Source organism: Methylotuvimicrobium sp. KM2 (genome assembly GCF_038051925.1).
Lineage (GTDB): Bacteria > Pseudomonadota > Gammaproteobacteria > Methylococcales > Methylomonadaceae > Methylotuvimicrobium.
In genome coordinates, this window is record NZ_CP150634.1 from 3,517,299 (window position 1) to 3,574,969 (window position 57,671).

Annotated in this window: 46 protein-coding genes (2 of these 46 cut by a window edge); 10 read left to right on the forward strand and 36 right to left on the reverse strand. The window is 46.0% G+C overall.

Features of this window, described 5'->3' with window-relative positions; genetic code table 11:
* The 13 genes from WJM45_RS14750 to WJM45_RS14810 form a co-directional block, all read right to left on the reverse strand.
* A protein-coding gene (locus WJM45_RS14750) for a DUF2156 domain-containing protein (protein ID WP_341325840.1) crosses the window boundary here: on the reverse strand, positions 1-620 show its 5' portion. The gene continues 364 nt to the left of window position 1, outside the view; 620 of the gene's 984 nt are visible here — the first part of the coding sequence; its start codon is at positions 618-620; its stop codon lies off the left edge, out of view.
* A gap of 271 nt (positions 621-891) precedes the next feature.
* Positions 892-1,350, reverse strand: a complete 459-nt coding sequence (locus WJM45_RS14755; protein ID WP_341325841.1) for a hypothetical protein — start codon at positions 1,348-1,350, stop codon at positions 892-894.
* A gap of 1,060 nt (positions 1,351-2,410) precedes the next feature.
* The gene (locus WJM45_RS14760; RefSeq protein ID WP_341325842.1) at positions 2,411-3,262 is read right to left on the reverse strand and encodes a GNAT family N-acetyltransferase; all 852 of its coding nucleotides are present in this window, start codon (positions 3,260-3,262) and stop codon (positions 2,411-2,413) included.
* Positions 3,263-3,612: 350 nt separating this feature from the next.
* On the reverse strand, positions 3,613-6,006 hold the full coding sequence (locus WJM45_RS14765; protein ID WP_341325843.1) for a DEAD/DEAH box helicase family protein: 2,394 nt from the start codon (positions 6,004-6,006) through the stop codon (positions 3,613-3,615).
* 591 nt (positions 6,007-6,597) lie between these two features.
* Entirely contained in the window at positions 6,598-6,798 is a 201-nt protein-coding gene (locus WJM45_RS14770) for an addiction module protein (protein WP_125218743.1), read from the reverse strand.
* A gap of 119 nt (positions 6,799-6,917) precedes the next feature.
* Positions 6,918-7,040: a hypothetical protein gene (locus WJM45_RS14775; RefSeq protein WP_341325844.1), complete on the reverse strand. Its 123-nt coding sequence runs from the start codon at positions 7,038-7,040 to the stop codon at positions 6,918-6,920.
* Positions 7,041-7,112: 72 nt separating this feature from the next.
* Complete coding sequence (locus tag WJM45_RS14780; RefSeq protein WP_341325845.1) at positions 7,113-7,334, reverse strand: type II toxin-antitoxin system HicB family antitoxin; 222 nt, start codon at positions 7,332-7,334, stop codon at positions 7,113-7,115.
* Positions 7,331-7,585 (reverse strand): type II toxin-antitoxin system HicA family toxin, encoded by a 255-nt coding sequence (locus WJM45_RS14785; protein ID WP_341325846.1) that lies wholly within the window; start codon positions 7,583-7,585, stop codon positions 7,331-7,333. The genes WJM45_RS14780 and WJM45_RS14785 overlap by 4 nt, the downstream gene beginning before the upstream one ends.
* A 234-nt stretch (positions 7,586-7,819) precedes the next feature.
* Complete coding sequence (locus WJM45_RS14790) at positions 7,820-9,100, reverse strand: restriction endonuclease subunit S (protein WP_341325847.1); 1,281 nt, start codon at positions 9,098-9,100, stop codon at positions 7,820-7,822.
* The gene (locus WJM45_RS14795) at positions 9,097-10,578 is read right to left on the reverse strand and encodes an N-6 DNA methylase (RefSeq protein ID WP_341325848.1); all 1,482 of its coding nucleotides are present in this window, start codon (positions 10,576-10,578) and stop codon (positions 9,097-9,099) included. The genes WJM45_RS14790 and WJM45_RS14795 overlap by 4 nt, the downstream gene beginning before the upstream one ends.
* A 97-nt stretch (positions 10,579-10,675) precedes the next feature.
* Positions 10,676-11,209: a GNAT family N-acetyltransferase gene (locus tag WJM45_RS14800; RefSeq protein ID WP_341325849.1), complete on the reverse strand. Its 534-nt coding sequence runs from the start codon at positions 11,207-11,209 to the stop codon at positions 10,676-10,678.
* Positions 11,206-11,475, reverse strand: a complete 270-nt coding sequence (locus tag WJM45_RS14805) for a DUF1778 domain-containing protein (RefSeq protein WP_341325850.1) — start codon at positions 11,473-11,475, stop codon at positions 11,206-11,208. Before WJM45_RS14805 ends, WJM45_RS14800 begins: the two co-directional genes overlap by 4 nt.
* Positions 11,476-12,033: 558 nt before the next feature.
* Complete coding sequence (locus WJM45_RS14810) at positions 12,034-12,702, reverse strand: hypothetical protein (RefSeq protein WP_341325851.1); 669 nt, start codon at positions 12,700-12,702, stop codon at positions 12,034-12,036.
* A 505-nt stretch (positions 12,703-13,207) separates the two neighbouring features.
* Between WJM45_RS14810 and WJM45_RS14815 the strand changes: the two genes are divergently transcribed.
* The 4 genes from WJM45_RS14815 to WJM45_RS14830 all read left to right on the forward strand — a co-directional run bounded on the left by WJM45_RS14815 (position 13,208) and on the right by WJM45_RS14830 (position 15,449).
* Positions 13,208-13,354, forward strand: a complete 147-nt coding sequence (locus tag WJM45_RS14815) for a hypothetical protein (RefSeq protein WP_341325852.1) — start codon at positions 13,208-13,210, stop codon at positions 13,352-13,354.
* Positions 13,355-13,378: 24 nt separating this feature from the next.
* Positions 13,379-13,606: a DUF6290 family protein gene (locus WJM45_RS14820; RefSeq protein ID WP_341325853.1), complete on the forward strand. Its 228-nt coding sequence runs from the start codon at positions 13,379-13,381 to the stop codon at positions 13,604-13,606.
* On the forward strand, positions 13,590-13,856 hold the full coding sequence (locus WJM45_RS14825; protein ID WP_341325854.1) for a type II toxin-antitoxin system RelE/ParE family toxin: 267 nt from the start codon (positions 13,590-13,592) through the stop codon (positions 13,854-13,856). The genes WJM45_RS14820 and WJM45_RS14825 overlap by 17 nt, the downstream gene beginning before the upstream one ends.
* A gap of 261 nt (positions 13,857-14,117) precedes the next feature.
* Positions 14,118-15,449, forward strand: a complete 1,332-nt coding sequence (locus WJM45_RS14830) for an ISNCY family transposase (RefSeq protein WP_341325855.1) — start codon at positions 14,118-14,120, stop codon at positions 15,447-15,449.
* Positions 15,450-15,507: 58 nt separating this feature from the next.
* Here WJM45_RS14830 and WJM45_RS14835 read toward each other — a convergent pair whose 3' ends face one another.
* The 3 genes from WJM45_RS14835 to WJM45_RS14845 form a co-directional block, all read right to left on the reverse strand.
* On the reverse strand, positions 15,508-15,786 hold the full coding sequence (locus tag WJM45_RS14835) for a hypothetical protein (RefSeq protein WP_341325856.1): 279 nt from the start codon (positions 15,784-15,786) through the stop codon (positions 15,508-15,510).
* A 490-nt stretch (positions 15,787-16,276) separates the two neighbouring features.
* The gene (locus WJM45_RS14840; RefSeq protein WP_341325857.1) at positions 16,277-17,380 is read right to left on the reverse strand and encodes a hypothetical protein; all 1,104 of its coding nucleotides are present in this window, start codon (positions 17,378-17,380) and stop codon (positions 16,277-16,279) included.
* Between the two features lie 103 nt (positions 17,381-17,483).
* A complete protein-coding gene (locus WJM45_RS14845) occupies positions 17,484-18,302 on the reverse strand; it encodes a cytochrome b/b6 domain-containing protein (RefSeq protein ID WP_341325858.1) in 819 nt (272 codons plus the stop codon).
* 307 nt (positions 18,303-18,609) lie between these two features.
* Between WJM45_RS14845 and WJM45_RS14850 the strand changes: the two genes are divergently transcribed.
* Entirely contained in the window at positions 18,610-20,193 is a 1,584-nt protein-coding gene (locus tag WJM45_RS14850) for an IS66 family transposase (protein ID WP_341325859.1), read from the forward strand.
* 509 nt (positions 20,194-20,702) lie between these two features.
* On the opposite strand, the gene WJM45_RS14855 is transcribed toward WJM45_RS14850, so the two are convergent.
* Positions 20,703-21,371: a hypothetical protein gene (locus tag WJM45_RS14855; protein WP_341325860.1), complete on the reverse strand. Its 669-nt coding sequence runs from the start codon at positions 21,369-21,371 to the stop codon at positions 20,703-20,705.
* 377 nt (positions 21,372-21,748) lie between these two features.
* Between WJM45_RS14855 and WJM45_RS14860 the strand changes: the two genes are divergently transcribed.
* The 5 genes from WJM45_RS14860 to WJM45_RS14880 all read left to right on the forward strand — a co-directional run bounded on the left by WJM45_RS14860 (position 21,749) and on the right by WJM45_RS14880 (position 24,420).
* The gene (locus WJM45_RS14860; protein WP_341325861.1) at positions 21,749-21,871 is read left to right on the forward strand and encodes a hypothetical protein; all 123 of its coding nucleotides are present in this window, start codon (positions 21,749-21,751) and stop codon (positions 21,869-21,871) included.
* Between the two features lie 377 nt (positions 21,872-22,248).
* On the forward strand, positions 22,249-22,482 hold the full coding sequence (locus tag WJM45_RS14865) for a DUF433 domain-containing protein (RefSeq protein WP_017839967.1): 234 nt from the start codon (positions 22,249-22,251) through the stop codon (positions 22,480-22,482).
* Complete coding sequence (locus WJM45_RS14870; RefSeq protein WP_341325862.1) at positions 22,479-22,634, forward strand: DUF5615 family PIN-like protein; 156 nt, start codon at positions 22,479-22,481, stop codon at positions 22,632-22,634. The genes WJM45_RS14865 and WJM45_RS14870 overlap by 4 nt, the downstream gene beginning before the upstream one ends.
* The gene (locus tag WJM45_RS14875) at positions 22,628-22,816 is read left to right on the forward strand and encodes a DUF5615 family PIN-like protein (protein ID WP_341328952.1); all 189 of its coding nucleotides are present in this window, start codon (positions 22,628-22,630) and stop codon (positions 22,814-22,816) included. Before WJM45_RS14870 ends, WJM45_RS14875 begins: the two co-directional genes overlap by 7 nt.
* A gap of 398 nt (positions 22,817-23,214) precedes the next feature.
* A complete protein-coding gene (locus tag WJM45_RS14880) occupies positions 23,215-24,420 on the forward strand; it encodes an integrase arm-type DNA-binding domain-containing protein (protein ID WP_341325863.1) in 1,206 nt (401 codons plus the stop codon).
* A gap of 203 nt (positions 24,421-24,623) precedes the next feature.
* On the opposite strand, the gene WJM45_RS14885 is transcribed toward WJM45_RS14880, so the two are convergent.
* The 19 genes from WJM45_RS14885 to WJM45_RS14975 form a co-directional block, all read right to left on the reverse strand.
* Positions 24,624-25,832, reverse strand: coding sequence for a PDDEXK nuclease domain-containing protein (locus WJM45_RS14885; RefSeq protein WP_341325864.1), 1,209 nt, complete (start codon positions 25,830-25,832; stop codon positions 24,624-24,626).
* 33 nt (positions 25,833-25,865) lie between these two features.
* Positions 25,866-26,072, reverse strand: a complete 207-nt coding sequence (locus WJM45_RS14890; protein WP_341325865.1) for a hypothetical protein — start codon at positions 26,070-26,072, stop codon at positions 25,866-25,868.
* Positions 26,023-26,196: a type II toxin-antitoxin system HigB family toxin gene (locus WJM45_RS14895; RefSeq protein WP_341325866.1), complete on the reverse strand. Its 174-nt coding sequence runs from the start codon at positions 26,194-26,196 to the stop codon at positions 26,023-26,025. The genes WJM45_RS14890 and WJM45_RS14895 overlap by 50 nt, the downstream gene beginning before the upstream one ends.
* Positions 26,168-32,455, reverse strand: a complete 6,288-nt coding sequence (locus tag WJM45_RS14900) for a DEAD/DEAH box helicase (RefSeq protein ID WP_341325867.1) — start codon at positions 32,453-32,455, stop codon at positions 26,168-26,170. Before WJM45_RS14900 ends, WJM45_RS14895 begins: the two co-directional genes overlap by 29 nt.
* Before the next feature lie 14 nt (positions 32,456-32,469).
* A complete protein-coding gene (locus WJM45_RS14905) occupies positions 32,470-35,766 on the reverse strand; it encodes an STY4851/ECs_5259 family protein (RefSeq protein WP_341325868.1) in 3,297 nt (1,098 codons plus the stop codon).
* A gap of 271 nt (positions 35,767-36,037) precedes the next feature.
* Positions 36,038-37,795 carry an ATP-binding protein gene (locus tag WJM45_RS14910; RefSeq protein WP_341325869.1) on the reverse strand — a complete coding sequence of 586 codons (1,758 nt, stop codon included), beginning with the start codon at positions 37,793-37,795 and terminating at the stop codon, positions 36,038-36,040.
* A gap of 126 nt (positions 37,796-37,921) precedes the next feature.
* Positions 37,922-39,115, reverse strand: a complete 1,194-nt coding sequence (locus tag WJM45_RS14915) for a restriction endonuclease subunit S (RefSeq protein ID WP_341325870.1) — start codon at positions 39,113-39,115, stop codon at positions 37,922-37,924.
* A 60-nt stretch (positions 39,116-39,175) separates the two neighbouring features.
* A complete protein-coding gene (locus WJM45_RS14920; RefSeq protein WP_341325871.1) occupies positions 39,176-40,234 on the reverse strand; it encodes a PDDEXK nuclease domain-containing protein in 1,059 nt (352 codons plus the stop codon).
* Positions 40,231-41,835, reverse strand: coding sequence for a class I SAM-dependent DNA methyltransferase (locus WJM45_RS14925; protein WP_341325872.1), 1,605 nt, complete (start codon positions 41,833-41,835; stop codon positions 40,231-40,233). Before WJM45_RS14925 ends, WJM45_RS14920 begins: the two co-directional genes overlap by 4 nt.
* Positions 41,836-42,079: 244 nt before the next feature.
* Positions 42,080-45,451: a DEAD/DEAH box helicase family protein gene (locus WJM45_RS14930; RefSeq protein WP_341325873.1), complete on the reverse strand. Its 3,372-nt coding sequence runs from the start codon at positions 45,449-45,451 to the stop codon at positions 42,080-42,082.
* Positions 45,452-45,500: 49 nt separating this feature from the next.
* Positions 45,501-47,099: a sigma 54-interacting transcriptional regulator gene (locus WJM45_RS14935; RefSeq protein WP_341328953.1), complete on the reverse strand. Its 1,599-nt coding sequence runs from the start codon at positions 47,097-47,099 to the stop codon at positions 45,501-45,503.
* Positions 47,100-47,526: 427 nt separating this feature from the next.
* Positions 47,527-48,777, reverse strand: a complete 1,251-nt coding sequence (ltrA, locus tag WJM45_RS14940; RefSeq protein ID WP_341325874.1) for a group II intron reverse transcriptase/maturase — start codon at positions 48,775-48,777, stop codon at positions 47,527-47,529.
* A 738-nt stretch (positions 48,778-49,515) separates the two neighbouring features.
* Positions 49,516-51,390, reverse strand: coding sequence for a MobH family relaxase (mobH, locus tag WJM45_RS14945; protein WP_341325875.1), 1,875 nt, complete (start codon positions 51,388-51,390; stop codon positions 49,516-49,518).
* A 1,005-nt stretch (positions 51,391-52,395) separates the two neighbouring features.
* Positions 52,396-54,339, reverse strand: coding sequence for an antiviral reverse transcriptase Drt3b (drt3b, locus tag WJM45_RS14950; protein WP_341325876.1), 1,944 nt, complete (start codon positions 54,337-54,339; stop codon positions 52,396-52,398).
* Entirely contained in the window at positions 54,332-55,513 is a 1,182-nt protein-coding gene (gene drt3a, locus WJM45_RS14955; RefSeq protein ID WP_341325877.1) for an antiviral reverse transcriptase Drt3a, read from the reverse strand. Before drt3a ends, drt3b begins: the two co-directional genes overlap by 8 nt.
* A gap of 196 nt (positions 55,514-55,709) precedes the next feature.
* Positions 55,710-56,063: a DUF4265 domain-containing protein gene (locus WJM45_RS14960; protein WP_341325878.1), complete on the reverse strand. Its 354-nt coding sequence runs from the start codon at positions 56,061-56,063 to the stop codon at positions 55,710-55,712.
* Positions 56,064-56,484: 421 nt separating this feature from the next.
* Positions 56,485-56,889 (reverse strand): PIN domain-containing protein, encoded by a 405-nt coding sequence (locus WJM45_RS14965; RefSeq protein ID WP_341325879.1) that lies wholly within the window; start codon positions 56,887-56,889, stop codon positions 56,485-56,487.
* On the reverse strand, positions 56,886-57,116 hold the full coding sequence (locus WJM45_RS14970) for a DUF2281 domain-containing protein (protein ID WP_341325880.1): 231 nt from the start codon (positions 57,114-57,116) through the stop codon (positions 56,886-56,888). The genes WJM45_RS14965 and WJM45_RS14970 overlap by 4 nt, the downstream gene beginning before the upstream one ends.
* On the reverse strand, positions 57,113-57,671 hold the final stretch of the coding sequence (locus tag WJM45_RS14975) for a hypothetical protein (RefSeq protein ID WP_341325881.1). 2,651 nt of this gene lie beyond the right edge of the window; only the last 559 of its 3,210 coding nucleotides appear in the window; the start codon falls outside the window, past its right edge — the gene reads right to left on this strand; the stop codon is at positions 57,113-57,115. The genes WJM45_RS14970 and WJM45_RS14975 overlap by 4 nt, the downstream gene beginning before the upstream one ends.

A 57,671-nucleotide genomic window follows, 5' to 3' on the forward strand; every position in this document is an offset into this window, starting at 1 on the left:
TCCAAACCGCCTGCCCGTAGCATTGAAAGAAAGCCCACTACCTTGCCGGCCCGTTCGCAAAGGAACCAGCGGCGGCCCACCTTATCATCGAAAAGCCTGGGTCGGCCCAAATACATTTGCGGCCCATGCCGGGCATCCAACCAAGCGTCGCAAGCTGCCTGTGCTTGGGCTTTCATCTGGGCGTCTATCTCCCCCTGATACTCGCGCACCGTTACCCCTGTCCGCCTCGTATGATTGAGGTGCTGGCGCAGGTGGCGGCCCTGCGGGCCTGCTTCAGGATCGTTCTGCGGATCGGCCATAAGCAGACTGGCAAATTCCATCGATGCATATCCTCGATCGCGGGTATAGACTTGTAAATCGGCCGTTACCGCGACAAACAAAATAGACCAGCCCTTGCCTGCGCAATAGCTGGCAAAGGCGTCGGTCAAGCGAGGTTTATCTTCGGTCGCGCAGATTGGATCACCAAACACAACGGCACACCTTCGCACAAGCAGAAAGCTGATCAGCCCGTCAATACCGGGAGTATGGAAAGTGCTGCGTAAGGGATCTAGGGCAGCGTGCGACACCGGGCCGCCGTACTGCCGGACTAAGTCTACGGTGGTTAAAAGTGGCTTAGTCATAGGTTGATATTAAATCTTGATAGCGACATAGAAGGAAGTGAGGTGGCATAAACCGCTTGCCGCGTACACACTGGACGGCATTGATCCGAGGCGACCGCGACTGGGGAACCGAAGCCAAAATGCATGAAGCAGAACTGAAAGGCTTAGCGAATTTGTTCAAACTGCGCCTGACCAAAGGTACGCGGTCTCTCGAAGAGACCGGCTTGGAGTGGCGTTTGCCCAAGGATAGGCTCGAAAATGCCCTTAAATTTCCTATATTTTTGGCCTTCACTTATTCATTGCCCTGTACCTGTTGGCCCTTGTGCGCGTTGATCAGCATGTGGCATTCCAAGCAGGATCGCTCGAGCCTAAGCGCAGCCTCCTTAGTCAGTTCTGCATCGCTTTGTGCAGCTGCTCGTTTCAGGTCGTGTATGGCTTCATTAAAGGACTTGCCATGCTTCTCGTAGACGTCTGTAGACAGATAGCCATCAATCGCGGTGGCGTACCTTTCCATGTCCACGGCTGCGGCATTGACACGGTTGAGTCTACCCCGAACGATCGCATCGAGCACATCTTGCATCGAGTCTGACTTTCGACGCATCAATTGGTTCTTTAAGTTGCGGTGAGACGGATTCCTATCATATTCGCCGGCATAGCGCCAAAACTCGACAAAAAGCCAAATGCTTAGAGCGACAAACAAAGCGCCACTTAAGAGCACAACCCTCCACTGCGAACGATTTCTTTGGCTCATGCTTTTCTCCTAGCAGAAAACGAAGTAAATGCTCCCGTGTTTTGGCGATGGCAAACGGTTCGAACCACTAGTTTTAAGAAGTTCCTGAGCTTGTTGAGTGGATAATCCATCTCTGTCGACCAGCAAGTCTTCCAATACCTGCTGGATATACAAGGAATGCCAGTCTCATGGTTCTTGAAATTCGGCTTTTTTGTCATGATTTCTTGAAGTTCAATGATAAAAATTGGTTCTTATTCCCATTCCAGCTCAAGGACTGTAACAAAAGTACCTTACTATTGACTGACTCAAAGCAAGATTTCAATGCGGTTCTAAGCCAGGGCTAATTACTCCCTTTTGATTGAAAAATCGTCTTAGAATAAAAGGCATGGGATGTGTCTATCGAGGACCGCCGTTCACCCAGCACCTAAATTATCTCAGATAGTTGACCATAGCCAATGGACTATGGAATTTAGGTGCTGGGTAAACCCATCCATGGGGGCTTGACGGCAGCGTTCCCTGCTGCCGACATCCTCGCTAGCCACACCCCATACCTTCATAAAGTTAACTAATTTTTGAGTATAAAGGGAGTAGGTCGAACGTGACGTTTTTAGACGGCGATTTATATTGAAAACAGCCTTTTTGCGAATACCTCAAGCAACAGGGTCGGCATGTCATTCTGGCATGTAAACCGGAATCCCATAAACCTAGAAAAAGCATTTCACCATGAAGATCATGAAGAATAAGAAGTTAACTCAATAACTTGTCATTCGTTTATGAACAACTTTCGCTCACCCGAAAGGTTAGCTGCAATGTTTAGGTAATCTATTGAAATACTTCATGAACTTCATGTGCTTCATGGTTGAACTGCCGAATTTAGGATAAAACCTTCCACGAGTGGGTAGAGGATTTTCAGCGGCTTGCCCTCAATCAGCACAGCATCGACCAGGTACAGGTTGTGGTGCAATTGGCTCTTTCCGAATGACCGGGTCTGACCTTGGTATTCGACGATCAACCTCTTTTGCAAGGCGCCGAGCACCGGGCGGGTGCGGTCGATGCGCTCCAGCGACTGCCAGCACGAAACTTAACCCAACTCAAAGCTGGTGACGCCATAGACCTTGTCAATCGGCACCGGCGGCTCTAATCCGATATACATCCGGGCGGTTTCAAAAACCGGTTGCATGGCATAACGATTAACCAAGTTCATTGCGCTCGGGTTTATTGCCGGAATATCGAGAAAAAACGGACTGCCTTTTGGCAATCTGGTTTGCAGCGCCTGCAATAAGGCTTCGGCTTGCAATTCTGTTTGCGCAAACAAAGGGCCGATTTTATAGCCTGTTCGACATTTTCTTGCCATGCCGTAACCGGCAATTTGGCCGTATTCCAGATAGGCCAACGCATGGCTATCGGGTTGATTGAGCCAGGATAATAAAAAGGCGGAACGATCAACGGTAAAAACCGATTGGTCATAATCCATGAGGGCTTGCCAGTCACAAGCCATCACATCGACAATCGCAGGGGCAATTGATTGCGAAGCGCCCGAAAACCCTTGATAGCGAATATTCTGGTACGCCAGCTTGAAGCCAAACTTTTGATAATTGCCCTGTTGGCTGACCACACCGTCCAAGCCGATGGTGCGCCCCTGTATACGATCTATCGCCGCTTGCCATATCCGAATGCCGTAGCCCTGCCCCCGGTATGCCGGCTTGACGATGTAAAAGCCGAGAAAACCAAACGTCTCGCCGTATTTCACCGCTGAAATGCAGGCAATCGGTTCATCGTCCAACAAACCGATTAAAAACCCGTCCGGATCAGCGGAAAAAAAACAATCATGGTCATAAAGCCCCGGATTCCAACCCTCGCTAGCGGCCCAGTCGATCGCAATCGTCACTTCATGACAGGCCATCGGACGGATTTGATATCTGGAATCAGTCATAAATACTCTCAACATTTACGGAAACAATGCGCTCATCAGTAAAGCGGCAATAAAAGTCTTTAAAAACTGCATACTCCACCTCCCGTGAATAGTCTATTGTTGTTGATTCGCGACCATTTGCGTAAGTGGATCAGGTCTGCCTCCCTTTCTTTCCGATAAAGACCTCGTTCGTGCAAAAACTTTTCCTGAGGATTTATCATAAATCAAAAACCTAACGGCTTTTTTTGTAGCGGGTAACGGCCATAATTTGATTTTCAGCATTGGCAATCCATAGCTTCCATAGCCGACGTTAACGCCAAGCTCACCGGCGGTAATGGAACGCCTTGTGAGCTCCAGAACAAACATCGCCTTCAGTATAAATCCTGCTGAAACCCCACAAACACTTCCCGAATGTGCTTCACCTCGCCCAGTTCGTTAACGGCATCGTGGAGGCTGTGGTATTTCAGTTCGATCAACTGCGGCAGTTTTTCCAGGTCCAATTCACCGACACCGCGTTCAACGTAGTGGCCGAGCACAAACTGAAGGAATTCCTGTTGCGGGTAATCCTTGTAATGGCTAAAAATAGTCGCACGATGCGATTCGACACGCTCGGCGCGGCTGAGCGGCGGCTGATTAAACGCAATATAGGCAAGCACATCATAGAGATCGCTTTTCTCGGCATGGATCATGTTGCCGATTTCCCGCAACTGCTCCATGCCGTAACCACGTTCTTGCAGCCCTTCAAGCAGTTTCTTCCTGGTTTGTGGCTGGCCCCAAAGGCGGCGCAGTTCATCTTCGTTCTTGAATAATTCCGGCAGTTGGCCAAACAAGCGCTCGACAAATTGCGCGGCTGACAGGGGTTTTCCGTCCGGCCCCCAGAAGCTGGTGGAACTCATGTGTTGAATCAATCGCTCTTTGCCATCGGCCAGCTTGATCTTCACTTTAACTGTCTTCTTACAGACACAAGGGGATTCACCGCAATCCGGGCAAAGTTCCGGCTCCGGCTGATCGCACTCACACGGGGTCCGGCCGCATATTTTGCAGGGCTCGGGCGTTGTCACCGCGCAGGTACAGGGGATATTGCCGCAGCGTTTGCAGACTTCCGGCTCCAACGGCTCGCCGTCCCATTCCGGGTCGTTGAAGTGCTCATAGGCCTTTACAAAATCGTAAATGGTGAAATAGTCCTTACCGTCAAACAGGCGCGTGCCGCGACCGATAATCTGCTTGAACTCGATCATCGAGTTCACCGGGCGCAACAGCACAATATTACGGATATTACGCGCATCCACTCCGGTGGAGAGCTTCTGCGATGTCGTCAGAATGGTGGGGACGGTTTTTTCATTATCCTGAAACAGGCGCAGAAAACGCTCGCCCTCGGCGCCGTCATTGGCGGTTACCCGCACGCAGTAATTCGGATCGCTACCGGTTTTATACTGGTTAATCAAATCCCGCACGGCCAGGGCATGTTCCTGGGTGGCGCAAAACACCAGCGTCTTCTGGTTCGGGTCAATCATGTCCATAAACAGTTTCACCCGGTAGGCTTCGCGCTCTTTAATCTCGATCACCCGATTAAAGTCATCTTCGGTATAACGCCGGCTTTCTTCTATTTCGCCTTCAATGACGGTGTCATCCGGCGTGTACACATAATCATCCAGCGTGGTGGCAATCTGCTGCACCCGAAACGGGGTAAGGAAACCGTCGTTAATGCCCTGTTTCAATGAATAGACATACACCGGCTCGCCAAAATAGGCATAGGTATCGGCATTGTGTTTGCGTTTGGGCGTGGCGGTTAAACCCAACTGCACGGCAGGCGAGAAATATTCCAGAATGCCGCGCCAGTTGCTCTCGTCATTGGCACCGCCCCGGTGACATTCATCGATAATAATCAAATCAAAGAAGTCCGGCGGATACTCGCCAAAACTGGGCAGCGAATTGCCTTCTTCATCCCGGCCCGACATAAAGGTCTGGAAAATGGTAAAAAAGAGGCTGCCGTTTTTCGGCACCTGGCCTTTCTTGCGGATGGTTTCCGGATCAATGCGGACCAGTGCATCTTCCGGAAACGCGGAAAAGCTGTTGTAGGCCTGATCGGCCAGAATGTTGCGATCCGCCAGAAACAGAATACGCGGCCGTCGATTGGGTTCTCTGCTCAAATTCCAGCGGCTGTGGAACAGTTTCCAGGCCAGTTGAAAGGCAATCGCGGTTTTACCGGTGCCGGTGGCCAGCGTCAATAATATGCGTTGCTCGCCCTCGGCAATGGCTTCCAGGGCGTTATTGATGGCATTGTGCTGGTAATAACGCGGCTGCCAGAAACCGCCCTTGTCTTCAAACGGCACTTCGCCGAAACGCTCACGCCAGGGGTTCGGTTTGGCGAAGGTCAGCGCCCATAGCTCATCGGGCGTGGGGTAGCGATCGACATAGCCTTCCTTGCCTGTGTGCATGTCGATCTGATAAATGCCGACGCCATTGGTGGAATAGGTAAAACGGGTTTGCAGACGCTCGGCGTAGCGTTTGGCCTGTGCCACGCCCTCGGTATCGGCCAGGCTTTGCTTTTTCGCCTCGATAACGCCCAGCTTCTGGCCTTTGTAGAACAGCACATAATCGGCAATGTCCTGCTTACCGCGCTTGCCCGCACCTTGCAAGCGCCCCAGGGTAATCACCTCACGCCGCACCCGGCTGCCGTCCACCACGCCCCAGCCTGCGGCTTTTAACGCGGGGTCGATCAATTCGGAACGCGTCTCTGCTTCATTAAGGCCAACTTTGTTCATCAGGTGTTTTCCTATCCTTTTCTTGTTTGCCCACAGCAACTCACTGTCATTAAGTTAAGCCCTTGCCCCGTCATTCCGCCAGGGATTGGCGGAATCCAGTGCCACGGAGGGCAGGATTTTGAAGCCTCTTCAACACATAGGAGAAAATCGTAGCCAAGCCCCTCTCTCTTCTCTTCATACTCCCTTTGGATTGAATAACCGTCTAAGAATAAAAGGTATGGGATGTGTCTATCGAGGACCGCCGTGAACCCATCCCTGGGGGCTTGACGGCAGCAATCAAACGCCAAGGATGGCGTGAATGCAGATTTTGCAGGAGCAAAAATCTGCCCTGCTGCCGACATCCTCGCTAGCCACACCCCATACCTTCTTCATAAAGTTGGATTCTTTGTCTAATTTTTCGATATGCAAAACTCCGTTCTGGCAATGCCGGTTCCGGAGAGGGTGCGCTTGCTCGATCGACAGGCGTCGGCGGCAGGGAGCCGCCGTCGAGCCTACATGGACGTATTCACGGCGTCCTGTCGGGCGAGTGACCGCACCCTCCCCACCAAAGGACTTTCATGTGCTGGGGCGATGGCCAGACCTTCATGAACGTTACTTTGAAAGTATTCGCGCTTTCACACTTGACCACGGAGAACCTATATCTTGGTCGATTTCGAACGTTTTCAATCGCCGGTCTAGCTCCTCCTTCTGGGACTCAGTGAGTTCAATTTTCGCATCTTCCGCGATTACGCTGTCCCACAAAGCTTCGGCTAGAATAATTCGCTCAGATATTGTAAGTGACTGTATTTCCAAAGTATTTACCTCAGACAGAAAATATATTGCATGATTTTATCACAAGTCAGCGCTGAGACTGCTAGGCAATGAGGACATAACGTTTGGGTTAACCGGCACTGGACTCACCCCGCTTTGGCCTATCCGGCGCGAGGGTGATCGGGATCGGGATCGGGATCGGGATCGGCAATTTTAATCAAACCGGCATCAAGTGTTTTTTTGATGACAAGCGAAGCTTCACAAGCATTTACTAGCAGTGTCATTTGCGGCAGTTGTTGCAACAGCTGCGGAACTCAGCAATGAGCCGGCCAGGTGCAGCGACTTGATCGGCATTTCTATGTAATCTCATAAATAACCGGACGATATTTTGGAGGAGGAATGTGCTTTCCGTTTGCTTTTGCAGCGGCTAACCAACTCTCTTTGGCTACCAACACTTCTGCCAAGGCTTGAGCCGGTGTTTCAGCAAAAGCTGAGCACGCCTTAAGATCCGGAATATCAGCGATATATCCCTCGTCATCTTCGCTATAAAAGATATTGATATGATAGTCTTTCATCATTCTTCTCCAATTTGGAGGTTGTGTGCTTCAATCAATTGCAGCATCTGTTTAATTTGGTAAGGTTTTGCTTTCCCTTTGACATTTTGAAGATTCAGTAATTCCGGTATGTCCGCATGTATGAAAATGTGATGGCTCCCGTTGACTCTGTCTAGTTGAAAACCGAATGCCTCAGCAAGCGCCACTGCTTCCGAAAAACGCACATTTTTTGTTCCTAATAATATCTTTTGGAGGAGCTTCTGCTTTTTCATCATTTTCCCTGACTATTCTTTGATTTGCCCCTGATATGACTTGACCGGGACTTTTTGCCCTGGAACAATTCCCATAGATTCGCAAATTTCTCTAGGAATTACAATCTGATACTTCGGAGAAACAGCTACAAAAATCATGCCACCGCCTCATCTATGGTAACTATTCAGTCCCCCGGAAATTATCGTTCCCACGCTCTGCATGGGAACGCCTGGGTACCGCTCCAGCGGTACGAGACGCTAGAGCGTCTCGGTCTTCATTCCCACGCCGGAGCGTGGGAACGATAGGGGGTGTGAATAATTACCATCTATGAGTATGTCAGGTTTTGCGGTGAGTTCGCCGGAGAAGGCTTTTTGGAGTAGGGATTGTTTGAGTTCGTTTAGTGAGTTGAGTTTTTGTTGATAAATAGACTCGAGACGCCTAGTTTCAGCGGACAACCCATCTAACAAAACTACTAATTCTTTTTGTTTTTCCACTGACGGTAAAGGCACTTTAAATTTCCGCATAGATTTCAAAGAGACGTTTTTGATAGTTGCACCAGTAGCTTCACGATGAGCATAACTCAGAAAATACGGGCTCTGTATCACATATTTAACAAACGCCTTTTCGACGCCATCTATAAGATTAAAATAGCAAGCGCTTTTTCCTAAGATAACTTTCTCATTATTATAAAATGCCACATTACCCAAAGTACCGTTAATGGAGACCAATACTGTTCTTTCATTAAGCTCTTTTTTGTATTTCTCAAATTCTTCAAAAGAAACTTTTTTCGTTCTTTCTTTAAACTCGATCACCCCATCATTTAAGTTATTGCCATTAATAAAGTGATATTCACCATCTGGCGTATATTTTGGAGTTCCATGCAAGCCATCGCCAAGTTTGCTGGTTATTTCTTCTAACTCTTTATCTTCCCAGCCATCACCTCGCTGAGTAAAAACCAAATTCAAATAACTTTCAAACAACTCACGGGCATTGGCGAGGTTTTTTTCGGTGTTGGCTATCGCTGTGTCGATGCCGGCAAAGGCTTCATCGAGAATGGCGACGATGCGTTTTTGGTCTTCTATCGGTGGTACCAATATCTGTACACTACGAACAAGATCAATGTTCAAGTTTCTTACTGTTGAGCCAGAAGCCCTATCATCAAATTGTTGATATGCCTCTGGAGAACCAAGGAAATAGTAAAGATAGTCATGATTTAATGACTCAGATATATTACCAAGCACTAACCATCCGTCGTGAATACACCCGGATGTCCTCATAATATAAGGACGACCAAAACTCATCGAGTTTGATAACAGGAAATCCCCATCATGGACCAAGCGTGATCGCCTTATTCCTTCTGGCTTTATTTTTTGTTTGGTTTCATAAATATATTTTGAGCTGGCTGTAGCGTCACTGATTTTTATCCAGTTGACTCCCTCAGGTTCATCTGTCAAAAACTCCTTAATTGGCCTTGGCGATCCACCACGAGCAATATCACATAGTTCATCGAGCTTTTTGACTTCCCAGTTCCCCCTCATAACATCCCCCGAATCCCTTCCAGTATCTCCACGCTCTCCGCATCCAGGGTTTCGATCTCGTTGATGATCACTTCCGGATCACGTAGCGGGTCTTCTTCTACCTTATTGGGATTCTTCACCGACAGGTCAAAGCTGGCCGGGTCGATGTCATTGATACTCACGCTCCAGGATTCGTCGGAATCGGCAAAAGTTTTTTGCAGTTGTACAAATTCTTTCAGGTCGTTGTCGTTGAGCGGATTGGTCTTGCCCAGACTGCGGCCGGGGTCGAGGTGGTAATACCAGATAGTGCGGGTCGGTGCGCCTTTCTCGAAAAACAGCACCACGGTTTTGACCCCCGCACCTAAAAAAGTACCGCCGGGGCAGTCGAGAATGCTGTGCAGATTGCAGTTTTCCAGCAGTTCCTGGCGCAGCGCTTTGGAGGCGTTGTCGGAATTGGAGAGGAAGGTGTTTTTAATCACCACCGCCGCGCGGCCACCGGCTTTGAGGTTTTTAATAAAGTGCTGCAAGAACAGAAAGGCGGTTTCGCCGGTCTTGATCGGGAAGTTCTGCTGCACCTCTTTGCGCTCCTTGCCGCCAAAGGGCGGATTGGCCAGAATCACGTCAAAACGGTCTTTTTCCTGAATATCGCTGATATTCTCGGCCAGGGTGTTGGTGTGAATAATATTCGGCGCTTCGATGCCATGCAGAATCATGTTCATAATGGCAATCACATAAGCCAGGCTTTTCTTTTCCTTGCCGTAGAAGGTAGTGGTTTGCAGCGTGTTGAGCTGGTCGGTGCTGAGATTGGCGCCCTTGCCATCCACATCCTCAAAGCCGCCATAACGCAGGTAGTCGTAGGCTTCGCAGAGAAAGCCCGCCGAACCGCAGGCGCCATCGTAAATGCGTTCGCCGATTTTGGGGTTAACCACCTGAATCATCGCGCGGATCAGTGGCCGTGGCGTGTAATACTCGCCGCCGTTGCGCCCGGCATTGCCCATGTTCTTGATTTTGGCTTCGTAGATATGCGACAGCTCGTGCTTTTCTTTCTGTGAGCGAAACCGAAGCGCGTCGATATATTCCAGCGCATCGCGCAGCGAATAGCCGCTGGTGAAGCGGTTTTTGATCTCGGCGAAGATTTCACCGATCTTGTATTCGATGGTAGCCGGGCCGCTGGCGCGTTGCTTGAAGCCCTGCAAATAAGGGAACAGATCGCGATTGACGTAATCGATCAGGTCATCGCCGGTCAGGGCGTTGTTGTGGTCGAAATTGCCTTTGCCGTCCTTGGGTGCCGCCCAGCTGGACCAGCGGTGCGGCGCATCGATGATGAATTCATAGTTTTTACCCTGTAGCTCGGCCTGCATGGCCTTGTCCTGCTCCAGATCATCCAGGTATTTGAGAAACAGCATCCACGATGTCTGCTCGGTGTAATCCAGCTCGGTGGTACAGCCGGCCTCTTTCCAGAGTACATCGTCGATATTTTTGAAGGTTTGTTCGAACATTGGGTCCCTGTTTTTAGTTTGGTTTGTCTTGCCGGGTTGTAAGGCTGTAGTGCCCTGAGTTGGCTATCCCTCTTAAATTCTTTGTTTTGTTCGTAACCTATTGGCTGAAAAGCTGTTCTACCGTTTTCATCGGTAAGAACATACGGATGCGTCCATTGTGTTCACACAAAACCTCGAAGCCGAACTTCGCATAAAACGCTTGTGCTGAATCGGTCAAGCAGTCGACAACAATTGCATAAGCTCTCATGTAATGGTTCACATCCCACAAGTATTTCAACGCGCGAATAAGGCAAACTTTACCAAGTCCCGCACCATGAAACTCTTTATGCACCGCTAATTGTGCGAGTAAGAAAACAGGTACCGGATATTTAGGAAGTTTTTTAGCAAGTTGTGCCGGCAGTGTCTCACGACTAATTGAACTTGGAGCAATGCTATAAAATGCGCAAATGGCAAACTGTTGGTTTAATAATGGGTAGGCACTTGGTAAAACCATTGTGCGGCTGATCCCCGCATCCCTATGCCTTACTGCTTGAGTTTTGATAAACGTGTTTAGCTCTTGCACACCACAATCAAACGAGTTGCGATCATGTTTTGATTTACTGAGTTCTACGAACTCTTTGCCCCAACTCACTTAATGCCGCTCTCTTCTGCAAATTTAGCAGCATCTAGTAGAGCTCGATTGGGCGCTTTTACTTTATCACACGCTGCAATAAATTCATCAAACACACTGTCTTTGACTGTAATACTTTCATGCTTTTCAATAACATGAGTTGCGTCTTCGTTTATTAGCCTAACAACGTACTCTGTTAGGCTTTTTAACCCAAGCAAAGCTGAAGCTTTTTCCGCTTTAGCCTTGATTTCTTCGTCAAGTCGAATATCTAAACGAGCTGTAGCCATAATACCTCCCATGTACGGAACAATTCCGTAATTATTGGCAATTGTAGACCTTATTTCAGACACATTCAATCCGTACGGACATCTGACGGAATACGATAAAACATAACGTCACACTCACCGGCTTGTCCGGTCAAGCTTTCTCAATTTTTTGGGAGAGTATCGAGTTGAACTTGCAAGAGCGATCGGTTGCAACCTAAGTTTTGCTAACATGTCTCCCCGCTGAATGTGTATATGTGCTGGTTCAACGTTGTCATTACTATAGAAACAGAAGGGGATCATTTAGGTTTACCCAATGTCAGAAGTGTTATGTTTCTTTGAAAGGTTTTTGTGGCTTTCTCAGGACTGCAAAGTCAACCGACTCGATACCGAGGCTTCGCAATGCAATTGATTGAGCACCGTTACGCTTTGCGGAATGCTGTAGGGATATTTCCGCCCGATGCCGACCGGGAGACCATCAAAAATTCGGTCAATAAAAAAGGGCCTACGCGCTAACGCAAGCCCTTGCTTTATTTACTCCGGACGGAATATACGACCGATCGAGTGCCTATCATTGACTGTTTAAATCGGCCTATGCCCAAAATTGGAGGTTTTATCCAATTCGAAAGTCGCTGAAAAGATCGCTTTTGCCAGCTTGGCGCCGTTTGCCGGTTTGTTCAGAAAATGACTCAACTCATTATCATCAATCCGGTCAATTATCCGTTTGACCTGCTCCGCTTGGAGGATTTCTTTGCTGAGAAAAACAGTTCCACCTGTTTGAATCCAAAAGTCATCGAAATCGACCAAATAGCCCGCCAAAACCACTCCTAAACTAGTTGCTTTCGCCATGTTGTAATCGATAATCTGAAAAGTCGATTTGCTGAATACATTCTCCGCTTTGATGGTATCTTTGCGATTCGTTTCATCCAGTCGGTAAATCGCATAATGCGCGTTGCCCATACGTCGAAGCAATTCAAGTTCGTATGCGTCGGCTTCTTTACTGAATAGACGCAAGAACTTCTCCGCCATGTTGAAGCCGTTTGGAAGATAGCCGTAAATAGCATAATCGGTAAACAAGTCCATTTCGTTTTCTTTTTTGACCATCAATGTCTTTTGATGCCAAATCCCCAAATGCTTGCCGCAGGTTTTAATATCGTCCTTCGTGAGCTTTCTGAAAATCCTGCTGTTCAAATCCATCATACGATGACGAATCTCGGGATAATCGGCTGGAGTAAAGGTAAAATCGGCCATGAGCTATGTTGAATGATGATGCGAAGTTTGTTCTTAACAGGTCGTACAGATTATTCCGACCCGATACCGCCCCCACCGGGAGACTGTTGGAATTATGGAGTAACACTGTATTTTTTCAAAGGCACTACAAATAAGTCAAGGCCTGTAGAGAAAAACTCTACAGGCCTTGACTTATTCGGCTCCCCCGGACGGGCTCGAACCGCCGACCTAGTGATTAACAATCGCTTGGCATAGGGTTTTTTGAAGTCCTATAAAGTCTAACTAAAAATCATAGATAATTGATTATATTGATTTATTGAAAAATTAGTGTCCAATAATGTACACTCAAATCTACCGTTTTTGCCCAGCCTAAATTTAGCCATTTAGAGCAAGTCACTAGGTATAGTCAAATGTCTACGATCACCGTCAAAGAATTGGAAGCACTCAAACCGAAAGAAAAGCCATATTTGCATCGCGTCGGCCAATTTAAAGGTAAAGGCACTTTGGCCTTCAAGATTTTGCTCATTTGAATGATGTATCCGACCGACACTATGATCGTTATGACTATTTGCCGGAGAAACGCGCGGCGATGGCGAAATGGGGGGCAGCGTTACAGCTGAGCATCGACGGCAAGCCTGAATCGAATATCCTGCCTTTCGCCAAGAGCGCATAAATTACAATCTATCGAGGCGCACCAATGACTACAATCCAAATTAATGACGACCTGAACCAAGCGTTACAAGCCATCGCCGCACAGCAGCACACGACACCTGAAAAATTGATTCACGAAGCCTTGCAAGAGCTAATTGAAGACTATTACGACATTCAGGCCGCCGAAGCCGCATTGAAACGGATCGAAAGCGGAGAAGACCGCACTTACACACTGGATGAGGCTAAGGCGTATCTGAATGAATTGGACCGTTGAATTATCCAAACCGGCGCTTAAGCAGCTTGGCAAGATCAACAAGACCGAGCGCGAATACATTTGGCGGTTTATCAAAGAAACATTGCCGAATCAGCATAACCCAAGGCAAACAGGACGAGCCCTGCAAGGTGCTTTAAAAGGATTGTGGCGTTACCGTGTCGGCAATTATCGATTGGTTTGTCTGATCAAAGACAACGAAGTCTTGATTCTGATTTTAGAAATAGGACACCGCAAAAACATCTATCAATAAACCAGTTTGCCAAGCCTAGGGCCTTACACCCGAAAGCCGGATTCATCACCCGGTTAGGCTTGGCTCCCATTCGTGACGACACAATGGCCCGGAAACGTTGCCGTAGGGAGACCTACAATGCGGTTGAGGCGACCCACTTGTCGAGCAAGAGTAAGCAACAAATAGATCCAATAAAGCAAGTAGCGAGATATCTTCACAGCAGTTCTCAATTTAGCCCATGCTGGTAAACTGGGCTGATTTTTTCATATCCGTACACGGACGATGGCTTACCCTTTTAAAGAAAAAGAACAATTCACGCAAGCTCGCTTGATCGAGCGAATCAGGCAAGTCTTCGAAACCTTGCCCGACGGTCGCAGTGGGACTGGTGTTTACCAGAAATACAGTATGGTTGATGCAGCACTGAGCGCCTTTTCGGTGTTTTTTATGCAATCGCCCTCGTTTCTGGATCATCAGCGGACGATGCAAAAAGAGCGCGGCAAGAATAACGCACAGAGTTTGTTTGGAGTCTACCAAATTCCGAGTGACAACCAGATTCGGAATCTGCTGGATGCGGTGTCACCCGACGCCCTATGGCCACTGTACCGATGGGTGCTGCAGGCATTGGAAGCGCAAGGCAAACTCAAAGAGTTCCAAGTGCTGGGTGATAGTGTGCTGGTGGCCTTGGATGGGGTGGAGTATTTTAGTTCGCAGAAGATTCATTGCGCCTGCTGCTCAACGAAGACACTCAAGAACGGTGCTATCCACTATGCTCACAGCGCAGTTACCCCGGTAATCGTTTCGCCACATCAAGCGGATGTCATTCCGTTGGCACCCGAACTTATCGCACCGCAAGACGGAAGCGATAAGCAAGATTATGAACTGGCAGCCGCGCGGCGCTGGTTGGAGCGCGAAGGCGGCCACCTGCCGGCGAACGTGACGTTTTTAGGCGACGATTTATATTGCAAACAGCCTTTTTGCGAATACCTCAAGCAACAGGGTCGGCATTTCATTCTGGTGTGCAAACCGGAATCCCATAAAACCCTCTACGAGTGGGTGGAGGATTTTCAGCGGCTCGGGCAGGTTGAAGTGATCGAAAAACGCCGCTGGACAGGCAAGCAACGACTGACCGAGCGTTACCGCATCGCTCAGCAAGTGCCGTTGCGCGACAGCGACGATGCCCTATTGGTGAATTGGTGCGAAATTGAGGTCATCGATGAACAAGGTCATATCGTTTACCGCAATGCGTTCGCCACGGATTACGCATTAGGCGCGCATAATGTGGCCGATATCGTCAGCGCCGGTCGTACGCGCTGGAAGATCGAAAACGAAAATAACAACACATTGAAAACCAAGGGATATAACTTCGCGCATAACTTCGGGCACGGTAAAAAGCACCTCGCGGCCTTGTTAGCCAGTCTGATCATTCTAGCTTTTCTGGTTCATACGTTGTTGCAATGGTTCGATCAATGCTATCGCTTGCTGCGTGAAGAATTGTCCAGCCGCAAGACGTTTTTTAACGATTTAAGGGCGCTCACCCGCTATTTTTGTTTTGATAGCTGGCAACATTTGATGGAATTTATGCTTGATGGCTTGAATATCCCCATTCCACACTGAGAGCTCTTATGGTTATCTGCTTAAATTGAGAATTGCTGATATCTTCACTAAACCACTCTCATTCAAAGCCTGAGGCATTATAGCGTCTGCCTGTCTTGCGTCCTTGACCATCGAACTCCTCGCCGTCTTTCAAACGAATAGAGCCTTTCTCGTGGAGAACCCTGCCCCGACTATCGGATTGATAGACCTTTCCATCTCTTATCACCAGATCCCGGCCAAAATCCCTTCGGCCTTTAGCGTCGTAAGCCTCGATCCGTTTATCTTTCGCAACCGCATCGTTGCTACATAAGCATGGAAATATCAGTAGAATGATAGTAAAAGCCTTCAAAAACTGCATGCTCAACCTCCCGTTAATGGCCTGTTATTGTTGATTCGCGACCTAGCAATATAGTCGATCATTATTTTGGGGTGAGCTATACTCCAAAGTTCTGCACGCTAAAAATAGCGTGTTAATCATCTTCCAAGCGTTCTATTCTCATCTGCTAAGCTTCGGAAAACGCGAAGGCTTCTACCCTTAACTGACTGTCTTTTTCCGCTTGTCGAAAGGCATGGCACTGAGCTTCTATTTCTTTGTTGGCTATGCCCTTGGCGACATTCCATATTTTTTTTACAAATCCTCACTATCCTTGGTCAATTCCTCCGGCAGCTCGACGACTCGTAGTAATGAGCCTGCTTTCAAGAACTTCGCTTCGTCTGTCAGTTTCCAAGTACGCATGTACTTACTAATCATCGACATGCTGCCCCCGACCAAGCAATTCATACAATTTTAGGCAGGTGGTCGGCCAATGCTCTTGACCATGTTTGTCTGGTCTAAATCCAAATAAGCATTACGATTTTGTTACGGGAGACTTGTATTTTAGCGGCACCGTTATTACATCGCTAGCAACATCCGTTATCGGTAGTTTGATCGTTCGACTGTCGAAGACCCAATGCGCATAGCGGTTGTTAAACTTTCGATAGCGGACGACTGCACTGATTATTAACGGACTTTGTGCCCAATATGGCACAGTAAACTGAAAAGATACGATATCAGATTTTCCAGGTGGGATATAACTCTCATAAGCATTACCCACCATATTGAAAAGATCATGCCGCCATACATGCTTACCAAATCGATCAACGGGTATGGCTCTATAAAAATGAGCTTGGCGGTCGATTTCGCCATCGTCATCAATTGATCCACTGCTAAAAACTACTTTATTCTGGGCATCCACGATGCGAAATTCAATCCACACTTCATTGATATCCGTTGACCCACCGGGAAAATTATGTCCAACCAGCGTATTGGAAACAATCACATTAATAGCTGCGTTATCTCCCAGATATAAATATGAAGGAGTTTCAATGCTAGAACGTATGGATTCTTCGACAAAAAAATCACTTTGGATTGCATCGGTTTTTCTTGGCTCCTCTATAGTCACTTTAATTTTACCTGCCTTTAAGAACTCCTGTGTTTGAACGAATTGTTCAGTATCGCCATTTACCCAAGGAATCACTGTGTTCGCGGCGAGTGTTCGGTGACTAACGATCCTTCCATTTTCATCAGCAGAAGGATCAACACCCGACTTCAATGGCAGGTGACAGTCCTGACATCTTTGAACCTTTTCGTCAGCAAATGATTGTTCCGTTTGACTAGAAAAAGAACTTGCCAACCATGCTGAATATTCATCTTGCATTTTCACCCATCCCCAGTTATTAACTTCCTTATCCATAAATTGCACATGACAGGTAGCACAGAGTTTGGGAGACGACAAAATATTTCTCGCCATATCTTTTCGGTGCTGTTCCGGATGCGTTTTAATTAAATAGTTGTGTATTTTTTTTGCAAACCAATTATCAGCCCCGCCAAAAAGATATTCTTTCGGTGCAACAAAACGGTAGCTAGCTACGCCTTTTAGGTGAACTGCTTCTTCTATACCATGACATCCCATACAACTTATCCCTTCGTTGAAGGCTGTTGTTCCCTGAATACCTCCATGCTTTCCACCAGTAGATAACTGACCTGTAAGCAGCGCAATAGGAGCATGACAACCCTCACAATATCGGGTCGCTGAAATACCTTTTTTTTTTAGCTAATAAATTAACATTTTTCACATAAGATACGTCGGATGCACCCTGACTGTGAATAGAGGCCATCCATTGTTTAGTTATTTCTTCATGGCAACTTCCACATTTAAAAGATCCGCCAATTCTTTTTTCATCGACAAAACTTTGATTCAACGTCTCTGTTTGGCTAGGTCTGAAAGGATGAGCCCCATACGGATATTCATAATTTTGCACTACACCTTGATCGAGATAACCGGTATACATTGATGCATACAAAGCGGTTAGAGAAAACACACAAATCACGGTGGTAATCAGACTAAAAACGCTAAGCCGTTGAACTTCCCTAGGAATACTTTGAAAATAAACCCGTTGCCTACCTCGCTTGCTGTTAAAAACACTGAAGCAATGAAACAAAATATGGAATAACAATGTCGCTAATAGCAAATATGAAGACAAAATATGCCAGTCATATATCCACCGTTGAGCTTCATTTTGTCCTAATATAGATATATAAGTTCCCGTCGCAATCAAGCCAATTAAACTAAATGCCGCAAATATACCAGTTATGAAAACAAACAATCTACGATTACCCAGTATCCTTTTTATATGTGCATATAGATACGGAATAAATACGATTGCAACTAATACGCCAGAAAAAATATGAATCAAAAAGAACCATTGCTGCCAAACACTGTATTCGTTGGTTAGAAACGTAATAAAACCACTTCCTATGCTCACCAATAGAGCGGGTGAAAATAACCGCATTCTATGTTGTTCTTTATCCAGAACAGACTCTTTCTTTTGCATAATTACCCCGCTCCTAATGCCAGCGAACACCAGTTGGCAATCAATATATCAGTGTACGGTACGAAGATTGTCTTCAAGTCTACTGTAAAATTGGTGTAAGCTATCTATAACCTTTTTCTTATTATCAGGATATAAAATTTCCGCAGCGGCAAACCGTGCACTTTCATTTTCATGAATATTGCTGATAATCCGCCAAAGAAACTCTTCAATTCTTCCATCGTAACTATTCAGCCCCCCATTACAAAAATCATCCAATCAGTCACTAAAAAACTGTATTTTCAAGCCGCCAAGACGTATCCTGTGCACCATGCAACTGAGCGATCATGACCTAAACCAACTGGATGAAGACAGGCTTCTGGACTTACCGGAAGAGGATTTGCGTCGCCTTTCGATTCGCTTGCTCAACGATCTCAAGGAAGCACGCGAGCGCTTGAAGCAAAACTCGCGCAATAGCTCCCGGCCACCCAGTAGTGAAGCACCGTGGGATAAGGCGAACGATACAGCCAGTGATACCGATGCGATAGACGCTGGCGAAGACACGCCGGACCAGGAGGCAGATAACACATCTTCCGCCCCACCTGCTAAAGAATCCAAACAAGATTCTCAAACCGACTCGTCTCAAGCTTCGGATGATGTGCGTAACCCCGGTAAGCAGCCTGGTGCGCAAGGCTTCGGTAGACAGCAAGTCCTGCCGGTGACCGACTATCAAGACCATCGTCCCGAGCTTTGCGCGTGTTGCGGTACTGTGTTCACGACAAGTCAGCAAAAAGCGTATACCGCTTTTGATACCGTTGACCTCACCTGGGCTGACGCGAACGATCCGGGCTTGAGATTGATCACGACGCGGCATACCTATTATGAAGCGACGTGTCACTGCGGCCATGTGACGCGAGGCGAACCGTATCGTCATGTGCCCCACGGCAGTTTGCCGAACGTCGTGTGCAGCGAATGGCGCCTGGTCGGGCCGGGTTTAGCCGCCTTGATTGTGTGTCTGGCCTATCGCATGCGGCTATCCCGTGAGCGCATCCGCGAATTCTTGCAGGATTGGTTAGGGTTAAGTCTCAGTGTCGGCACCATCAACAACACCCTGCATGAAAGCGGCGCGGCGGCGCTGCCGATCGAAGACGAACTCATTGACGCCGTGGTCAATAGTCAATTACTGCATGTCGATGAAACGTCTTGGATGGAACTGACGACCTTCTTATGGCTGTGGGTGTTCAGTACGGATACCGTGACTGCTTACTGGATTGCCTACCGCAGTGCCGAATTGCTCGAGAACCTCTTGGGCTCGGATTACTTGGGCTGGCTCATGAGCGATGGCTACCAAGCCTATCGCAGATACCCGAATCGCGTGCGTTGCTGGGCGCATCTGCTGCGCAAAGCCCAAGGGCTGGAAGAGAGTTTCGACCCTGTGGCACGCCAGTTCGGCAAACAAACACTAGCGTTGCTGAATACACTGATGAACGCGATTCGAGAGGCCCGTGTCGACCCACCCGACAAACTGTTGACGGAAACCTTTCAAGAATCACTGGCGCTCTATCGAGCGCTATGCGAAAGCCTGCGCGAAGCAACGCATAAAAAGACGCGTGAGCTGGCCGGTGAAATGCTCAATGATTGGGAGGCGATCTTTCAGGTCGTTGCATCCTATCATTTGCCGTTGACCAACAACGAAGCCGAGCGGGCACTGCGGCACTGGGTGATTTTGAGACGCATCAGCTATGGCACTCGTACCGAACAAGGCTCGCGGGTATTCGCCATTTTAATCAGCGTGATCGAAACCTGCCGTAAAAGACAGCAATCCCCTTGGCTTTATTTGGCAGTAGTCATTGATCATCAGCGGACCGGGCGGCCGATTCCAAAATTGCCTCCAGTGGACTGGGGGTCTGAATAGTTACCACGATTCAGGTGATGTTGAATGGCTTCGACGTGTTTATCCCGCCAATCCAACAACTGTCTTCTCAGAAATATATAATCTGCCCTATCAATTGTTGATTGTTTTTTCTGTTGGAGCATTTTTGATACTCTCTTTGGGAGTTAGCGAATAATACCGTCGGCCTAGGATTTTAAACCATTAGCTCGAACCTGCCACCAATCATAGATGTAAAAGGCAAATAATTGCCAAGTTTTGATCGGTCAGCACAACTCTTTCGAAAATATGTGTGGTTTTATCGCAACTGACAACTCAACCGACTCGATACTAAGGCTTCAATGGGAGCGAAACAATAGATTGAGCACCCGTCAGGCTTTGCGGAATGCTTTTAAAGAGATATGCCGACCGGGAGACCATCAAAAATTCAGTCAATAAAAAAGGGCCTACGCGCTAACGCAAGCCCTTGCTTTATTTACCACGGACGGGATATACGACCGATCGAGTGCCTATTCTGAGCCGATTTAGCTTGTCTAAACCGGCACATGTCCGAAATTGGAGGTTTCGCCAAGTCCAATAGTCGCAGAGATGATTGCTTTCGCCATCTTGGCGCCGTTTGCAGGCTTGCTCAGAAAATGACTCAACTCATTATCATCAATCCGGTCTATTATCCGTTTGACCTGCTCCGCTTGGAAGATTTCATTGCTGAGTAAAACGGTTCCACCTGTTTGAATCCAAAAGCCATCAAAATCGATCAGATGCCCAGCCAGAATCATTCCCTGACGAGCGGTTTTAGCCAATTGATGATCGACCAACCGATAAATCACCTTACTGAATACATCCACAACTTTTAAGGAATCGGTGCCGTTCGTTTCTTCCACCTGATAAATCGCATAATGCGCTTCGCTCATACGGCGCAGCAATTCCAATTCATATGCGTCGGCTTCTTTACTGAATAGACGCAAGAACTTCTCCGCCATATTGAAGCCGTTTGGACGATAGCCGTAAATCGCATAATCGGTAAATAAGTCCATTTCGGTTTCGTTTTGGACCATTAAGGCCTTTTGATGCCAAATCCCCAAATGCTTGCCGCAGGTTTTAATATTGTCCTTCGTGAGCTTTCTGAAAATATTGCCGTTCAAATCCATCATACGATGACGTATCTCGGGATAATCGGCTGGAGTAAACGTAAAATCGGCCATGAGCTATGTTGAATGATGATGCGAAGTTTGTTCTTAACAGGTCGTGCAGATTTTTCCGACCCAATACCGACCCCACCGGGAGACTGTTGGAATTATGGAGTAACACTGTATTTTTTCAAAGGCACTACAAATAAAAAAGGCCTGTAGAGAAAAACTCTACAGGCCTTGATTTATTTGGCTCCCCCGGACGGGCTCGAACCGCCGACCTAGTGATTAACAGTCGATAAAATGCCCAATTCAACTGTTTTCAAGTTATGCTATGTTGATTCATTTTAGCTCGTTCTTATTGATATAACAAAGAAAAATATTTTTCTTGTTGTTTTGAAGGTTCCATTTTTTTCATTTCATTGCACTACCAAAGGCACTAAAAAAGCACTATGGAATTTCCCATATTCGCCAAAGACAATGTGCTCTCAATCAAGCAAATCACTTTTGATGTCGGTGCGATCTTGTTGGAAGATACGGCTGATGACTTTGCACGAGAAACCTCGTTGTTATGATCGCATTTTCCAATACCCCACCGGTCATTGCATTGAGTAGCACCCAGTCATTCGAATTATTACCAATAATTGCTTAGATTCGGGGAATTTCATTTGGTTCTTGACGTTATTACTTGCAACCATTGACCGGCGACACCAAAGACGTTGTAAAAAACATGCCTCGTGTACTCTCATAGCGCAAGTGTTAAAAGAAACCAGAATCGAGTCTAGTAGTCACGACCTGACACGTACTTTATTGACAATCGGCGATGCGATCATGATACCCTTTTCGTTGTTAAAGGCATTAGCGAACCATAAACCGACAATGACATAACCGGCGGCTATATCAATCCTGAAGCCAAAACCATGAAGGCGGCACCCGTTAAGGATTCATCACGATGACAGACTTAGATTACCATTCGATTATTACCATTGAACCCGGCAAACGGAGCGGCAAACCGTGTATCCGAGGGTTAAGAATCACCGTTTATGACATTCTTGAATATTTGGCTTCCGGCATGACCGAAGCGGAAATATTGGAGGATTTCGATTATTTGACGCAAGCCGATATTCGAGCTTGCCTAGCTTATGCTGCTGACCGCGAAAAGCATTTGATGGTTATCAATTCATGAAGCTGTTGTTTGATGAGAATCTTTCGCCCAAGCTGGTAGCCGCTTTAATTGACGTGTTCCCCGGCTCTGCTCATATCGATCGGATCGGCTTAGGCGGCGAATCGATCATGCCGTCTGGGAATAGGCAAAGCACCACGGCTACACACTGGTAAGCAAAGATTCAGACTTTTACGACAAAAGCGCTTTATTAGGTTATCCGCCAAAAGTCATTTGGATAAGGCGCGGAATCAGACCAATATCCAATTTCCAACTCAGCGATTATGTCCCGAATATGAATGGAATTTCCGCCAAAGACAATTTGACTAACAATCAGGCGAATCACTATTTACGTTAATAATGTTCACCTTTGAGCATCGTGAGATTATCAGCAAGCTGTGCCAAATAATTGAACTGGGATGAGTCCTTTATAAAGCACAGGATTTTGGCTAACTGAAAAAACAAGCCGCCGCACAACAATCCATTACCATCGAATGCCCGCCGACATTTCTTCTAGAGCTTCATTTAAACGCTAAAGATTTCACCGATTATTTGAAAAAACCACTGTTAATGTGGGAGAGCCATTTTAAAGCAGAAAAACCCATCGAAATTAATAAACGGTTTTTTGCTGTTTTTATTGGCGATCTCTGAAATGATAATGTCAATTTGACGCAAACCATTTTTTGTTTCAATCGTTTGCTTAAAGTTTCGTTGGTTTCGTTTTGTTGAAATTGGAAAACACAACGGCATGACATCATGAAATTTACAGACAACCTCATCAAAGGGTTGAAGCCCAAAAACAAACCTTATCGGCTTTACGAGAAAGGGGCCGATAAAGGCTTTGGCATCCAAGTAACACCTTCCGGTTCGAAGTCATTTTTTCTTCAATATGCCCTCAATGGCAAAAGAAAATTCTTGAACCTTGGGCGCTATCCGTCTATTGGACTTTCCGAGGCTCGCGACAATGCCAGAACAAATCGTGAACAGTTATTACAGGGCTCGCATACCAGTCTAACTCCCGAAGTGCTTCACGGCAGCCTTGAGAACCTAATCAACAATTATATTGAACAGATGCGTCTTGAAGGTAAACGCTCGTGGGAAAAAGTCCAAGCCGACATCGAATACAACGTCTTTACGATGATCGATAAAAATACGCCGGCCAAGGACATTGAACCTGCTCATATCCGAAAAGTATTACATGCGATCATTCAACGCGGAGCTACCGTTCAAGCCAACCGGGTGCGCTCTTATCTTCATCGAGCTTTCGAACTTGGAATTTTTCACGACAACGATCCCAAAAGCTTGAGCGACGACTATGTTTTTAATATTGCCGCCAATCCGGTGTCTGCCGTCCCTAAAAATGCGGCCGCAGAAAAAGTGGGAGAACGCACGCTTTCCTTTGAGGAAATTGCCGTTGTTTGGCACTCTAAAAACTTTAACATCCCAACCCCAACGCTATTGGCGATAAAACTTCTCCTGATTTATGGTCTTCGTCCCATTGAATTAACAGGAGCCAAAAAATCAGAATTCGATTTTAAAAGCCAAGTCTGGTCTATTCCACCCGAACGGATTAAAAACAAGCGCTGGCATTTATTACCGATCGTCCCATTGGCTCAAAAGCTATTAGAAGAGCTTATGTTATTTTCCGGCAACTCCGATTTTTTAATGCCGGGACGATACAATCCGGAAGTTTCAATCAACAAAACGTCACTTGGTCATACCCTGACACAAATACAAAAAAACTCTCCACACTTTCCTGTTTTTACCCCGCGTGATTTAAGGCGAACCGTTAAGACCCGGATGGGGGAAATAGGCATCCATAAATCCATTCGTGACATCATTCAAAATCATGCGATGAACGATGTGAGTTCAAAACACTATGACCGCTGGGATTATTTACCGGAAAAAAGAGAAGCGCTTGAAAAATGGTGTTATCACCTTGAGAATCATCTACCGAAATAAAATAATCATCACTCTAAAGCGCATGACTACTATACTAGAATTGCACTTATAACCTGAACCCAAGAAGCATTTTTAAACCACTGGTCAATCATAATGCAAAACCTTGAACAGAGGAATTAGGCGCTAAAACCACGCAAGACTCGGAAAACACAGAAAAGATTCCAACCGCAAACAGCACGAAAAACACGTAAGATAATGACTTATCATGATTCTTCCCTTTCCGTTGCGTTATTTGATAGCTCCGGATGACGGATTTCCCATTCATGTTGTGCTTCTTCTAGTTGTTTCTTCAATGCTTCTTTATCGGGTAGGTACAGTTGATATTCCGACGCATAGATATTGGCATCTTTCGGTAGAGTGAGCTCGACCAGGTCGTCATGCTTTGTATGGCAAAGCAGAATCCCCACTGTGGGTTTTTCTTCATCCAGTTTTACATAGCGGTCGAAGTAATTCACATACATCTGCATCTGGCCGAGATCCTGATGAGCCAAGCGTCCCCGCTTTAAATCAATAATGACATAACAACGCAGCAAACGGTTGTAGAAGACCAAATCGACATAGAAGTGGTCATCATCAAAAGTGAAGCGTTTTTGCCGGGCTTCAAACAAAAAGCCTTTGCCAAGCTCTAGTAGAAAATGCTCGATTTTATCAATGATGGCAGTCTCAAGGTCATGCTCTGAATAATCCGGTTTTTCCTGCAAGTCCAGAAATTCCAGAACATAAGGACTCTTTAATACATCCGAAGGCTGAGCAACCAGCTGACCTTTTTGAGCGAGTTCCTTTACTCTTTCCTGATCGCGGCTCAAAGCCAGCCGTTCATATAGACTAGAGTTGATTTGTCGTTTCAGTTCCCGTATACCCCAGGCATTCTCAATGGCTTCGATTTCATAAAAACGACGTTCATCTTCTGACTTTATCGATAATAAAACCACATAATGTGACCAGCTTAGATTGAAATACTCAGATAATGCCCGCATGATCTTTTGAGTATCCAGGTTATTAAAAGGCAATGTCCCGGACATTGTTTGAGATTCGGCGGGTGGTGACTGTTGTATTTTTTGGAAATTTAAAGATGTAACAGACAGTGTCGGTTGAATCTTTTGATAGCCCTGATAAAACTCCCTGAATTTTCGTAAGTTCGTGGGTGACATTCCGGATATGCCCGCTTGAATCAGTCGTTTTGACAGGGTATCGATCAGCTTTTTCCCATACAATTCCGCCCGTTCCACCCCCCCGTTTTCAAATTCCACAATGTACCAGCCAAACAGCCAGTTACGGACGACCAGCGCAATATCGACTGAACGGGCAGCCTGAGCCTGCATGGCGGTCTGCGTCTGCTTAAACAGGCCGATCAGCCCATGAAATTCCAAATCATGTCCCGACTTGTCCTTCTGTGGTTCAATTTCGTGCATTATTCTATCTTCCAACACCTGCATTCTAGGTTCTTAATAACAATCCGCGTTAAGGTACTTTTTGAGTTGTCCTGCATTGAGTACCTCGTAAAAGTTCATTTTCTTTTTCTGCGGGAGAATGATGTTTTTGCTGAAAGCATCGCCGAGGGTCGGATTGTTGCCTTCGGCGAGCAGTTCATCGATCTTGGCCTTAAAGGCCCCGTAGAAATCTTTGTGATTTCTGATAGGCTGAATATTCATTGATATTCTCGACATTAATCTTATCGTATTGAGCATGTGTGCCAATGAATTTCACCCAGACAATGCCCTCTCGATAGTTCATTTCTACAACTAATCTAAACACACAATACTTCCAAAAGTACATCTGTCGACCATCGTTCACCGTTTATTGCCTGCGCCCTTCCGCATGAATCAGACATAGAAACCAATTGGTAATCTACGCTATTGCCAAAGTCAAAGTAGCTTTCGGCTGGTTTTGCAAATCGTATGTTCCAGTATGCGACACCCTGATCAAACCGAATTTTTATTGCCTTACCTGAGTCGAATTTTATGATTAGTTTTCTGTGGTGCGGTATATCTTTTTTACTATCGAAAATATTCAACATGACAGCGGTATTAAGCTTTTTATCGATCCACTCCTGAGCAAAAGAAGCAAATTCATCTCGTTTTGCCCAGTCATGATGAGCCCGGTTCCCATTTCGGTCTCGCGCCTTGAATAGCGTATTCACCGTAAATTTATTAATCTTTGGATTCTTATCAAATACTGGCTTAAATAAGGCAGTCAAAAGCGATACAGCGGCAGGATTTTGAATGTATCGGTCGGAATAAACAACCTCAGTTACCTCGCCTCTCTCCCATAAGTCGCTTAATTCTTCATGTTGACCGCTGATAAGCTCCCAAAATTTAGAGCCGAAACTGTTTAGATCACCGTTAAGTTCGGAGCAGATTTCAATATCGAAAACCGATGTTTTGGTTCTGCGCATCCACCGAGATGTATCGAGCTCTACTACTTCGGCTGAAACATTGGCTAGTGTTTCAACCACGATTTGTCCTCGCTGATGCCATGAAGGGCCTGGAACCACCGCATTTGAAAATTTAGATGCAATGGTGAAGACAGCTTCGCCTTTTACGACTTGTGCAACGATAGGATTATCGTCACCGACTGTACTTTTGAAAAAACGTGCTCCAACAGTGGACAGGCGATAAAGATCATGTTGCAAATCCGGGTCTAGCGGATCAACCCCTATAACCAAATCAACCTTCACTTCATCTTGCAGAAGATAATTGTGAATTGCTTTTCGAAACGCTGGAGCGAGAAGATCCCATTCATTTTCATTTCCCTTAAGCCAAAGAGTAAGACGTTCAGCGCCTTCATTGATATGCCTACGCAACACTTCTTCGATTGAGCCGGGGCAGTATTTGGCATCCGTAATCAATTGCTCCTCTTCAGGTAACCTTGCATAGTTCGCAAAATTAGCTCCAAGCCAATCTAAAGCTAATTTACGATCCAGTGAGTCATGGTCATGACGGGTTTGGGAATCAAGTAAACATTCGCTACACGCAGTTTCGCAGTGACTACAATCCAAATGTTCAACCATTTTCGCTAGCAATGTTTCGATATGAATCGGCGCACTAGAAGCGAATCCTGCTCCGCCACTTATTATGTCGTACAGTTGAATCACTCGAATGGCCGCACCGTTTTCTAGTCTCGCCGGACGAGTTGCGTAACCTAGCTCGGAAGGGGAAATACCAAGAATGCCGGAAAGCGCAGCGCGTAACGCAACGGCTAAAGTTATCGCTATTGACTTGGCTTCTTCCGAACCATCGGCGAGAAACTCTCCCGACACAGGATGACGAAGAATCAATTCAAAAACATCGGTGTAAGCGTAGGCTCCCAAAACAACATTTGGAACAAGGCTCGACGAGCCTGAACATGGTAAACGTTTGTTGTTATTATCCTTATCTTCTTTGCTTGGCCTAGGGGGAAAATGGCTGCCTGATGGCGATAATGCGGAAGGATAATCTTTAGCGGTAACCATGGACTCTGCCCTTCCGCAGGATAAGCAAAGCGCATAGCCATATCCGAACTCACCAGAGCTATGGTGAAAGACTTTCCCATTGACGCCATAAGACATGTAGCCAAGCACTGGATTTGGAAGAGGTACCTTATTTGCTTCCACGAAAACCCAAGATGGTTCGACGGGAATAAATTTTTGATGCTCGATATTATTGGATACAGCTGCATATGCATCCGTCACGAAACCTGCCGGCTGCATAACCTTTTTAATATTGTCGGTCTTTATCGGTTTCCTACAATCACTATTGGAACAAAGCAGTTCCGAATTTCTAAGAACACCTTCATCGTAACCAAGCGCACCACAGCTGTCACAGCGCCATGCAATATCAAATTTCTGAGCTTCATTGGTATCGCTATGTAGATTATGCCAATGTAACGAAACACCAGCCGAACGAAACACTCTACCATCCAAGACAACTTCGGCTCCCGGAGCATATTCACGAATGGCGATAGCAAGGTTACGCGATGGCAATCCTTTATATCTGGAAACATTATCATCACGGTCTTTCTTAGAATTTTTTTTGTTTTCCTTCTCTCGAATGTAATCTTCAATCGAGAAATTATCGAAACTTACAACATCGGTAGGGAAACCATACCCCGGCAAGAAAGTACGAGCGGCCAGATCCCGCAAAAGATATTCTTCTGAATGACGGCGCTTTTCTATTCGAATACGCATTAAGTAGGGACTGTCAGGTTTTGCATTGCTTTCTTCGGCGACAAGATAACGGTAATCCTCTAACCAGCGCGATTGAAGTTGTTTAATCTTGACAATAGTCTCAGTACGCAACTGGAATGACGCGAGACCTTGTAACGCAGTGCCTTTAGCCAAATCGTTTACAGCTATGTCTATATCTAATACTGCGTTGCCAAGCCAACTGATAAAACGATCGCAAAGGGACTCTCCATGTTCGTCGTTAAAAAACCATTGTGTATCGAGCCGGGTCCTTTCGGTTTTTGTTATTCCTACCTCGTGACATAAAAAATTCGCCAACATCAGAGAATTGACATGCCTTTGAACTAATCTAGCGGAATTAAGCGCGACGGCAGGTGCTGGTATGACAGTTTCAAAAGGCCAAGAAGGGTTTGCAAAAACCTGTTGATCATGCGGATTACCCTTACACAAGGTATAAGCGAGTGCTCTCGCTTCCTTACTGCGCCCAGCCCGCCCTGCTCGCTGCAAATAGTTAGCCGGGTGCGGCGGTACGTTATTCATTACGACGGCAGCAATACCGCCAATATCGACCCCCATTTCCATGGTGGTGGAACAATTGAGTACATTAATTTGCCCTTTTTTGAACATTTCTTCGTAGTCTTCCAAACGTTCCGAAGACTGCTGTGCCGAGTGCTCAGCAGTACGATAGTAAAACCCTCCTTCGACTGCTCTATCGTTAAGGTTCGTCCACAGGTTTTGCGACCGTAGATTTCTGATCGCCTCGTTGCCGCCAACCAACTTTCTCACTTTTTCCAATCCGAGAACATAATCTTCCTGCGAATGATCAAACTCCCAAACCTCTGGCAACATCACCTCTCTAACCTTAAAGCGGTTACGTTCTTCATCAGTCAAACGGTTGAATTTGATATTCGTGGGCAAGTAAGGCGTTAACTCTTTAAAAGCGGTATCCAACAATTTATTGGTGACCGGACAAACAAAAGCTTTATCGACTAATGAGAACGTCATTTGTTCTTTTGCCAGATAGAAACGATTCCCATCGGACTTCAATACCCGATTATTTTCGGTCAATTGTAACCATGCTTTCCGTAACCAAAGATTCACTCGGTCAACATCGACCGTTTTGGCTGGATCCAGGTTGGTGGCCAATAACAGCATTTTGATCAATCGCTGGCTGAAATTTCCATTACGAATGTTAGGCCACCGCTTCACTTGATAATCGTCGATTTCTTCGGAAGCAGGGTTTCGCAAGAGCTTAGACGAAAAGCGAGTACCAATCCATGAACGCCAATCTTCCTCAAGCTGGATAAAGCTCCCTTCTCTGACATAAAAATCGAGTGCAACTTTTAAGAAGTCTTTCCAATCCGTTAGAGAGAGTCCGCTCTCTTGCCAATAATTCGGAAAAGTACTTATATCTTTTAGACCTGCATACCCGACCTTAACCAAGCCTTGGGTTTCAAGACTGTTTTTTAATTTAGGTCTACGCCTAAACTCGCGAAACAACAGCATTTCAGTTAATTTTAACGGCCCATCATTTTGCTTAAAAATTTCCGGTTTATGGTATTGGTTATAAAGTAGCATCGACGTTTTAATGTCATTCTTTTGCCTAAGCTCATTGGCCAGCTCACTCCATGTGAGCTCGGCCAATGTTGTAGAAGCACCTGATGCTAAGGCTTTCGCTTTCTCTTCCAGCTCATTAGCCATTGCCACCATCCCCATAGCCCTTAGGTTATTGGCTTGATCCAACAAATCTTGTGCCGTAATCCCCTCGGCAGGCGTGGATTGAGTTGATAGAGTCCTTTGGTGCGATGAAAGCACTTCTACGATAAGGCCGCGCACGCGATTTCGTTCCGCTTCTTGCTGCATGCTCACCGCCATACGCGCAGTCCCTTGGCGACTATCGGTAAAAGTAATCAGTCTGCGACCACGGCCGGGCAGTGACTGTGCGCCAGGCCCTTTTTGCCCAACTTCATTTTTGAAATCGGGGCAATATTCCAAGACGGTGGGTACCGCATTCGCTACATAAAACGGGGCACCCAATAATGATCGCCGAAAAGGCAACATCCCCTTGCTACCCGTATATTCGCAGCCAACTTTACTACAAACCACGTCACTATCATTCAGACCAAGTCTCACAGTCTCTCCTGACTTAACGTGAAATTCAGAACTATTCCTATCCAGCTCAACAGGAATAAACCCTAGGTCTTCATTGGGGTTGGAAGACAAAATAAGCGGGTTTTTAGCGGAACGCTGGGACAACTCCCCATCGGATGGCGTTTCGTCCTCGCTACCCGCCTCGCTCAACAAAGAAAACTCGTCTCCGCCCGACTCGTTCCACTGTATCAATTTGCCCCGTTTGTCCCGTGCCAATAAATGCGGCTCGTTGCATTCATTACAGAAGCCCACTTCAAAAACAGGACTGCCACAGCTACAGGTTTGGCGTTGGCTCACATAGACATAGCCGAAAGGCCAGTGTTCTTGTAAAGGCGTGTTCCTTTTCGCCTCACAATCTTTATTGAAACACGACCAGAGCCCTTGAATGGTCCGCTGAAAAAAATGCGCTCTAAGTTTCAAAAACGCGGGGGCATCTTCGGACGGTTGAGTACCTGTACAAACATCCAGCCAACGTAGAAGTTCGGATTGAGAAAGACTATGGCCTATTCGTCGATTAAACTGGTCTGAGATTTCTGACAATATTAGCGGCTTAGGCGTAGTCACTAAGATATCCCTAAGCAGTCTGGCTTCCGGCGAATGGACAAGCATTTGGTAGCGTTCGGGATGAATATAAGGCGCCTTGGTATTCGCACTCTGTATCCCTTCCAAATCATCCAATTTGACGGAGATATTCTTGCTACTCGGTAGGCTCGGAATGACCCGACTTCCACCCCAAACATCAATTTGTTCGAATGGAACTCCCGACAGGTCGGAGAGAAACTTCTTCAACTGTTGTTCAGTATCATCGCCTGCGATGGTTGCGGAAGTCGCCACAAAGCGAACCTGCTTGGGGCTCACCCCAAAGGCATGCATCACTCGGCGCAACTGCAAGGCCAATTCCGCTGCCTGTGAACCGGCATACGTATGTGCTTCGTCCAATACTATCCAGCGAAGAGACTGTTCTTTCCGGGACTGTTGTAAGATCGGCGCATCAATCTGGCGCACAAGCATATATTCCAGCATCGTGCCATTGGTGACGAGGATAGGCGCCGGCTCTTCCCGCATCAGTTCACGAGATAAGATCTCATTCGGCTTCAGGGCCTGTTCACTCCGGACTTTCGCGCGAAGCTCTTCAGTTTTGCCGTTGTAAAGGCAATACCGAATTCCTTTATCAAAGGATTGTGTCCAGGCATTTAAGCGTTCTCTTTGAGAATTGATCAGTGCATTGAGAGGGTAGAGAAATAATGCGCGAACGCCAATCAATGGCTTGCTGCCGTTATCCTTATATTCCCGGTAAAGATCTTCCAGCACCGGAACCATAAAACATTCGGTTTTCCCAGAACCGGTACCGCTAGTCACGACGACGGAATGTTTATTCTCAAGCAGCGACTTCCAACTCGCGAGCTGGTGCGTAAAAGGGTGCCAGTTCGCGCCAAAACGGTAGCGTCCATTTTGCTTGCCATCAAGCGCTTCCACAACTTCCTTACTTAAAAGTTTCTTTTTGAATGCTAAATCATGCATCGTGATGTCTGATTCTTGCCAACCAAACATCTGCTCAAAAATAGGCGGTGCTAGAAAAGAACCTTCCTTTCCGCATTCAGATTTCATTAAACGGGTTAAGTGCACACGCAATGCAGGATTAGTGATCCCCAAAACACCCAGTGTTGCTTCGGTTGAGCGCGATAAAGACTGTTCAACTAGAGAAGAAAAATATTTCGTCATGGAAACCCGGTTCCTTATTGATTATTTGCGGTATAGCGAAGCAGAGAATACTGATACACCCCATCAAACCACTCAGTATCAAAATCTCTTACTTGCCTTAAATTAAATATTCCGTCTGCCGAATCAACAAAAACCTCATCAAATTTGCTTTTTCCGAAAGCTACGGCTGCAGCAAACACAGGAAAATATACAACAGCGTTGTATTTATTATTTTCAGGCGTTAAGGAAATTGGACTTTCTCGTTGGAATAGATACCAGTCTTTCAAACGACGACGACCAAAGCGTGGCCAATTATCATCACCGCTTCTCGCTTGAATCAATTTTTGGTACCACTCAAACATAACATTTTGCATTACTTCTTTCTGCATTTGCGCCTCTTGAGGAATGCTTCCATCATTTAGCCACTTTTTTATATTGCCGTTGTATGACGGAACTGCCTCGCTGAGACGGTCGTACATTTTCTTGATAAGCTCGGGCGCAAATTCCTCTCTAACACCTCTCTGCAATAAGTCGTTCTTTAATCTTGCCGCTGCCTTTCTTATCTCTTCAATTGGAAACAACTCCCATATAAAGGGAAACTCCGTTTCAATACGGGCTATAAAGTCGATGGACATTTCAAACTTAAACATCGCCATTGCTAAAGCGGAAGGAATTTTTACCAAGGCTCGCCAAACTTCAAAAGTGGACAGTGGTAAGTAGCCGTAATTGTCGTATAAATTTCTTAAGAATTGCCAACTGCTATGCGCTGGATTCAATGCCATTGCATTGAGCACCGGCTCAAATGCATTCACAGGCAATTTTGGGTCGAATGTCAAAACCGCTCTCTGCAAATTGCGTATCTCACTTACAGGCTCAGACGGATTTGAATTTCCGGGTATAAATACCGGCCGAAATGTAACTGATGAACTTTTGGCAGGAACGATCAACCAAGGGCCTGCTCTATCAATAATCGCCGGCAATTCAAACTCGCCTGTAGCAACGCCTTGGCTCATGCGAGAGTGTAACTCGATGGGATGACGCTCCGGCTCACTCAACAGCATTAGCATGGGCTTGGGTACTTTCCTGTTATTAGCCGATGAAATCAATGTATGACGACTGGGACCGAAATCTATCCCGACAGCATACCGACCAATTCGACAAACGATATTGCTATCGATCGTCAGCTCTACAGCTTGGTCAATACCGGTTTGTAATGAAAGCAAGCTCTCTACCTGGTCTTTCAGGTTAAATAGATTCACTTCGACCGGTTTATCACGAACCTTTGCATGCCACGTATAGAAAGCATGTGCGGCTGAATTTCCTTTTAAACTTAATTCCATCCGATAGTTTGTTGCCGATTGCTCGGCACGTCCAAATAAATAAATACGGGCTCCCAAAAGATCCGAAACGGGCAATGATTTCGGCAAAGGCTGTTCATCTTTATCGAACGCCAGATAACCCGAACCTGGGAACGGCAGTTCTATGCCGATTGGGTCGCTTTCGAGGTTTGGAGTAACCAGTACCTTCACATGAGCAGGCGGAATTCCTTCTACTTCGAGAAATAATTCGGTATGGTCATCATGACGCAAACGTCGGGCTTTAACTTGAGATGTTTCCAATCGATAAAGGCAAGTAATGTTTGAATAAAAATGAATACTTCCTTGATTGGAGTGCTGGCCGCTTTTTAGCTCGATTTTAAAATCAACCGGAAGGAGGCCAATACGTTTTCGAAGCAGCGTTTCATTATCATTATTGCGAACCGACAAATAGTGACGCCCCAGTTGCTGTTGCAGCGAGCATGTATCAATCTGGCGCCCGGAAAGATAAATACCCGCCCCTTTCGTACCGAGTTCCGGTTCAGACTTGCCCCATTCCACGCTAGGCACGCCTAAGAATGTTAGGCTGGGCACACAAGGCCATTTCAAAAGATTACCTTTTAAATCAAGATCGAGATTTGCCGAGGTCGAATCCCCTATCCGAATTCGAAACCTTTCCTCGGCCAATACCCCGACAACACAAGTACCTTGTACATTGACGGTATGACAACCAAGACACTGTTCGCGCTCGGTAAAAACGCCCTTATCAATCTCTAATTCCGAGCCAGTGGGTAGCAAAAGCAATACGTCGGCACATTTGGTTTTGAAGCTAGCTTGCCCACAGAGTTGCCAATGGTCGTCAACAAACTCAAAACCAAGCGGCACTTCGCCAACCGCGACGGCAGTATTTTGAATGGGTATTTCAGCCAGTTTGGAGCCCCCATATAACGCAACGAGCGTCAGGCCATCACTTGGGGACTGCCGCTTACATCTAACAAGTTTATGTTTCAAGCGAACTCTAGCTCTCTTCTCTTCTAAAACTGCGTAACCCACGCCTAAGCTGACCAACTGTTCTTCTGCTTCAAAAATTGCAAGTTCTAAGCGGCATGAAGGCGGCTCGCCATCCAGATTGAAAGTGACTTCTTTTGGGAAGCTAATTTCTGATTGAAGAGCATCACTGCTTTGGTTGGTAAAGAAGTGTGTGCAATTCCACTGCCTGTTAACACCTCGTCGCGTACGTGTTTCTTTTGAAGCCGATTGGAGTAGGCCGTTAAGAAATTCAGTGCCCGTTTCTTCATCAAGGGGGATCGGGAAGCGTTCACGCCATTTTGGATTCACCACATCGAGTTCAATTACAGGCTCATTTTTTGTATCCAGCCCGTATAAATGAACGATAGCGACTAACTCATCCGCCATTTGCGCAATTAAATCTACCGACGTGTCTTCTGAAAAAACTTGAGGAAGCCCTGATTGTTCAATCAGACCAGTTACAAGCTGCCGTGTGGTTTGTCCCAAAAGCTCGGCATTTTCGTATTGTTTAAGGATCTTTCCGAATACCGTGTGAAAACGGCTGTCGGATTGTTTAAGCAGACGAAATGGCAATCCGCCTTCACTGAAGACCGAACCCAGAAAGTTCCTGGTTTCTGATTCATAAAAGCGAATCGGTCGCGCCCAATATCCCTCAAGACCATTTTGTACAACCCGTTCTCGCTCATTCGCGGACAACGAGAAACCTAATGTCTTCCAAATCGGATCCCAAGTCCAGCCACGCTCGTATTCACGCCGATACCACTCAGCACAAAACAACGTAAAACAAGCATTTGCACTCTTGTCGTTGGCGAAGTTAGCCTTATTGCCAAACTCCGAGAGCAAACGCTTTAAATCACCATATTCTTCATTACTGACATGATATTCATATAGCGGTCGCTGTTCAGGCTGCTTCAATGACCTCCGAGTTAAAAAGGCAGTGAGCCAAGAAGAAAACTGAAAAACCGTAGCCCCTCTAACTGTTTGCATACTTACATCCATATATTTCAACCTTTTTAACTATTTTTTTCTAGGGTGAGGCATATGCCACCAATTGTCTTATTTACTGGGGCATCCAGCTTTTGCGGATTACAGAAGCCTTTGCTCAAGATCTGATGTACAGATGAACAGAGGCTAACGCCATCAATACCGAGCGTTTACCCATACTGTTTGAACCACATGACAGCGTAACAGGGGCCAGATCAATAGACTGTGTGGATTTAAACGAACGATAATTTAGGTGAGTGAGTTTTTGTTATTTTCATTTCAATACACCTCCTTCATCAAGCAACCACTGATATTGGCGACGGGCTGCTGAAATCAAGTCGGAAAACGTAATGATTGAAACATTGGGTTCTCGGCGTTCGTGGATAGGTAGGTTGTTTCCTAACCTACCACCCATTACGATAACATTTATCTGTTGATCAATACTATTCTGGTGGAAGTCATTTCTATAACCAATCGCTTGTTGGTAGTCGTCAAAAACCAACGCATGACTTGGGCGCTTAAATTCGATTAACACCCTTTCACCATTAAGGTTTTGGGTAAGAAACAGATCAGGGCGCTTATCTGCTCTATCGCCAACATATTTTCTATTCAGGTATTCTTCGATCTGTCGTTTTAATGTGATATTTGAGCTAAATAAGCTGTACTCAACACCAAAAAGCCAGAGATTACCTTCAATAGCTTTATGGACATGACTCTCGAGCGTGTCATTTTTTGAGCAGAGTTCTTCAAGATAATCCAAAAAGGCGAGCCTGTTTGTGGCTTGTTCAGCAACCAACGCCATCTCAACCAAGCCAAACTCTTCCAACGCCTCTGCAAAACGTGCTACTTCAGAATGGCGTGCCGAGTTAATATGTTCCAGAACTATTCGATAATCATTTTGCTCCAATGCATCCAGCAGCACATTGACTACGGGTTCCAGCTTCTCTTCTGGCTCCTGGTAAAAGCGATCGAGAATTTTTTTAATCGCCTTATCAGCAAATTCGCGCCGGTTTTCCGGTAACCTGGATATACGATCTAATGCTTTTTTTCGTAATCTGGCGAGTGCCAAATGCATTTCCTGACCATAAACACTTTTTAGCCTCTCACGCAGAATTGGCTGAATCTTTTCTGTCAGTTCCCTCTCAATAGCGCTCCCTTCTATTAAAGCTCCCCAGTCGGCTGTAACGTCATCAGAACAACCCGTCAGTTCAATCTCACCAAAACATTTCTCGAGTAATTTTCTCGGTATGTCATCTGCCTGATCCAATCCGAAGAATATGGGTTCACCCACAATCTTGCCATCCACACGGATGGTTATCCCAGGCTTGCGCAACTTACGCTTCTGGTCACTTATCGTGCAACGCAGCACTCCAGTGCCTGTATCCAGTGGAATCGCGTCCTCATTATATTCGCCTTGAAGATCATCCACGCCCAACGGTTTATCATTAATAACAATATTGAAATTTTGTTCACGGCCGTATTCGGCAATCAATACCTGCTTTAATTTATGCTCATTGGGGAATCGTAAGCGTTGATTAAGATGAGATAGCGTAATACGTGTACCATGCTGGATTTCACTGCTATCTGATGTATGGATCTCTAACGGCATATCTGGGAGACCTTCATAGCTTTCCAACAGTTTATTATCCAATTCAAAAGCTGAATATCTACTCCGTGCCCACGTTTCCAGCTTCATTGATGTTGTAATCATCAGCCCTGCAAACTTGCCAATCCCTTTCCTGCCCTTAACTCTCCTACGTAAATTAGGCGTGTAATCACCACTGCGGTCGCGGCGATTCCTGGCAATGTTAAGGTATTCACTTTGTAGCTCGTTTATCGTCATGCCTGTGCCGTTATCCTGAACCACTATGGGGGAGTCGCTTAACGGTAGTGGCAATAAAATTAAAATCTCGGTTGCTTCAGCATCCCAAGCATTGTCAACCAGCTCCTTTAAGGCCTTTTCTGGTGAACGGTAATTTTCGCTCAGTAAAAAGGCTAATCGGGTGTCAATTTTGAAAGAGTGCTGAGTCATCGATAATTATCCTTTTTAAAACTTACCTATGGCAGACATGTCGCGGTATGCTTGAACATGCGTAACACAGCACGGAGAAAGAGTTGAGTATGGCTTTGGGGATGCGAGATGAGCGCTTAGGGTTGTTCATAGCTCACCGGCGAAGGCTTTTTGGCAGAGTGAGTCAAACAGTTTGCTCGACTTCTCTGAGAAAGCTTTGTTTATCCCATATTTTTTTATCGCCTTCTCTATAATCTCTGCATATTTTATTTGCAAATCTAAAGGCGGACTCAATACAGAAAGTTCTTTTAAAATCACGATTTTCAATTCAGCAAAAGTAGTGCCTGATGCAATCGATGAGTAGTTTGCCAAAAACAAATTCTTTAAATAACTTCTTAAGTAATCACTGTTAATTGAACTCTGATTTACTTTTATCCAAAGTACGCGCCCATCTTTGAAATAAAATGGGGTTTTAGAATTAACTTTCCATATTCTTCCATCATGGCAAATAGAAGGAAGCAACAAATCTCCAATTTTTGGTACACCAGAATGTTTCTTTAAATTCTCGTAATGATCATTTGATATATATAAATGAGGTTGAATATCTTCATTTTCGCCCAGACGGCCAACTTCAGTTCCCCTATAAAAAGGTATTCCAAATTCAGTAAACTCATCCACGAAAACTCTCTTGCTAGATCCTACTTCACAAATATCTCCAAGTTTTACCGCGCCCCAACCCTTAGGATTCGTCACCGGATCGCCGAACATGTCCAGAAACACGGAACGCAGGAATTCGTCGGCGAGTTGGATGGCTTGCTGGCGTTTGCGGCGGATGGCATCGGCTTTGTCGAGTATGGCGGCGATGCGTTTTTGTTCGGGTAATGGTGGGAGTGGGATTTCCAAACGCGAAACGTCTTTGGGATAAAGGTGTATTCCTTTTACCAGCTGTTTAATTTGAAATCGTGCTTGCGGCGAAGCGAACCAATAATTAAGAAACCTGGGGTCAAGATATTCCTGATTAGCCCTTGCAATGAGCCATTCACCAGTGGGTAACGAGCCGACAACCTTCGGTTCTGCGCGATACTGCTTACTTCCGACATAATCAGAATTGTGCGCCGCATTGAGAATTAAGGTATCGTCTAATTCAAGCTTTTTGTTTTCAAACTTTTCTGCCAAATCAAAATCGACAAATGACTGAAAATCGCCTGTGAAAACACCAGTTTCGTCAACATCCTTAATCTTTAATACCGGATGACCAACATCTCGCTGTTCTAACTTGGAAGGCGTTTTACCGTTAAATACGTTGGATACTTTTGAAAGCGCCACAAACTGCCAACTCACAACACCCCCTCCAAAATTCTCACCGCAACCGAAACCTCACTCAACCCGATCAATAACGATTCATTCATCATTCTCTCCTAACTCCCCCGCCAATTCCGCCTCGATCATTTCAATACTGGGTAGGCTGGCTTTCAGGTTGTCCGGCAACGATTGGGTCAGTTGATATTCCGATACGCCAATGGGTGTGTTGATGCCTTTTAAGGCATATTCTGCAATCAGTTTGTCTTTGGTGCGGCAGAGTAACAAGCCAACGGTGGGTTGGTCGCTTTCGCTTTTTAACTGGCTGTCGACCGCGTTAATGTAAAAGTTGAGCTTGCCGGCGTATTCCGGCGCAAAATCGGTGGCCTTGAGCTCGATCACCACATAACAGTGCAATTGCGTGTGGTAGAACAAAAGATCCAGATAGAAGTCTTTATCACCGACGGCAATGGGCACCTGCTGGCCCATATACGCAAAACCGGCGCCCAATTCCAGCAAAAACTGGGTCATGTGTTTTACCAGGCCTTTTTCCAGTTCATGTTCGTTGTGGTTTTCGGTCAACGCCAGAAAATCGAAAACATAAGGGTCTTTTAAACTTTGTTGTGCGAGATCGGATTGTGTAGAGGGTAAGGTCTTGGAAAAATTGCTTATCGCTTTGCCCTTGTGTTGCCATAATCCGCTGTCTATCTGATGCACCAAGACATTACGGCTCCAGCCAAACTCCAGCGTTTCGCGTACATAAAATAGCGCTTCTTCCCGGCTTTTTGCTTTACTGACGATGATGACATTATGCCACCATGGGATTTGTAAAAATTGCGTAGCAGCCTGCTGCGCAAATTCGATATCACTGGACCAAAAGCGATACCACCTGCGAATCTGTTCCAAATTACGCTTGGAAAAACCTTTGACGTCGGGAAATTCCCTCATCAAGTCTTGGCTTAATTGGGTTAAAAAACCTTGTCCCCACTGGCTGTTTTGTTGCTTGTCAAGAATTTCACCACCCAGCTGCCAGTAAAACTCCAGCAACTCCCTGTTGACGGCGACGGCAGCCTTTAGCTGACGTTGCCGAAAGCTTTGTTTCAGCTCGGCAAGCCATTGCTGGTAGTCTTTGCTTTGAGTGATGGCAGCACTTTTTTTCATAACATCCCCTCCAGGTCCTTGAGGTCTTGCATGATATCGGTTTCCAAATCCATCAGGCGTTTCAATATAACTTTCGGTTCTTCATATTCCTCTTCCTGATACACCGTTTCCTTATAGCGATTGATGGACAGATCATATTTGTTGTCGGCAATGGCTTTGGCATCGACGACAAACGCCTTTTGCGTTTTATCGCCAAAAACAGTTTCAATCTCGGCTGCCGGCGCATTCGCTTCCACTAAGGCCCGGTATTTTTTCCACTGCGTAATGGCGTCCGGCAGGTCATTGCTCCCTTCGCCTTTGAGCGGTGTGCGTTTATCGTCGAGCGAATAACCATCTGCTTGCAGGTCGTAGAACCAGACCCTTTCGGTTGTGCCGCCTTTGGTGAATATCAGAATGGCGGTACTCACGCCCGCGTAAGGCTTGAACACGCCGCTGGGCAAGCTGACGATGCCTTCGAGTTGGTTGTTGTCGATCAACTCTTGACGCAATTGCTGGTGGGCTTTGGATGAACCGAACAACACGCCATCGGGTACGATCACCGCCGCACGACCGCCGAGTTTCAATGCCCGTAGAATATGGGCGACGAACAGCAATTCGGTTTTCTTGGTTTTAACCAGACCCAACACATCGGGATTGGTATTGGTTTCGTCCAGACTGCCTTTGAACGGCGGGTTCGCCAGCACGACATCAAAGAAATTTTCTTCCTGCTTTGGATAGTGTTCTTTAATCGATTTGTTCAGCGAGTCCTGATACAGAATATTCGCGCCGTTGACGCCATGCAGCGCCATGTTCATGCTGGAGACGCGCAGCATGGTGGTGTCGAAATCGAAGCCCCAGAACATCTGTGTGTTGATGTGGTTGCGGTAGGGTTCCAATAAATCACCGGTGTAATGTTTGTTGCCGTCTTCGTCTGCAAAGGTACCGGCATCGCTGGAATGCTTACGGTTTAAGTATTCCATGGTCCGCGCCAGGAAGCCGGCGGTGCCGCAAGCCGGATCGCAAATCACATCGTTCGGCTGCGGATCGACCAGCTCGACCATCGCGTCGATAATATGCCGGGGCGTGCGGAACTGGCCGTTAATGCCGGCGGTAGTCAGTTTACTGAGCAGGTATTCGTAGATATCGCCTTTGACATCGCTTTGCATCAGCGGCAGTTCATCGACCATTTCGATGGCGGATACTAAGACCGACTCGTTTTTGATTTCCAGGTCGGCATCCTGCATGTATTCGCCAATATGACCCAATGCTTCCAGTGCATCGCCTTCGTTACCCAATCCTTCTTCGTCATCGGATTTTTGGCCTAGTTTGGCAAAGTTAGGATAAACATTATTTTTAAGGTGTTTGTGCAGCTCTGTACCGCTAAGGTTCTTAAAGTTCTTCCAACGCAAAAGTTGGCCTTCGGGTGTGTTGGGGAATAGCCGGTCGAAGTTTTTGCCCGTGCGCGCGGCTTTGCGTTCGGCCACCTCTTCCTGCATGTCCAGCATGCGGGCGAACATCAGGTAGCTGATTTGCTCGATTACGGTTAAGGGGTTGGTAATTCCTCCTGTATGGAATTTTAGCCAGAGTTTGTCGATATCGTTTCTTAGTTGGCCTGTTAGCATGTGTTTTTGTTAATCCGTGTTAGTACGAAATAATGAATCCAGTTTAATTCGAGAGACAGTTTCTCGCTCCCAAACTCTGGTTTGGGAGTGTATATAGCCCAAGCTCCGCTTGGCCTATCACCAAGCAGAGCTTGACGGTAGGCATTCCCAAGCAGAGCTTGGGAACGAGCTAGCAGAGCTTGGGAATGAGCTACGAGCTATATACAACGAGTATAAAGGTTTTCCGGGATCGATTGCTTGCCCATCATGTTTGCGCCTCCTGCTTTAAGAAAGGTTTCAGTACGGCAATCAGATCATTGACATCATCCGGCTTGAATACCCCATCGATGCCCTCGTGCGAGACGCTGTCGAAGGGCGGTTCGTAGAGCTTTTCCACCACGATGGAGCCGTGCTGGGCAATGTAGTTTTTCAGCAAGTTTAAGAATCGCACTTGCTGCGCGGTGAGACTGGGATGATCGTGCAGAAAGCCTTTGAAGTGGTCTTCTATCGCTTCTGGATCGAGGCCGATCAGTTCGCGCACCGTCAGCTGCAATTGGTCTGCGGTGCGCCCATAAAATTCGTTAAGGATCTCCAGACTGACACCCGGATGGCAGGTGAGTATAGTCGATGTCAGTGACTTCAGTTCCGATTCGGCGATCGCTTCACCCTTGCGTATTTTTTGCAGGGTTGGATTTGCAGCGATCATGTTATCCAAAATGCTTTTCAATCGGCGACGGTAGATCATTGCTTCGTTGGCGCCCGCTATTTTAACATCGCGATCTGTCTCCATTACCCCGGTATCATTGGTTTTAGTCGTATTCGTAGTATAAGGCGGATCAATATGTGATTGCCGGTATTTCATAATGCCGCGCAATTCTTTACGGGCGGTTTCCAGTTTTTCGATGCTGGGTTGCTGCCAGAATTCGGCGCTGCGTACCTCGGCGATGACCGCGTCTTTTTGACGAACGGCTTGAATGTTGACTGCGAGTTTGTCGAGTTCGGCTAACAATTGATTGCGTCCGTCATCGAAGCAACTGGCTTGCTCAACCAGGCAACGTTCAATATTTACAATGAGCTTGTCCAATGCGGTGGCGTGCTTGTCGCGTAATACTCTGGCGGCCATCAACGGCGCAATCGTATTCGCCAATAGATGTTGGGTTTTTGCGTCCAGCGTTTTTAACGAATCGGTTTGCTGGAGTTGATGCACCACGCGCAGTTCTCGTTTGACTGCAATGCTGGTGTCGGGCAGGTCGTTGAAGTCCGCGCGCAACAATTCAATGGCCGTATCAAAAGCGGATGCATGATTTTGCTTGAGCGCCGCCTGGGCGAGTGCCAAACGCGCTTCGAAGGTAGTTTGCAACAGCGACTTGCCGCCCGTGTCTTCCGGCTCTTGATATTCTTGTTCGAAGAAATCGAAATTGCCGTAATGATCGAAGATTAAAAACTCGGTTTTGTGTTTGCCCGGTCCGAATAGATTGGGGCGCAAACGGGTACCCCGGCCAATCATTTGCCAGAATTTCACCCAGGACTTGATCGACTTCGCAAAGACCAGGTTGACCACCTCCGGCACATCGATACCGGTGTCGAGCATGTCGACCGATATGGCGATGCGGAAATCATTGTCGGGCTTTTTGAATTCTTTGATCAGGCTATCCACATGCGGAATCGCGTTATGAATCACTTTGCATACTTTGCTGCCGTATTGCGGGTACAGTTTGCAAAATAGCTTTTCCAGATGCTCGGCATGATCTTGGCGCTGGGCAAAAATAATGGTCTTACCGACCAAAGACCCGGTTTCGTCTTTAATGCCGTTGTTGATGAGATTTTCCAGAATGATACGGTCGGTATCTTCACTGAAAATTTTACGGCCGATGTCTTTGCCGGCAATGGTAGTGTTTCTGGCTTCTTCCTCGCCTAGGTCTTCTTCGAGTTGGCGTTGTTGCGCTGCGGTTAGGTCGTTGTAATGAATCCCGTCGCGTAAAAAATCCGTGGTGAGATCTTTAGCCCGGAACGGTACTAGATAAGGCGGTTCGTTATTGATCGCGGCATCGAGGCCAAACTCGAAGGTGGGATCGGTGGTTTCGCAATCGAAGAGTTCGAAGGTGTTACGGCTGATGAATTTAACCGGCGTTGCGGTGAGTCCCACTTGCAACGCGTCGAAGTAGTCGAACAGATCCCGGTATTTGTTATAGATGCTGCGATGGCTTTCATCGGCAATGATGAGATCGAAAAAGCCGACATCGAGCTGAGTAAATCGGTTCATCATGCCCGGATAGGTCGCAATAAAAACGCGAGCCGTTTGATCGATGCGGTTGGTTTCACCGATGATGCAACGGGGTTCGCTGGGCAAGTTTTGCTTAAAGGCCTCGTCGGCCTGTATCCTCAGTTCTTTCCGGTCGCACAGGAACAATACGCGCTTGGCCCAACCGGTGCGCAATAGGAGTTCGTCCAAGGCGATGGCCACTCGGGTTTTGCCGGTGCCTGTTGCCTGAATGATCAATGCTTTGCGGCGTTGCTTCTGGAAATGCGCGGCAACCGTTTTAACCGCTTCGATCTGATAGGGACGATCGGCAATGCGGAGGTCGGGATTAAATTTTTCCAGTTCGGCGGCGCGATAATGACGCTGGTAAATCAGATAGTCCAGACTGTCTTTGCTGTAGAAGCCGTAAACCGGACGGTAGGTGTTGTACTGGTGGTCATCCCAGATAAATGTCTCGTAACCGTTGCCGTAGAAAATGACCGGACGCTGGTAACCCATGTATTCGAAGGCATCCGCGTATAGACGGGCTTGTTCTCGCCCCGCTTGCAAATTGGTTTGGCCGGATCTTTTCGCTTCGATCAACGCCAACGGCTGGCCGTTATCGCCCCAAAGCACATAATCCACATAGCCCTTGCCTGATGGGTTGTCGGGATAAAGCACTTCAAATTCTTGCCCGACCTGCTGTGGATTTTTAATGTCCCAACCGGCTTGCAATAACATGGCGTCGATCAGCAAGGCTCGGGTTTTATCTTCCTTCCATTGCAGGCTATCGGCGACTTGCTGGCTTTGTTGTTGTCGTTTTTGTTGGTCCGGTTTGGCCGGCGCCTCCAATCGCTCACTATTTTTGGTACGTTCACGCTCAAACGACTCCATGACGCGCTGCAGCTCGTCTTGCTGTTTTTGCAGTTCCTTTTCGTAGCTGGAGACCGACTTTTTCAGCCGGCTCAGGGTGGCTGTGGGATCTTGCACAGCCTGAAATGCCTGAATATCGTCTTTTGCTTTGCCGTAGTATTTGATCCCCATATACATGGCAAGCTGATGCGCCGCACTCAAAGCCATTTGCGCGTTGCGAATTTCGCCTTTGGCGCCATGGGCGGTGTCGTTGCCTTGAATACGCAGAAAATTGATTTGGTGAATGAGCGATTTGCTGACGCAATCTTCAAACACCGAATTTTTGATGAGTTCATAAAAGCTGGATTGCGGCAATCGCGGTAATTGTTCTTCCTTGTAGATCGTTTTGGTGAGTTCTTCCGCAAAGCTTCGTAAACGCGTTAAGGCACTACCTGGATCGATATGAAGCACAGCCTCGGCTAAGCCGCCTAAATTGGCCAGCACCTCATGCTGTGGTCTGAGAAATTCAAAATTGATAGATTTCATAAAGATTATTCTGTCCATACCGGCTTTATAGCGAAAGCCGTGCCAATGTTTATTTCACATCGTATTTTTCGATCCAATTATTCAATGTCTGATAATTTTTCAGACCTAGCATCGCCGCCGCTTTACTTTTATTGCCATGGTTTTCATTGAGTACGCGTTCGATATAATGCGTGCTAACTTCTTTTATAATTTCATTTATATCAATACCTTGAGATATATCCCTACCTAATATTCTGTCTTGACTCGGGCGGCTTTCAAGCAATGCCTCGCGAATATCGTCCGCTGACAGAAGTTCACCCTGTTGCCATAAAGATGCACGGAGTATGGTCGCTTGAAGCTCTCTTACATTACCAGGCCAACCGTAGTGCGTTATAAATTTTAGTGCGTTAGCAGAAAATTTTTTATGAATATACCCAGGAACATTAGCGGCATCATGGTTAACTTTTTCCAATAACTTTTTTGCAAGCAAAGGCAAATCACCTTGTCGCTCACGAAGCGATGGAAGGGTAATCATACCTACTGCCACTCGATAGAATAAATCTTCTCGAAATTTGCCCTCGGCAATATCGTCAATCAGGTTACGGTTAGTGGCATCAATAATGCGCACATCGACCAGTTTCTCAGTTGTAGAACCTACCGGAGTCAACGTTCCTTGTTGAAGCACCCGTAAAAGCCTTACCTGTGATTCCAACGGCAATTCGCCAAACTCGTCCAAGAATAAGGTGCCGCCATCAGCCTGCTCAAAATATCCTTTCTTTGATACATTCGCTCCAGTAAACGCACCCTTAGTATGGCCAAATAGCGTCGTATCTATTAGATCTTTTGGAATTGCACCACAATTTAATGTCAATAATGGCATGTCAGACCGGCGACTCGCATTATGAATTGCCTTGGCAAATAACTCTTTTCCCGTTCCGGTTTCGCCATAAATCAATACCGGAACGTCTCGTTGAGCAATAGTCGCCGCTTTCTGTTTCAAGGTTCCCATTATGCCAGATTGCGTCAATATGTCGGCAAATGCCGCCGTATCAGGCGCTTGTCCTGAAAACAAGTTTGAAAACTTCGCATCAGTCCTTTTTGCTAACGCAGGTAAAAAGTCGGCAACGATATCAAATGGCAAGTCCGGCTCAGATACTCCTTGTTCGATGGAGGACTGCACGAACTTCGTCGAGTACTTGGCTTTACCCAATAGTATCGAAACAGCCGTCATAGCCGGAGTGCCCGACGTTATTTGGATTGTATATTCGGCTTTTGGATAAGTGCTTTGGGCTTTATCCAGCATCGAATCAAAGGCGCGATAGATATCTCCAAAATGCGTTGGATCGGATAATGAAACCGGATTTTTTGTGATGGTTACATCGAAGCGCTCCTCAATATGGCGGAGAAACGAAGCAACCTCAGTTTCAGGTTTATCATATATCAGGTATAGGACATCATATCGCGAAGCCTCCAAAATACTTTCTAACGGTCCTGAACGCTTCGGATTCGCTGCCACACGAATATCCGTGTTTCCAATCCACGAAAAAAGTAATCTATTTTTCATTAATAATTTTATCAATTTAATAAAATAAATTATGCTTAAGTATCCGCGAAAATGAAGTACTGTCAATCCTGTAATCTTACCTTGAATGCTATCCTGGTTAGGCATTTTCACCGATCTAGTTGATGATGTTACTCCTCTGCTAACTTATTTCGGGAGGCCGAGCAAGCGCGCCAAGATTTTTCGCGAAAGCTGAAATGGGGTCCGTCCGATTTCAGCAGCGAAAAATGACTTGGCGATTATTGCCTTCGGCGGCCCCGATTCGCCCTGCGTCCGTGCCACTACGCCACATCATCGTATACTCGATGCGGCTCCGTAGCACTCCCACAAATGGCTTTACGCCGTGTCGCGATGCCTTGTATTTTGCCTCCGCCTGCGCTATTCGCGCAGACTCCGGCAAAACACCCGGCGCTACGGCTATCGGGGACTAAAAATCTTCACTTCGCTAACGCTCCGTTGTTGAGTAGACCGCAGGCACTTCCCCCACAGACTCTCGCAGAACGGTACGTGAACCTCTCGATTCATACCGCTCCCATCAGGCAAACGCACCTATCATTCCCGCCCGCCAATGGGCAAACAAGTTTGGATGTTGATCTGCAATCTTCTCCAGAAACAGCATTGCCTTTATTTTATGCTGGCGTAGCGGCTTGAACTTTCGTCTTACCCACCTCACCAGAGTCATGTTGACGTGACGACACATACCATATAACGCAGATCGGGTATAACAACCATAATAGCCTATCCATCCCCTAATGATGGGATTCAACCATTGTGCTATTTGCCCTAAGCTCAACTCGGTACGCGTTCTGACTCGTAACTTTCTGACCTTTCCTCGCATTGACTTCAGCGCCGCTTTACTCACCGCCGGCGTAAAGTTTACAAACACACTGTTTCTTTTGCGATTCCTACACAGTCGCCGTCTGAACGTATACCCCAGAAAATCAAAGGAGGTATGCTTATAGCGCCCTTTGCGACTTCCATCTTTACAGTAAACAATCTTGGTTTTCACCGGATGAAGTTCAAGCCCACAGGACTGAAAGCGTTGTTTCAGTGCTTCCAGCATGTGTTTGGCTTCTGCCTCACTCCGGCAGTGCACCAGACCATCATCGGCATAACGACACCAGGGTGTATCCGAGTAGTGCTTTTGCAACCATTTGTCGAAGACATAGTGCAGAAACAGATTACTGAGCACCGGACTGACAACTCCACCTTGTGGCGTGCCTTTTCCCCGGCTACTCAATTCCCCATTGGGCATCTGCATCGGCACCGTCAACCAGCGCTCGATATACAATCTCACCCAAGCCGTATCGGTATGCTTATAGACCGCTTTAAGCAATAGATCATGCGGTATATTGTCGAATAATCCCTTAATATCAAACTCAAGTACCCAGTCATAGCGCCAACAACGTTCTCGCGTGACACCCACCGCATCGAGTGCTGACTTATTCGGCCTGTAGCCATACGAGTCAGGCAAAAAGTGCGGCTCAACCTGGGGTTCAAATTCCAGTTTGACGACCATCTGAGCAATACGATCACTCACGGTGGGTATACCCAAAATCCGTTCGCCACCTGTTTTCTTCGGTATGGCTACCGCTTTGACAGGCGGCGGGAAGTAACTGCCGGACGACAGCCGATTCCATAACTTGTAAAGATTGTCTTTCAGATTTCTTTCAAAATCTGCCAACGATTGCCTATCAACACCTGCAGCACCCGCATTGGCTTTCACCAATTCAAATGCACGCATCACTTGCCATTTCGAAATGACAAATGGCTTTGCCTCGCTCATATCATCCTCCTGCCTTTCAACAGTTGTGATAGCAATAAAGGCTGCCTGATGTTGCCCCTTCGCTCCTCGTTCATTACAAACGCTTCAACACTACTACGAGCAACTCCGCCCCAGTATCACGCATCGGTACTCTCATACTTATCAATTTAGTGATTTGCATTTCTCCCTTAACATCATGATGACTGGTTCCCACAGTTCCCATTGAAAGCCCGGTACAGAGTCACGCCCACTATACGCCGGACACCATCTGCACAGACTTCGGATCCGCTTGCAGACTCATCCCTGAAGTCTTGGACGCCCCAGGTTTTGATGTCGAGTCTCTGAATAACGACGCGTCAACATAGGTTCGGTTTAACTCGTCTCTCTGTACCCTACCTGCTAATTATGAATTAGCTTTTCCTCAACGCTCACTACCTGCACTCTTAATACAAGCAGCTTGAGGTGGTTTAAAGCCGGTTTCCGACAACAGACTTTGATGGACCTACCATCATCTTCCAATGAGCTTATACACATCTGATCGCTATTTCCGTATAGCGTCAGTTTGTGTGCCTGTGGCACACTCCAAGATTTTCAGCGAACGAGAAAAAGCATATAACGGCGCATTACTTAATTAGTTGTCGCATTGTAAGATGCTTTTTAGTGACCGAGTTTACTGGTTTTCAGGATTGGCTAAAGGATGCGGAAAGGACTAATTTTTAAAAAGAATTAATTTAGCACAAGCGACTAAAAGTAATGCCGTCAAGAATGAATCTTAGTCAAATGCGGATTAGCCGTTGGCGGCTCTTTTCCTCCGAATACCAGCGATTCGTCATTAAAAAGTATCACATTGATCGTGGCCGATTTTTTGCCGCCTTCGACTTGGTATTTGATCACATTCAAGCCATGAACATCGCGAACATGCCAATTTTTCTTCAAAACTTTTTTCTGGATGGACGCCCAGTCTATGCGGCCGTCGGTTTGTGCCGATGCATAATCCTGGAAAATGCCGGGCGTCATTAGTGCCACGCCATCGTCGACTATGTGCACGCGAGCTTTGGGCCGATTGGTTTTTATTTCGCCGTTTTGTATGCCGTTGCGTAGCCATGCAAAAAACGCATCGGCAGGATCGTCCGTTTCATCATTGACCGGTACAGCCGATTCCGATTGTGCATTGGTATGGCTTTTCTGTTCTGTTGTGATGGCATCCGGATCGGGATTTGCCGGTTGACTTTCATCGAGAGCCCTATCGTCCGAGGGTAAGAAATTCTGCAAGTCAAAATCTTGCCTAAGTTGTTGTCGATTTGAAGCCGGTGATTCGTCTTCCGGCTCCATGGTCAAACTCGGCTCGTTTTCCTGATTGTGCTGCGATTCTTCAGGAGCAGTTTGATCCGAACCGGTCTTCATTGGCGTTATTACAGGACTTGGCCGACTTTTTTCGTTGCCCGCCGAAGCGCCTAACTTCGTTGACACCTCCATTTCGGCCGGGATGATGCGTCCCTCGAATGCCTTCGGTCGACTGTCGGAGTTTGGCCAGAGTTTCGCGATTGCAATGCGGATCATCGTCAATTCGTTGCTCCACCCTTCCCCCTCGACAATGCAGGGCCAGATGGCTTTATCACCATACGGGACCAAAACACCATGCTCCTGAAGAATATCGAACAGTCGGCCGTTTTTCGTGGGTACGCCGGTATGGCCTTCCTGGGTTAATTGATCTCTGATTGCATCCACTGTCCGTTTACTCACCAACCAACAGTCATCACCGCTGATCCAGCCGGCGGCTCCGTTTCTGTTTAACGGCAACTCTCCTGCGTTCAATAAATAGCGTAAAGCGGTCAGCATTTTTTCATGCAACGGTTTAGTCTTGACCACCGGCATTCGTCCGGAGTCTGCACCTAAATTGGTGGCCACCGATTTGCCATCGGCGATCCCGATAATTTCCCCGATGGATGGCGCATTGTCGATGTCGCCCGATACGCACGCTAACCATTGAGAAAATATGTATCGATCACTTGAGATCCAATTTAATGCGTAGGCAGGAATAATCCGATGGATTAATAATAATGACGCTTTTTCGTGTAAGCGGTATTGCCGGCCATGCTGGAATTCCGTGCTGTACCACGCGCTCTGCTCGTCTAAAAACGACTCCCAAGGCGACCACGACTTTGGTTGATGATCCAGATCGTAAACGGTCACGGTTTGATCGACGGCGACCTTGGCCACGTCATGACAGAGCGCGGCCAGGAAAACGGCGTAGGTCCATAAGTCTTGTTTGGCCGCGATTTCTTCGGCACCGCCGGTTTCCGATAAAAGATACGAACGTCGAATCTTCAACGCATTGACACAGACTTCCAGGGTATGCGTCAGCATACCTCCAGGGCCGGCATGATGATGCACTTCCGAGGCCGGCAACAGTTGTACGAATCGCGCGAAATTGCGCAGCGCATGGAGATAATAGCGGTTGAAATTGCGTTCCGACAATCCGGCCAATTCATTGATTTGTACAATCAGTCCCTTGTGGCGAGCCAACAGATCGTCTACTTTCCGAACGGTCAGAATACCGGGAATCTTGGGCGGAGCCGGCGTGGCTGCTTCGGATTTTTTCCGGTCTTTTTTTAGCCAGTTAAAATGCAACATGGGCTTATTCATCTCATAGAACTTTCTTGCCGTAGTCTTGCAGTAACCCACCCAGAGCGACATAGCGATGCGGCGCCGATGGCCTGCGACTCCGTATCAAACCTATTTTTGGGCACGGTTCCGAATGAACTTGCCCCGCCCCACTCCCGCATACCAACGACCAATCGCCGAATAACGCTGGGGCAACAAACCTCTGATTAAAAGCGATGCAGGTTTTGGAGTCGTCGTGTCGCTCAAGATAAATGTATTCTCTATTTTATAAGACTTTGTGGTAGATACAATTTTCGGTTCGACTGCGAGGTGCGTTATGTGTAGATGCCTGAAAATATCAACCGCAAGACCTGCAATAGTCATATCTAAAGTGAGCTCTAACGTCAATACAGAAAATGGTCTAATTTAAGGTGAAACCTGCTTTTTAAAAAAATATCACTTGTCATTATTGCGCCGCAGACCTTTCGGTTCATGGCGGGCTGCGGGCAAAGGGTGAATCAGTTTATCAACACGGCCCGAAGGACATTCACGCTTTGTCCATAGGCCTGTCACGCGGCATGTCTACTAGCCGAGACTTCATGTGGTGCCGCGTAATTCAGGCTTTGATATAGATGTTTTCATACTTAACGCTCCATAAGCGTTCCATAAAGACATTGGCGGCCTCATCGAACGGCCAAAACCGGCCGCTGAGGATGCTGGCAAAATTTTCCATCCCTAAGTTCAGTGAATGGCAGCTTTTCGGCAAGTAACTTTGCGTCCTCTTTGGCTCGACCCGGCCAAAAGCCGCCGGGCGAAACAAAAATGCAAATGGTAAATGTCTAGCCAAAAGCGGACATAAGGTAAGGTGAGTTTACGAACCACGCCAATCGCGAACTACCGGGCTTACGCGGCTGTCCAATTTAGATTTATATTTAGGGCGCCGCCTACCTCCCATCGTGTGTGTGGCTAAGGTTTCCCAAAGCCCTTACAATCACCGAAGTGAGCGCAGGAACCTACGGAGGCAGGCGACATAAACTAGTTGTAAGAGAAAATATACTCTTTTTTCTCTAAGCTATTTTTCAAATATTCTGGATCACTCCAGCTAACAATAAAGTCTCTATTAAGCACTATTTGGCTTTGTGAATTTACATTGAATTGTACTGGCTTTTGTTTGCTATCTAAGGTGATTTTTTTAACTTCTTCTATCATCTTTATTCTCACTGCCTCATCAATGTGTGGGCAAGCCAGATAATCAAAATAGAACATAAAGTATTCAGAATCTATAAACATATCATCGCTATTCAGCAAGTAACTATCAGCTGCTTTAATCAGCTCATCTCGTAGTTTCTGATACCCTGGTTTACTCTCTATATATAGCATGAATGTAATCCAACGAAAATAGAAATCATTGGTTTCTGAATGCTTCTCCAAGCTACCCAAATAGTCTTTCAGTTTATTCTCCGGCATCTGATATTTTGATGGTAGCATTGTTAAGATAATCAAGAGGTTTAATGTCTCAAGCCCAATCATATCATTCGCATGATTAATAAATATATTTATTGCTTGTTTAACATGGTCGAAAATTTTCTTGTGAATTATTTCTTTATGGCTTTCCGGCCAATCCGAAGTTCTTTCAAGCAGATCGTGAATTAATCTCGCCAATCTATCTGTTGGTCTTATCCGAATATCCATTGCATGAACAAAAAACAGCACATCCAAATCAACCAACAGCCAATTCAAATGAAATTCTTCTTTTTCATCAACTTCTGCTATTTTTGACAAGTACGAAAGCGTTCGCTTTGTAATTGCACTGAACAGATAGTTGGAAATTGAATTGTACTCAACCTTGTGATTTGCCAAAGCCATTTTGATTTCAGCTATTGTCTTATTGGCTTTAGAGCTTGGTTTTCCTAATTGAACAATGGATTCTGAATCTGTGTCTTTTTCTTTATAACGTGAACTGTAGTATTCACCTACAGCATGGTTTAATGCGTGTTTAGCCAAAGATATGTCAGTTGCAAAAGGCCTAGAGGCAATTGTTGTTTTTGCCTCATTCAAATACATCTTATATTCCAAAAGACTTGATTCTAGTACTTTTATGAACGCTGTTTTCACTTCTTCAGAGCGAAAGAAAACAAAATAATCATCAACATAGCGCCTAAAGTCATAGTCTTTCGAAATTTGATACTCATTCTGGATCATTTTATCGACTAGGTTTAAATCGATTTTCTGTAAAATAATTTCTGCAAAAATCCTACTTACTTCAGGCCCTATAATAATACCGTTAGTCTCACGATAATTTGTGAGTTGCATTAAGTTATCGAATTCCCCGTCAAAATTACCATGAGCCCTTGGCCTAGCTTTAGCTAAGCGCTTACTTTTTACAGCCCAACCAATTGAATGCGTATAAATACTGGGAAAGCACTTGGAAACATCAACCTGAAGCATGCTATGAAACTGCTTTTCCAGTTTGTGATAATCATAAGACTCGAAAAAACGATATAAAAAAGGATACTTTCTGTATTTAAAGTAGGAACTTGAAACAATTCGTTCTTCGTCTACACTTTCAACACCATCAGCAAGCTTTGATCCTTCCTGGGCTTTACCATAAAACTTGGTTGATTTTCTATAAGGATGTCTTAAAGAGTATTTTGATTTTGTACAGTAATATTCAATTAGATCATCGTATTTATCATAAAAATCACAAACTTTCAGTTGAGCTACCGGGTGCATGATTGATATTGTGCGTGGAGTCTTGTTACCACCTCGACATACAAGGTAATCTAACGGAATATAAACGCCAGTTTCACTTTCAAAATCTAGACCCGAAACAGTCTTATACGCATTAACATGCGCTGACGTACTAAACCTTTGATACATTGTGAAATTAGAGAACCATAGCGGTAGCTCATAGGGAAGAACATCAGTTAGCAACGTTCTTAACTTGTCATTAGTATCCACTTTAATAATGTCAGGCATTTTGCCAAACCCGCATTATTTGAGCTGTTTGCTTCTTACTAAATTTCCCTACATTTCCTTTTCTTGCATTTCCATATATTGATATTTTCTTAATTTTATCTTGTTCTTGTTGATTGAGCCCAAACCGAGGGTTGACCAATTGTTGACAAAGAAAACCATCAAGAGGTTTTAAACACTCAAAGCCATCTGTCACATACTGATAATTGTGAGAAAGGCCTGCTAACAAATCTCCGTTCTTACCTTTTCGTACACTTTTCAGCATACAAAGGTATTCAAGCCTTCTTTTTAAAAGGGAGATATTGTTTTGTTTTTTATGATCACAAAATCCTATTACTATCCGAGATTTAAGTTTATTTAGCTTTGATCGAGAGATTGTCAAAGTTACTTTGTTTGGCTTATCCTTTTTTGGCTCCACCTTGATCGCATAACCTAAGTAATCAAATTCCGCTGAGTTTGAAGAGCCACTATAGTACTTATTAGTATTATTATTGAGAGTTAGACCCATTTCATTCATGAAAGCTTCAACATCAGTTTGTACTCCACTTTCCTTCCCTACTGGTGTTAGAACAATAATATCATCAACATACCTTGCGCTATATATCACGTTAGGATGTGATGCTATCTTTTTATCTAACGTTTCTAAATAAAGCTCTGCAAGTGTAGAGCTTATTGACAACCCTCTAGGCAAACCGTGCATACCATGATTTATCCGAAGATCACTAAGAATGCCATTAAGCAATTTGATACATTCAGGGGCGAGGATCAGCTCATCTTCAAACTTATTGATGAGATGTTCAAACTGTATGGTTTCATAACAATCTTTGATATCCAACCGAAGGACATGATAATTCCCAGAGTCCTTTAATAGCGTTATTAGCTGTCTGACTATTCGATTACGATCTGACTGCCTGACTTTATAAATTCTTCGAATAAACCGATCGAGTAGCTTGATTGCAAAAGCATCTTCCATAATTGCCGGGATAAAGACTGGTTTGCTCTTTACTGTCCTTGTCTCTAATGGTGATAAGGTGAGGTTATGTGACTTCCAGTACTGAACTGTGTAATCTACCGCTGTTTCGACATCGCCATAACCAGACAATAAATCCCATTGCCAAACATCTGAAGATGAAAGGGCTTTAGATAGTTGCTCTTTATCAAAAACCTGCTTAAGCATTGTTTCAATCGATTGTTTTGAGTTATCGCCAAGCTCAGCCGAGGAAGGCCGCGTCGCGGCCTGACGTCGACTGGAGCGACGGGTTATGCGCTTTCTGGGAATAGACTGTCATATGTTGGATCCGCATGTTCCCATGTTGTCTCTCTCTCAATAAGGTACTCTCGGACCACATCAAGCGAGACATTGGCCGGGATATTTACAGAGATGTATTGCGATTGGCGCCCTCGTAGTCGCAACCGAGAGAGACAAGGCCCTTCAATATTTCATTTGATTCATTTCCGTCCTCAACCGGAGGATCGAAAATCACCCGAACTGTACGATTTCCCAATTTAGCCACAATACTTAGGAATACCGGAAATTGCTCTTCTTCACTGAACGGCGCCAGAACCACAACTTCCCACGATACTCCGTAAGCATAGAACGGAGAGTTATCGAGTTTATACTTGTCTCCGCCTAAGCTGGTTGCCCAGAGCGTTTCTACTTCGGCGGTGCCATCTTCGTTCGGCACACGGAACAGTACTTTTGCATTCGAGCTCGGCATGTCAGTCATAGCGCATCAAGTTATTAAATAGACCGGGCAAAGTACAGCTGTTCCTACTTGACTGTCAAGAATAGCGCTTCGATCCTTGGTGATCTAAGCGGTATAACCAACATTGATGTATGGTAAATGGATCGAGATAATGCCAAAAAACTGCATTTCGAATGACTGAAATAAGATTCTCAACCGACATCTAAAAATTTGAATCAATCGTCTGTTAAGGGTCGCTTGGACACAGCGACGAACGGCCGCTTTCAGGTTTCGGAATTCAACGACAGCTTTCCGGCGATGAATCTGAAGAGCGGACGGTCGCCAGGCGACCCATAAGCGCCAATCATTCTAAATTGGTGAACGACAATTAATCACCAGAAAGCTGTCGGTCGATTTGAGTAACTAAAATGGGTTCCCAAAGTTTTCGCGATTTAAGCAAAAATCAAACAACAATCACTTTAACTTCCCGAATGGAAGCCAATCTTTTATCGCCCGTCACAAACTGATCTGATCCGGAGATTATCGAGCAAGCTAATTGAATGGCGTCGGGCGTGCGTAAGGTGCCAGGATGATTGGCGCGAATTTCGGTAGCAATATCGATGACGACAGCATCGAGTTCGATGATTTCCAAACCGGGCAGCCGGAAAAAACGGCCGTAGCAGTCCAATAATTCCGCGTTCTTGGTTTTCAGTGGTAATACCCGACATTCCAGAAACGACAGGCGTGATATGCTCAGTTGCGCGTTCGATTTGCGAGCCTCATCGACCAACAAGCGGGTTTGTCGGCCCTGTTCCTGTTGCGACTCGATCAAATAAATGACGGCGCAAGCGTCCAGGAACAGTTTCATGGTAGGTCCCATTCGTCACGCAGAGCCTGAAATTCGGCATTGATGTCCTCGTCGCTCCGCTGCCCGACCGGCAGACCGTGAAGAAAAGCGGCCAATGCCTCTTTGGCTTCGGTTTCCGGCGTTGAGTCGGGTTTGGACTCCAGAAATTCCACGAAATGTAAAACCTCCAATGCTTTGGCGGGCGGCAGGGCTTTGACGTGTTGGTAGATGGTTTCGGCGATGGTCATGAATTTCCCCCATATGAATTGTCGGCCTGATAGAGAGCAACTAATCTGGCAAAATGTCTTTCACTCCATGTAATTTCGCATTCTTCACCAGCCAGTCGAATTTTTACTTTTACATCCTCAATTTCGCCTGCTGTTCTTTTGGTGAATGTTTCAATCGTAGTTTCGAAGTCATCAATCCATTCAAAGCTGGCATGTTTGAACTTTGCCATTGTATCGGCACTGACAGAAAGCATGTTTCCTTCATTATTCAGATAATCTGCGTCGCTATAAGAAAGTAAGGCACAAGCTTCAAAATAGTTAACGGCATCGCCATCAGCATTTGCAGAAGCTTTCGGAAAGGTAAAACCTGTAATTTGGCATTTACCTTGATATTGTTCGTAAAGAAAATGTCTGGCAGATTTGTTTGAAGAAGCTTCACGTACTACAGAAAAACTGATTGTCTGCGGCGTGCCTTCATGATGACGAATTCTCTCTTCTGTCTCGGTATTGATCTTATCTTGATAACGGTCCGGTTTGCCAACTGAATGAATTGGTTTTGAAGTTTCGTGCGGATTG

Coding starts and splice junctions, on each gene's coding strand:
- WJM45_RS14895 (WP_341325866.1), bottom strand. CDS start 26,196: ATGTACTTTTGGAAGTATTGTGTGTTTAGATTAGTTGTAGAAATGAAC.
- WJM45_RS14930 (WP_341325873.1), bottom strand. CDS start 45,451: ATGAAATCTATCAATTTTGAATTTCTCAGACCACAGCATGAGGTGCTG.
- WJM45_RS14920 (WP_341325871.1), bottom strand. CDS start 40,234: ATGAAAAAAAGTGCTGCCATCACTCAAAGCAAAGACTACCAGCAATGG.
- ltrA (WP_341325874.1), bottom strand. CDS start 48,777: ATGAGCGAGGCAAAGCCATTTGTCATTTCGAAATGGCAAGTGATGCGT.
- WJM45_RS14900 (WP_341325867.1), bottom strand. CDS start 32,455: ATGACGAAATATTTTTCTTCTCTAGTTGAACAGTCTTTATCGCGCTCA.
- WJM45_RS14760 (WP_341325842.1), bottom strand. CDS start 3,262: ATGACTGATTCCAGATATCAAATCCGTCCGATGGCCTGTCATGAAGTG.
- WJM45_RS14935 (WP_341328953.1), bottom strand. CDS start 47,099: ATGCCTAACCAGGATAGCATTCAAGGTAAGATTACAGGATTGACAGTA.
- WJM45_RS14840 (WP_341325857.1), bottom strand. CDS start 17,380: ATGGGATGTCATGGTATAGAAGAAGCAGTTCACCTAAAAGGCGTAGCT.
- WJM45_RS14885 (WP_341325864.1), bottom strand. CDS start 25,832: ATGCACGAAATTGAACCACAGAAGGACAAGTCGGGACATGATTTGGAA.
- drt3a (WP_341325877.1), bottom strand. CDS start 55,513: ATGCTTAAGCAGGTTTTTGATAAAGAGCAACTATCTAAAGCCCTTTCA.
- WJM45_RS14775 (WP_341325844.1), bottom strand. CDS start 7,040: ATGACACTGCTAGTAAATGCTTGTGAAGCTTCGCTTGTCATCAAAAAA.
- WJM45_RS14845 (WP_341325858.1), bottom strand. CDS start 18,302: ATGCAAAAGAAAGAGTCTGTTCTGGATAAAGAACAACATAGAATGCGG.
- WJM45_RS14860 (WP_341325861.1), top strand. CDS start 21,749: ATGGAATTTCCCATATTCGCCAAAGACAATGTGCTCTCAATCAAGCAA.
- WJM45_RS14880 (WP_341325863.1), top strand. CDS start 23,215: ATGAAATTTACAGACAACCTCATCAAAGGGTTGAAGCCCAAAAACAAA.
- WJM45_RS14970 (WP_341325880.1), bottom strand. CDS start 57,116: ATGACCATCGCCGAAACCATCTACCAACACGTCAAAGCCCTGCCGCCC.
- WJM45_RS14855 (WP_341325860.1), bottom strand. CDS start 21,371: ATGGCCGATTTTACGTTTACTCCAGCCGATTATCCCGAGATACGTCAT.
- WJM45_RS14765 (WP_341325843.1), bottom strand. CDS start 6,006: ATGAACAAAGTTGGCCTTAATGAAGCAGAGACGCGTTCCGAATTGATC.
- WJM45_RS14780 (WP_341325845.1), bottom strand. CDS start 7,334: ATGATGAAAGACTATCATATCAATATCTTTTATAGCGAAGATGACGAG.
- WJM45_RS14850 (WP_341325859.1), top strand. CDS start 18,610: ATGCAACTGAGCGATCATGACCTAAACCAACTGGATGAAGACAGGCTT.
- WJM45_RS14910 (WP_341325869.1), bottom strand. CDS start 37,795: ATGACTCAGCACTCTTTCAAAATTGACACCCGATTAGCCTTTTTACTG.
- WJM45_RS14960 (WP_341325878.1), bottom strand. CDS start 56,063: ATGACTGACATGCCGAGCTCGAATGCAAAAGTACTGTTCCGTGTGCCG.
- WJM45_RS14795 (WP_341325848.1), bottom strand. CDS start 10,578: ATGTTCGAACAAACCTTCAAAAATATCGACGATGTACTCTGGAAAGAG.
- WJM45_RS14870 (WP_341325862.1), top strand. CDS start 22,479: ATGAAGCTGTTGTTTGATGAGAATCTTTCGCCCAAGCTGGTAGCCGCT.
- WJM45_RS14835 (WP_341325856.1), bottom strand. CDS start 15,786: ATGCAGTTTTTGAAGGCTTTTACTATCATTCTACTGATATTTCCATGC.
- WJM45_RS14755 (WP_341325841.1), bottom strand. CDS start 1,350: ATGAGCCAAAGAAATCGTTCGCAGTGGAGGGTTGTGCTCTTAAGTGGC.
- mobH (WP_341325875.1), bottom strand. CDS start 51,390: ATGTTGCATTTTAACTGGCTAAAAAAAGACCGGAAAAAATCCGAAGCA.
- WJM45_RS14890 (WP_341325865.1), bottom strand. CDS start 26,072: ATGAATATTCAGCCTATCAGAAATCACAAAGATTTCTACGGGGCCTTT.
- WJM45_RS14965 (WP_341325879.1), bottom strand. CDS start 56,889: ATGAAACTGTTCCTGGACGCTTGCGCCGTCATTTATTTGATCGAGTCG.
- WJM45_RS14830 (WP_341325855.1), top strand. CDS start 14,118: ATGGCTTACCCTTTTAAAGAAAAAGAACAATTCACGCAAGCTCGCTTG.
- WJM45_RS14925 (WP_341325872.1), bottom strand. CDS start 41,835: ATGCTAACAGGCCAACTAAGAAACGATATCGACAAACTCTGGCTAAAA.
- WJM45_RS14820 (WP_341325853.1), top strand. CDS start 13,379: ATGACTACAATCCAAATTAATGACGACCTGAACCAAGCGTTACAAGCC.
- drt3b (WP_341325876.1), bottom strand. CDS start 54,339: ATGCCTGACATTATTAAAGTGGATACTAATGACAAGTTAAGAACGTTG.
- WJM45_RS14805 (WP_341325850.1), bottom strand. CDS start 11,475: ATGGCTACAGCTCGTTTAGATATTCGACTTGACGAAGAAATCAAGGCT.
- WJM45_RS14865 (WP_017839967.1), top strand. CDS start 22,249: ATGACAGACTTAGATTACCATTCGATTATTACCATTGAACCCGGCAAA.
- WJM45_RS14790 (WP_341325847.1), bottom strand. CDS start 9,100: ATGAGGGGGAACTGGGAAGTCAAAAAGCTCGATGAACTATGTGATATT.
- WJM45_RS14785 (WP_341325846.1), bottom strand. CDS start 7,585: ATGATGAAAAAGCAGAAGCTCCTCCAAAAGATATTATTAGGAACAAAA.
- WJM45_RS14905 (WP_341325868.1), bottom strand. CDS start 35,766: ATGCAAACAGTTAGAGGGGCTACGGTTTTTCAGTTTTCTTCTTGGCTC.
- WJM45_RS14810 (WP_341325851.1), bottom strand. CDS start 12,702: ATGGCCGATTTTACCTTTACTCCAGCCGATTATCCCGAGATTCGTCAT.
- WJM45_RS14825 (WP_341325854.1), top strand. CDS start 13,590: ATGAATTGGACCGTTGAATTATCCAAACCGGCGCTTAAGCAGCTTGGC.